53 protein-coding genes, 2 tRNA genes and 1 riboswitch (1 of these 56 running past the window's edge) are annotated in these 57,671 nt (G+C 43.2%); of the genes, 26 read left to right on the top strand and 29 right to left on the bottom strand.

All coding sequences use genetic code 11. The annotated features are described in order from the left end of the window. Window positions 1-116: 116 nt before the first annotated feature. Both BN3769_RS15315 and BN3769_RS12545 read right to left on the bottom strand, forming a co-directional pair. Entirely contained in the window at window positions 117-353 is a 237-nt protein-coding gene (locus BN3769_RS15315) for an IS3 family transposase (protein WP_079989353.1), read from the bottom strand. A gap of 32 nt (window positions 354-385) precedes the next feature. Next, complete coding sequence (locus tag BN3769_RS12545; protein ID WP_068471129.1) at window positions 386-652, bottom strand: transposase; 267 nt, start codon at window positions 650-652, stop codon at window positions 386-388. Window positions 653-754: 102 nt separating this feature from the next. Between BN3769_RS12545 and BN3769_RS12550 the strand changes: the two genes are divergently transcribed. Then, entirely contained in the window at window positions 755-1,087 is a 333-nt protein-coding gene (locus tag BN3769_RS12550; protein ID WP_068471131.1) for an SEL1-like repeat protein, read from the top strand. 182 nt (window positions 1,088-1,269) lie between these two features. Here the strand turns inward: BN3769_RS12550 and BN3769_RS12555 are convergent, their stop codons facing one another. Then, window positions 1,270-2,106 carry a hypothetical protein gene (locus BN3769_RS12555; RefSeq protein ID WP_068471133.1) on the bottom strand — a complete coding sequence of 279 codons (837 nt, stop codon included), beginning with the start codon at window positions 2,104-2,106 and terminating at the stop codon, window positions 1,270-1,272. Between the two features lie 137 nt (window positions 2,107-2,243). Here BN3769_RS12555 and BN3769_RS12560 point away from each other — a divergent pair, with 137 nt between their 5' ends. Further along, window positions 2,244-2,606 carry a hypothetical protein gene (locus BN3769_RS12560; protein ID WP_068471135.1) on the top strand — a complete coding sequence of 121 codons (363 nt, stop codon included), beginning with the start codon at window positions 2,244-2,246 and terminating at the stop codon, window positions 2,604-2,606. 330 nt (window positions 2,607-2,936) lie between these two features. On the opposite strand, the gene BN3769_RS12565 is transcribed toward BN3769_RS12560, so the two are convergent. The 3 genes from BN3769_RS12565 to BN3769_RS12575 all read right to left on the bottom strand — a co-directional run bounded on the left by BN3769_RS12565 (window position 2,937) and on the right by BN3769_RS12575 (window position 6,365). After that, entirely contained in the window at window positions 2,937-4,169 is a 1,233-nt protein-coding gene (locus BN3769_RS12565) for a dicarboxylate/amino acid:cation symporter (RefSeq protein ID WP_068471137.1), read from the bottom strand. A gap of 230 nt (window positions 4,170-4,399) precedes the next feature. After that, window positions 4,400-5,503, bottom strand: a complete 1,104-nt coding sequence (lpxK, locus tag BN3769_RS12570) for a tetraacyldisaccharide 4'-kinase (RefSeq protein ID WP_068471138.1) — start codon at window positions 5,501-5,503, stop codon at window positions 4,400-4,402. A gap of 223 nt (window positions 5,504-5,726) precedes the next feature. Next, window positions 5,727-6,365 carry a D-sedoheptulose-7-phosphate isomerase gene (locus tag BN3769_RS12575; RefSeq protein ID WP_068471141.1) on the bottom strand — a complete coding sequence of 213 codons (639 nt, stop codon included), beginning with the start codon at window positions 6,363-6,365 and terminating at the stop codon, window positions 5,727-5,729. 343 nt (window positions 6,366-6,708) lie between these two features. Here BN3769_RS12575 and BN3769_RS12580 point away from each other — a divergent pair, with 343 nt between their 5' ends. The 3 genes from BN3769_RS12580 (at window position 6,709) to BN3769_RS12590 (ending at window position 9,350) form a co-directional block, all read left to right on the top strand. Beyond that, a complete protein-coding gene (locus BN3769_RS12580) occupies window positions 6,709-7,299 on the top strand; it encodes a thioredoxin family protein (RefSeq protein WP_068471143.1) in 591 nt (196 codons plus the stop codon). Between the two features lie 243 nt (window positions 7,300-7,542). Next, window positions 7,543-7,863 carry a hypothetical protein gene (locus BN3769_RS12585; RefSeq protein ID WP_068471145.1) on the top strand — a complete coding sequence of 107 codons (321 nt, stop codon included), beginning with the start codon at window positions 7,543-7,545 and terminating at the stop codon, window positions 7,861-7,863. A 221-nt stretch (window positions 7,864-8,084) separates the two neighbouring features. Further along, window positions 8,085-9,350 (top strand): hypothetical protein, encoded by a 1,266-nt coding sequence (locus tag BN3769_RS12590; RefSeq protein ID WP_068471147.1) that lies wholly within the window; start codon window positions 8,085-8,087, stop codon window positions 9,348-9,350. Window positions 9,351-9,360: 10 nt separating this feature from the next. On the opposite strand, the gene mgtE is transcribed toward BN3769_RS12590, so the two are convergent. Genes mgtE through BN3769_RS14835 form a run of 7 tightly spaced genes read right to left on the bottom strand, consistent with a single transcriptional unit; the run spans window position 9,361 to window position 19,062 of the window. Continuing rightward, a complete protein-coding gene (mgtE, locus tag BN3769_RS12595) occupies window positions 9,361-10,737 on the bottom strand; it encodes a magnesium transporter (protein WP_068471149.1) in 1,377 nt (458 codons plus the stop codon). Then, the gene (locus tag BN3769_RS12600; RefSeq protein WP_068471151.1) at window positions 10,738-12,006 is read right to left on the bottom strand and encodes a TorF family putative porin; all 1,269 of its coding nucleotides are present in this window, start codon (window positions 12,004-12,006) and stop codon (window positions 10,738-10,740) included. 9 nt (window positions 12,007-12,015) lie between these two features. Beyond that, window positions 12,016-14,649 carry an ATP-binding protein gene (locus BN3769_RS12605; RefSeq protein ID WP_068471153.1) on the bottom strand — a complete coding sequence of 878 codons (2,634 nt, stop codon included), beginning with the start codon at window positions 14,647-14,649 and terminating at the stop codon, window positions 12,016-12,018. Then, window positions 14,636-15,181, bottom strand: coding sequence for a potassium-transporting ATPase subunit KdpC (kdpC, locus tag BN3769_RS12610; RefSeq protein ID WP_068471155.1), 546 nt, complete (start codon window positions 15,179-15,181; stop codon window positions 14,636-14,638). Before kdpC ends, BN3769_RS12605 begins: the two co-directional genes overlap by 14 nt. Next, window positions 15,181-17,256, bottom strand: a complete 2,076-nt coding sequence (gene kdpB, locus BN3769_RS12615; protein WP_068471157.1) for a potassium-transporting ATPase subunit KdpB — start codon at window positions 17,254-17,256, stop codon at window positions 15,181-15,183. The genes kdpC and kdpB overlap by 1 nt, the downstream gene beginning before the upstream one ends. Before the next feature lie 15 nt (window positions 17,257-17,271). Then, window positions 17,272-18,954 carry a potassium-transporting ATPase subunit KdpA gene (kdpA, locus tag BN3769_RS12620; RefSeq protein ID WP_068471159.1) on the bottom strand — a complete coding sequence of 561 codons (1,683 nt, stop codon included), beginning with the start codon at window positions 18,952-18,954 and terminating at the stop codon, window positions 17,272-17,274. Window positions 18,955-18,972: 18 nt separating this feature from the next. Beyond that, entirely contained in the window at window positions 18,973-19,062 is a 90-nt protein-coding gene (locus BN3769_RS14835) for a potassium-transporting ATPase subunit F (RefSeq protein WP_154017916.1), read from the bottom strand. 81 nt (window positions 19,063-19,143) lie between these two features. Between BN3769_RS14835 and BN3769_RS14840 the strand changes: the two genes are divergently transcribed. Then, window positions 19,144-19,308 (top strand): hypothetical protein, encoded by a 165-nt coding sequence (locus BN3769_RS14840; RefSeq protein ID WP_154017917.1) that lies wholly within the window; start codon window positions 19,144-19,146, stop codon window positions 19,306-19,308. Between the two features lie 67 nt (window positions 19,309-19,375). Then, on the top strand, window positions 19,376-19,576 hold the full coding sequence (locus BN3769_RS12625) for a hypothetical protein (protein WP_154017918.1): 201 nt from the start codon (window positions 19,376-19,378) through the stop codon (window positions 19,574-19,576). Here BN3769_RS12625 and BN3769_RS12630 read toward each other — a convergent pair. The 6 genes from BN3769_RS12630 to BN3769_RS12655 form a co-directional block, all read right to left on the bottom strand. Next, window positions 19,573-20,250, bottom strand: a complete 678-nt coding sequence (locus BN3769_RS12630; protein ID WP_068471163.1) for an RluA family pseudouridine synthase — start codon at window positions 20,248-20,250, stop codon at window positions 19,573-19,575. The two genes, BN3769_RS12625 and BN3769_RS12630, sit on opposite strands and share 4 nt — an antisense overlap. Window positions 20,251-20,255: 5 nt before the next feature. Continuing rightward, window positions 20,256-21,074 (bottom strand): TrmH family RNA methyltransferase, encoded by an 819-nt coding sequence (locus BN3769_RS12635; RefSeq protein WP_068471165.1) that lies wholly within the window; start codon window positions 21,072-21,074, stop codon window positions 20,256-20,258. Window positions 21,075-21,076: 2 nt separating this feature from the next. After that, a complete protein-coding gene (locus BN3769_RS12640; RefSeq protein WP_068471167.1) occupies window positions 21,077-21,961 on the bottom strand; it encodes a class I SAM-dependent methyltransferase in 885 nt (294 codons plus the stop codon). A 189-nt stretch (window positions 21,962-22,150) separates the two neighbouring features. Beyond that, window positions 22,151-22,381, bottom strand: a complete 231-nt coding sequence (locus BN3769_RS12645; RefSeq protein ID WP_068471169.1) for a hypothetical protein — start codon at window positions 22,379-22,381, stop codon at window positions 22,151-22,153. A gap of 199 nt (window positions 22,382-22,580) precedes the next feature. Further along, window positions 22,581-23,774: an FIST signal transduction protein gene (locus BN3769_RS12650; RefSeq protein ID WP_068471171.1), complete on the bottom strand. Its 1,194-nt coding sequence runs from the start codon at window positions 23,772-23,774 to the stop codon at window positions 22,581-22,583. A gap of 88 nt (window positions 23,775-23,862) precedes the next feature. After that, complete coding sequence (locus BN3769_RS12655; RefSeq protein ID WP_068471173.1) at window positions 23,863-24,345, bottom strand: CinA family protein; 483 nt, start codon at window positions 24,343-24,345, stop codon at window positions 23,863-23,865. A gap of 107 nt (window positions 24,346-24,452) precedes the next feature. Between BN3769_RS12655 and BN3769_RS12660 the strand changes: the two genes are divergently transcribed. Continuing rightward, window positions 24,453-25,481, top strand: coding sequence for a Ppx/GppA phosphatase family protein (locus tag BN3769_RS12660; protein ID WP_068471176.1), 1,029 nt, complete (start codon window positions 24,453-24,455; stop codon window positions 25,479-25,481). A gap of 87 nt (window positions 25,482-25,568) precedes the next feature. Here BN3769_RS12660 and BN3769_RS12665 read toward each other — a convergent pair whose 3' ends face one another. From BN3769_RS12665 to nrdR, 5 genes are all read right to left on the bottom strand, one after another. Further along, window positions 25,569-26,198 carry a homeobox domain-containing protein gene (locus tag BN3769_RS12665; protein WP_079989563.1) on the bottom strand — a complete coding sequence of 210 codons (630 nt, stop codon included), beginning with the start codon at window positions 26,196-26,198 and terminating at the stop codon, window positions 25,569-25,571. Between the two features lie 293 nt (window positions 26,199-26,491). Then, window positions 26,492-27,193 carry a hypothetical protein gene (locus BN3769_RS12670; protein ID WP_068471179.1) on the bottom strand — a complete coding sequence of 234 codons (702 nt, stop codon included), beginning with the start codon at window positions 27,191-27,193 and terminating at the stop codon, window positions 26,492-26,494. A gap of 4 nt (window positions 27,194-27,197) precedes the next feature. Next, window positions 27,198-27,725: a signal peptidase II gene (gene lspA, locus BN3769_RS12675; protein WP_068471181.1), complete on the bottom strand. Its 528-nt coding sequence runs from the start codon at window positions 27,723-27,725 to the stop codon at window positions 27,198-27,200. A gap of 9 nt (window positions 27,726-27,734) precedes the next feature. Then, window positions 27,735-28,100, bottom strand: a complete 366-nt coding sequence (locus BN3769_RS12680; protein WP_068471183.1) for a TraR/DksA family transcriptional regulator — start codon at window positions 28,098-28,100, stop codon at window positions 27,735-27,737. A gap of 66 nt (window positions 28,101-28,166) precedes the next feature. Beyond that, window positions 28,167-28,637 (bottom strand): transcriptional regulator NrdR, encoded by a 471-nt coding sequence (nrdR, locus tag BN3769_RS12685; RefSeq protein WP_068471185.1) that lies wholly within the window; start codon window positions 28,635-28,637, stop codon window positions 28,167-28,169. A gap of 831 nt (window positions 28,638-29,468) precedes the next feature. On the opposite strand from nrdR, the gene mnmA reads away from it, so the two are divergent. Continuing rightward, entirely contained in the window at window positions 29,469-30,584 is a 1,116-nt protein-coding gene (gene mnmA / locus BN3769_RS12690) for a tRNA 2-thiouridine(34) synthase MnmA (protein WP_068471187.1), read from the top strand. Window positions 30,585-30,660: 76 nt separating this feature from the next. Continuing rightward, window positions 30,661-31,206, top strand: a complete 546-nt coding sequence (locus tag BN3769_RS12695) for a hypothetical protein (RefSeq protein ID WP_068471189.1) — start codon at window positions 30,661-30,663, stop codon at window positions 31,204-31,206. On the opposite strand, the gene BN3769_RS12700 is transcribed toward BN3769_RS12695, so the two are convergent. After that, window positions 31,181-32,230: an LOG family protein gene (locus tag BN3769_RS12700; protein ID WP_068471191.1), complete on the bottom strand. Its 1,050-nt coding sequence runs from the start codon at window positions 32,228-32,230 to the stop codon at window positions 31,181-31,183. The two genes, BN3769_RS12695 and BN3769_RS12700, sit on opposite strands and share 26 nt — an antisense overlap. Window positions 32,231-32,532: 302 nt before the next feature. Here BN3769_RS12700 and BN3769_RS12705 point away from each other — a divergent pair, with 302 nt between their 5' ends. Both BN3769_RS12705 and BN3769_RS12710 read left to right on the top strand, forming a co-directional pair. Then, the gene (locus BN3769_RS12705; protein WP_068471193.1) at window positions 32,533-32,976 is read left to right on the top strand and encodes an Hsp20/alpha crystallin family protein; all 444 of its coding nucleotides are present in this window, start codon (window positions 32,533-32,535) and stop codon (window positions 32,974-32,976) included. A gap of 378 nt (window positions 32,977-33,354) precedes the next feature. Next, entirely contained in the window at window positions 33,355-34,368 is a 1,014-nt protein-coding gene (locus tag BN3769_RS12710; RefSeq protein ID WP_068471195.1) for a hypothetical protein, read from the top strand. A gap of 208 nt (window positions 34,369-34,576) precedes the next feature. Here BN3769_RS12710 and BN3769_RS12715 read toward each other — a convergent pair whose 3' ends face one another. Next, entirely contained in the window at window positions 34,577-35,389 is an 813-nt protein-coding gene (locus tag BN3769_RS12715) for a DUF2608 domain-containing protein (RefSeq protein WP_068471198.1), read from the bottom strand. A gap of 499 nt (window positions 35,390-35,888) precedes the next feature. Here BN3769_RS12715 and BN3769_RS12720 point away from each other — a divergent pair, with 499 nt between their 5' ends. The 5 genes from BN3769_RS12720 (at window position 35,889) to BN3769_RS12740 (ending at window position 43,679) form a co-directional block, all read left to right on the top strand. After that, on the top strand, window positions 35,889-37,628 hold the full coding sequence (locus tag BN3769_RS12720) for a hypothetical protein (RefSeq protein WP_068471200.1): 1,740 nt from the start codon (window positions 35,889-35,891) through the stop codon (window positions 37,626-37,628). Window positions 37,629-37,989: 361 nt separating this feature from the next. Next, window positions 37,990-38,862 carry a metal ABC transporter solute-binding protein, Zn/Mn family gene (locus tag BN3769_RS12725; protein ID WP_228840700.1) on the top strand — a complete coding sequence of 291 codons (873 nt, stop codon included), beginning with the start codon at window positions 37,990-37,992 and terminating at the stop codon, window positions 38,860-38,862. A 10-nt stretch (window positions 38,863-38,872) separates the two neighbouring features. Then, on the top strand, window positions 38,873-39,631 hold the full coding sequence (locus BN3769_RS12730; RefSeq protein ID WP_068471501.1) for a metal ABC transporter ATP-binding protein: 759 nt from the start codon (window positions 38,873-38,875) through the stop codon (window positions 39,629-39,631). Window positions 39,632-39,638: 7 nt separating this feature from the next. Next, window positions 39,639-40,514 (top strand): metal ABC transporter permease, encoded by an 876-nt coding sequence (locus BN3769_RS12735; protein ID WP_068471202.1) that lies wholly within the window; start codon window positions 39,639-39,641, stop codon window positions 40,512-40,514. 144 nt (window positions 40,515-40,658) lie between these two features. Next, window positions 40,659-43,679, top strand: coding sequence for a hypothetical protein (locus BN3769_RS12740; protein WP_068471205.1), 3,021 nt, complete (start codon window positions 40,659-40,661; stop codon window positions 43,677-43,679). Window positions 43,680-43,721: 42 nt separating this feature from the next. Here BN3769_RS12740 and BN3769_RS12745 read toward each other — a convergent pair. Next, window positions 43,722-43,809, bottom strand: a tRNA-Ser gene (locus BN3769_RS12745). 466 nt (window positions 43,810-44,275) lie between these two features. Here BN3769_RS12745 and BN3769_RS12750 point away from each other — a divergent pair. Continuing rightward, on the top strand, window positions 44,276-44,953 hold the full coding sequence (locus BN3769_RS12750) for a TylF/MycF family methyltransferase (RefSeq protein WP_068471502.1): 678 nt from the start codon (window positions 44,276-44,278) through the stop codon (window positions 44,951-44,953). Window positions 44,954-45,031: 78 nt separating this feature from the next. On the opposite strand, the gene BN3769_RS12755 is transcribed toward BN3769_RS12750, so the two are convergent. Together BN3769_RS12755 and BN3769_RS12760 are read right to left on the bottom strand one after the other, a co-directional pair. Then, complete coding sequence (locus BN3769_RS12755; protein WP_068471207.1) at window positions 45,032-45,604, bottom strand: hypothetical protein; 573 nt, start codon at window positions 45,602-45,604, stop codon at window positions 45,032-45,034. A 428-nt stretch (window positions 45,605-46,032) separates the two neighbouring features. Continuing rightward, entirely contained in the window at window positions 46,033-47,304 is a 1,272-nt protein-coding gene (locus tag BN3769_RS12760) for an NAD(P)/FAD-dependent oxidoreductase (RefSeq protein WP_068471208.1), read from the bottom strand. Window positions 47,305-47,486: 182 nt separating this feature from the next. Here BN3769_RS12760 and dnaB point away from each other — a divergent pair, with 182 nt between their 5' ends. From dnaB to BN3769_RS12810, 8 genes are all read left to right on the top strand, one after another. Further along, entirely contained in the window at window positions 47,487-48,935 is a 1,449-nt protein-coding gene (gene dnaB, locus BN3769_RS12765) for a replicative DNA helicase (protein ID WP_068471210.1), read from the top strand. A gap of 76 nt (window positions 48,936-49,011) precedes the next feature. Beyond that, a tRNA-Ser gene (locus tag BN3769_RS12770) sits at window positions 49,012-49,099 on the top strand. Between the two features lie 1,088 nt (window positions 49,100-50,187). Beyond that, complete coding sequence (locus tag BN3769_RS12780) at window positions 50,188-50,589, top strand: hypothetical protein (RefSeq protein ID WP_154017919.1); 402 nt, start codon at window positions 50,188-50,190, stop codon at window positions 50,587-50,589. 357 nt (window positions 50,590-50,946) lie between these two features. Further along, complete coding sequence (locus tag BN3769_RS12785) at window positions 50,947-52,836, top strand: ankyrin repeat domain-containing protein (RefSeq protein WP_068471216.1); 1,890 nt, start codon at window positions 50,947-50,949, stop codon at window positions 52,834-52,836. Window positions 52,837-52,987: 151 nt separating this feature from the next. Beyond that, window positions 52,988-53,671 carry a DsbA family protein gene (locus BN3769_RS12790; protein WP_068471218.1) on the top strand — a complete coding sequence of 228 codons (684 nt, stop codon included), beginning with the start codon at window positions 52,988-52,990 and terminating at the stop codon, window positions 53,669-53,671. 259 nt (window positions 53,672-53,930) lie between these two features. Next, on the top strand, window positions 53,931-54,410 hold the full coding sequence (locus tag BN3769_RS12795; protein WP_068471221.1) for a hypothetical protein: 480 nt from the start codon (window positions 53,931-53,933) through the stop codon (window positions 54,408-54,410). 273 nt (window positions 54,411-54,683) lie between these two features. Then, window positions 54,684-54,882: riboswitch (cobalamin riboswitch) on the top strand. A gap of 242 nt (window positions 54,883-55,124) precedes the next feature. Continuing rightward, window positions 55,125-56,096 (top strand): ribonucleoside-diphosphate reductase small subunit, encoded by a 972-nt coding sequence (locus BN3769_RS12805; protein WP_068471225.1) that lies wholly within the window; start codon window positions 55,125-55,127, stop codon window positions 56,094-56,096. A 36-nt stretch (window positions 56,097-56,132) separates the two neighbouring features. Continuing rightward, window positions 56,133-57,671, top strand: the 5' portion of a protein-coding gene (locus BN3769_RS12810) for a ribonucleoside-diphosphate reductase subunit alpha (RefSeq protein WP_068471226.1). 840 nt of this gene lie beyond the right edge of the window; the window shows 1,539 of its 2,379 coding nt (coding positions 1-1,539); its start codon is at window positions 56,133-56,135; its stop codon lies off the right edge, out of view.

Genomic DNA, 57,671 nt, shown 5'->3' on the forward strand with positions numbered 1-57,671 from the left:
TTCGGCTTCCATCAAATAGCTCATCGGCTACAAAATCCATGCTCCAACACTCATTTTTGCAGCTTGCCAAGTTCGGCAATAGACGAGTCTTAAGACTGACCCTTCTTTTGGGAATCTTATTCCTCATTTTTGTATAATCTATAAACCCGCTTATGATTGATCTTCCATCCCTCTCTTTGCAATAGCGTATGAATACGCCTGTAGCCATATCTCACTCGTATTGAAGCAATTTCTTTAATTTTTAGCGTCAAAACAGCCTGGTCTCGCGCAACTGATTTATAGTAAAAGGAAGACCGATGAATCTTTAAAACCTTGCAAGCCTTCCTTTCGCTTAGTTTATAGTTATAGCAAATTTGCCTGACTAAAACTCGCTGACGAGCAGGCTTTAAAGCTTTTTTGAAAGAACATCCTGTAAAATCTGGCGATCTAAAGTCAGATCCGCCACCAGCCTTTTCAGACGGCTGTTTTCTTCTTCAAGCTGTTTAAGCCGTCTTACTTCTGATGGCATCAATCCACCAAATTTGCTTTTCCATTTATAAAATGTGGCTTCCGCTATTCCCATCTTGCGACAGATCTCAGAAACGGCTGTTCCCATTTCTGCTTGTTTCAAGGCAAATGCAATTTGCTCATCTGTAAACTTACTTTTTTTCATATCAATCTCCCATTTTAAATGTCTTTATTCATAAAATTTTTCTCATTTAAAATGGTCCAGATTTTCGGGAACAGACCAATTTGCAGAATTTTTGATGTAAGCATGCCATGGTTGCTTGAATTTATGCAGCAGACTTTCACGGCACTGCCGGATCATTTGAATGCGAGCGTATTAGCAGAAAATGATGATTTCGAAGTCTTTGTTCTTGAGGCAGATGAAATGGGGAGCACTACAAATAGCGATGAGGCCTTCAAAGAAGCTTATTATTATTTCAAGCGAGCTGCTGATCATGATGTTAGTTTAGGTCATTATGAAATGGCTCTGGCTCTTGAATATGGTTTCGGTACTGAAAGGTCAGTAGAAGATGCCTTGCTCCACTATAAACAATCCGCAGAAACGGGTTTTTGTTTAGATATTATCGAATTAGCCAGCTAATTTTAAATAGGAGCTGATCTAGACTAGATCTGATAAGAGTTCAGCTTGACCAGTTATTGGTTGAATTATTCTATCAAATCAAGTCCCCCTTCTTCTATTAACCCGAGTTTGGAGTTTTTTTGCTCTTTTGACGCGGTCGAAAGAACGAGAACTCCAAACTTAGGTTATTAATTAGTTGCGTACTAAAGATTCGCTGATTGGGATATATGATTGGTTGGATTGTGAGCGCTAAATAAGGCTTTTAACATCCCATACATTTTTTGATTGGTGATCTTTCCCTTTTCAATAAAGGGAGAATGCCAGACTTCATCCGGTACTTGCCCTTCAATAAATTGAGGCGTTTGAATGTCTACATACCAATTTCCCGGCTCTTTGTTCTCGTAAATGGTAATGGCAGAGCAACTATCTGTATTCTGTATGAGTAAACTAAAAAAAGGACGTGCATTGCATTCCCCCTTAATAAAGGGCGGGTTTTTATCAGAATCGCTTTCAGCATTCCTCGTTTTGACAATACTTTCCAATTCATTAAATGGCATAAAGGCGAGTTCGCCATCTTGAGAACGATCATGCTTGGCATAGTCTAATTCATAAATATCTTCTAAGACAGAGCCCTCAAACAATTCTAATGCAAGCCTCTCCCCATTTTGCCTCCATTGCGGGATAAGTTGCTTCTCAAGAAACTCTTGAGTTCTACTAAGCTTTAAAAAACGCTCAATCTCTGCCGGATCCCTTTGTTTGTGAACATCATAGACAAGCACTCGTCTTCCCAATTTCCAGATGCGAGAGTTAACCACTTCTATTTTTTGAGATAAATCAGCAGGATTATAATGCTTAACTCCAATAGTTTGATTAAAAGTTTTACAGCTCTCTTTTAAATTCGCAATATCTGGCAAAGATAAATGCTTAAGAATCTCGCCTTGCCAGATGTTCTGATACCCAGCTAAAGTCATTAAAGGAAAAGGCTGATTAAAAGATGAAGGATCAACAGGATAAGTTGAATTAAGACTAACGTTTGACATATAAAATTCCTTATTATTACAACAATTAAAAAATTTATTGATATTATAAACAACAAATAATTATTTTACAATAAAAATCAACATTGATAATTAAATCAAAAACAAATATGATTTCACAATTTAATCGGTTTATAATAATGAATTCATTACTTGTTTTTTATAATCAAACAAAATCTGTTTTTAGTGAGTATACACAGGATATAATTGGCCTAGTGAGGCCGGTACTTGTCCCCAATAGTACGCGCATTTCGCAATCGGAGCGCAAGTTCTGTTTAATTGCCGGTGCGGGAACTTTAGCTGGCATTATCGCTTTAAAAGCCTTTACGGCCATGTCTTGGCAAACTTTTAAAATTCTGGCTACTGTTTGTGCCGTTCCTTTAATTGGAGGCCTAACTGGCATTCCGCTTTTTGTTTATATCGGCTGTGCCATTACGCCGCCGCTTGTCTTTATTACCACGGCTGTTGCTTTTTCTGTTATTTATCCTCATCGAGGAGTTTAGCCTGATTAGAAGCTGTTGAATTCATAGATTTTATTAAGAATAACGGCAGTTTTTAAAAAAAAGCTAGAATTGACTTTTAGAAGGTTAATAAAGGCTTCCATGGATGGCAGACTATTCCATTCCAAGAGAGGGAATTAAAATCATTATCCCTATATTCGAGGTGATGAGATTTTTAATTTTCCCTAAACTCTCTTGAAATTGCTAAGTAAGCCACGCGAATGGCGCAGGTTATAGACCTTAGCTTTATTTGCTTGTCATAAGAGGGCGTTGGATTTAGCGCCTCCTAGGGGAAAGAATTCGAACCTCGGCCATTAGCGGTTTTCACCTCTCTCAGACGGTTCCGTCTTTGAATTCAACAAGTTCGCTATGATAGTATTGCCTCTCGTCAAGTTCTCCTTCTTGTTTTGCAATACAGACAGTCACAGCTGCGTCGCCCAAAATATTTAAGACAGTCGTTGCCATGTCTCTCAAGCGATCAATGCCGGCTAAAATCGCCAGTCCTTCCAAAGGAAGGCCTAAAGATGTTAAGACAGCCGATAACATGATAAAGCCGCTGCCGGGCACACCAGCTGTTCCAATAGCCGAGAGCGTCGCCGTCATTGTCAAGGTAATATAGCTAGATAAATCAAGGGGAATGCCGTAAGCTCTTGCCACAAAGACGGCGCTCATGGCTTGAAAAATGGCCGTTCCATTCATATTCATTGTAATGCCCAAAGGTAGGACAAAGCTGGAGATATTTTTGGAAACGCCCAGATTTTCTTGCACACAATGCATGGCGACAGGCAGGGTTGCAGCGCTACTACCTGTTGAGAAGGCCATCATAATCGCATCGCCCATTCCTTTTAAAAAGGGCCGCACTTGCAGTTTGGAAACGCTTTTTAGCATGACTAGGCAATAAACCCCCACCATATGGATGAGGCAAGCCAAGTAATAGGCACCTAAGAAAATGAAGAGAGGGACCAACAGAGTCAAGCCGAATGTTCCCGTTACCCAGGCCATGATGCCAAACACTCCAATGGGAGAAAAGCTCATAATCAAAGAAGTCAAACGATACATGACATCCGCCAAAGATTCTAAGACATGCAAAAGAGGCTTTCCCCTCTCACCAGAAAAATTAATGGCAATGCCCAAAAAAACAGCAAAAACGATGACTTGAAGAATATTGCCATTTACCATAGAGGCAATGGGATTGGTAGGAATAATAGAGATGATAATTTCGCTTAATGTAGGCGCTTTTGCCGGTGGAATATTTTCCACGTGTAAATGCAATCCTTGCCCCAAGTCAAAGAGATTGGCCAATAGGATGCCCGTGAAAATGGCAACAAACGTTGTCATTAAATAAATGCCTATTGTTTTTGCTCCCACACGCCCGAGCTTTTTGGGATCATGAATATTGGTAATGCCGACTGCCATAGAAGAAAGAATAAGCAGAACAATAATCATATTAATCAGATTTAAGAAAATTGTTCCCAGGGGTTTTAAATAGATGGCTTTTTCTCCCAGGATCAATCCCGTCAAAGCTCCGAGGAGCAAACCAATAAAAATTTTAGCCCACAATTTCATGCATATTCTCCACTAGCATCCTGGCTGACATTAATAAATTATTTGCAATTTAAAATATTTTATTCAATTTATGTAAAAATTTTATTTAATTCTTTTAAGGATTTCTTAAAAATAGGTTATTAACCTGAGTTGTTAGGGGTTTTAATCCCCTTCGCTCCACACTCATTCAACTGCTCATGCAGCTTTTTCGGAACACATCAGTTATCGGCAAAGAGGGAGTTTAAGAATTTTCAAGAGATCTTGGCTTCGGCTTTACTTAAGAAAGCTTGCCATTCTTCTTGGCCTTCTACGATAGCCAGCTCAATCTGGATCCAAGCAATTGGGAGGACTAAATTCAATTGATCTTTTAACTTAACCCGGTCTTTTTCCGTACAGATTATCCAGGCTGCCCCCTGTTTTTGGCTTTTAAGGGCAAAGTTTTCCAATTCTTTTTCTTTGATCTCATCATGATCGGGCAAGCAATAGTCTGCCACAACCGTCATGCCTTCTCTCTCAAGCGTGCGCTTGAAATATTCCGGATGGGCAATTGCGCAAAACATTCCCACAGGCTGTCCCTTTAGCGATCCGATATCTTGCCCTTTTAAGTCCCTAATGCGCGTGACTCGCCCCTGCGTTCCTACCATTGGTGCAATAGTATAGGATTTTAATTGATTTTTTACAGCTTTAAACTGTTCCGAATCAGTGATGTGATTTAAAATGATGAGATGCGCGCGCGCTAAAGAGCGGATATCTTCGCGCAGAAACCCGCGTGGAAGAAAGTAGCCTAAGCCGAAGGGATCGCCTACATCGACAACGATGATATCCAAGTCCCTGGCTAAACGCCGATGCTGCAAGGCGTCATCTAGCAAGATCACTTGAGCCCCCGCCTTAGCAGCTAAAAAAGCGGCCTTTTTACGATCTCCCCCTACAATGACAAAAGATTTAGGAAAGCGCTGGGCGAAAAGATAAGGTTCGTCGCCGCAATAGGAAGCGGGAAACATAGGCCCTTGGCCTTCAGAGAGCAAAACAGGCATATCGAGCTTTTCCGCTTTGGAGCGGTAGCCTCTAGATAAAATGGCCAAGGTAAAACGCTCATAAAATGCACCTGCTAAGAGTAGAGTCACAGGCGTTTTACCCGTGCCTCCGGCCACGATGTTGCCAATGCTGATTACGAGAGGAACTGGCGGAACATAATGGCGCATCCATCCCTGATCGTATAACCAATTGCGCCCGGCTGCAATTAAGCAATAAATCCAACTTAAGGGAAGCAAAAGCCCCTTAATGAGCGCAGGCACTATGCCTCGTTTTTTTCCGCGAACAATATCTTTAATATAAATTTCCAGCTTTTTAATCATAATTAGCCTTGGCTTATGTCAAGACTTTATAAGCACATGTCTTCACGATAAGCTTCGCCTTTTCGTTCGCGGTCTTATTTTACATTCTTTAATAATTTTTTAATGCACTTGTATACGAAGCGCCTGGCCCGTTCTTTGGCTTCTCAGTTGTGTTGAACCTGTAGAATCAGGCTTGCAGCAAGAACAAATGGCAAGAGCCATTTTACACTTGAGCTTTTATCCTTCAACTCATTTGAGGTTTTAAGATTTTCTCCACGTCCTCTAGCGTTGCTGGATGAGAAGGGAGAGGTTGAGAAAACAAAAATAATTCAACCAGTTCAATAATTAAGTGAATAGCTGCCATATGGGCTTCTTGAATACGATCTGAAGTCGCAAAGCCTTCAATAATCAATTCTAAATCAGCAACGCCTTTTAACCGGCCGCCTCCCTTTCCCAGGAAAGCAATAGTTTTAAGCCCTTGCTGTTGAGCTTGCTCAAAAGCTTTAATAATGTTGGGTGAATTTCCGCTCGTCGTCAATCCAATAAAGACATCTCCGGGTTTTCCATACGCTTCTACTCCGCGAGAAAAGACCCATTCGAATCCCTGATCATTGGCCGTACAAGTCAAATGTCCAGGTTCCGATAAGGCGATTGCAGGCAGCGCCCGGCGGGATTGGCGGAAAAACCCCGTCAATTCTTCAGCAAAATGCGCGGCATCGCAAAGGCTTCCCCCATTTCCCGCTAAAATGACTTTATTTCCTTTTTGAAAGCAATCTGCCAAAACGGCCGCCGCTTGTTGCATAAAAAGAAGAGAAGAAGGCAATTTAAGCTGCTCAACAGCCCGGATGCAATCATCAATTGCCTGTAATAAATTATTTTGCATAAAAATTCTGGCTAAAATTAGAAGGGATGAATAATGAGCTCTTCATTAAGACATTAGAATTACGTGACAAGAAGTAAATATTCTTTTAACCTGAGTTTTAGGTTTTTGCTTTTGGACTGACGGGAAAGCGCTCATAGAGGAAACTGATAAGCATATCCTATTTATATTTAATATAGGCCTGCTGATCCTTCCTATTCGAGGCGTTGGCGGGGTCAAAAAGCAAAAAACGTCAAAACTCGGGTTTTTATCAATCACTTAGCTAATATTTTTAGCCACCTTCTTGTAAAAAGCAAGGAATTTCGAGTTTCTTTTCTTACCGCAGAATCAATCAAGGAGTAAAATCATGGCGAATAAACCCTTTACCCTTCCTCTCGGATCGACACCTCCCAATTTCCGCCTCAAAGCAACGGATGGCAAGTATTACGCCTTAAATAATTTTGCCAATGCCAAGGTATTAGTCATTTTTTTTACTTGCAACCATTGCCCGTATGTCATTGGATCAGATGAAATCACCCAGCAAATAGCCGAGAAATATAAAGACCAAGGCGCCGTTTTTGTTGGAATTAATTCAAATAGCGAAACTAGCTATCCGGAAGATTCCTTTGATAAAATGGTCGAGCGCATGAATAAATACCAGTTTCCCTGGATCTATCTTCGAGATGATAAACAAGAAGTCGCCAAACAATATGGAGCGCTGCGCACTCCGCATTTTTTTGTATTTGATGACAAGCATCATCTCATCTATACCGGACGAGGAATCGACTCTCCTAAGGATCCTTCAAAAATGACCGTTAACGATTTGGAAAATGCTCTGGAAGACTATTTCCAAGGCAAACAAGTGCGGACCCCCCTAACAAATCCCATTGGATGCAACATTAAATGGGAAGGCAAAGATAAGCATTGGATGCCCCCGGAAGCATGCGATTTGGTCTAATAACCTGCATTTGGCGTTTTTTATTCTTTCGGCTACGCCAAAGCCTCGGCGATGAGCACATGGCAAGAGCTCTCACCTCAGTCTAAAGGCCAAAACGCCACTCTCAGGTTGATGGACTATCCATAGATTAAATTTATTTATAAATCTTTGTTTATCAACATTCTATACCTTTTTATAATTGAGGAATATTAGCAGTTAGAATAAAATAGAGGCTTGGTTATTAATTACCGCAATGAGGTGAATATGAGATTATTCAAATTCTCGTCTATTTTATTATTGGCCTTCCTGTTATTGGGAGCGTTTACTCCTGAATTAAGCGCCAAGCATCATAAACGCACCTATAAATCAACGTCCTTTTCTTTAAATTTTGGAGTTTTGCCAGCTCCGCGTGTTTATGAGTATAATTATGTCAGCCGCCCGGCTTACTATGAGCGTGTCACGGTTGTTAAACCTTATACGCCTTACTATGCAGAGCGTATTTATTATCCTTATAGGGAAGAAATTCTCATAGAACGCCCATCCGCTGTCTATGTTCATCCTCAATACTCTTATTGGGGCTATTAATCTTATTCCGAGGGGAAAGAGCGTCTTTCTCCTCTTTTAATGTTCCCTTTCATCTCGGTTCCAAATAAAATCCGGTTTCTGCGTTATCTTGTTATCTATTTTCAATTCCGTTGTGTAGAAAATCGCTGTTCTCTAATGTTCAAGCTATACGGCTTCTAACTGAAAGCCGCTGGGTTTGCAGCCCACTCCTTTTGTTGGTTTAAAATCAAGGAAACGATGCTATGATCATTACGCTACTTGCCGTTCTTTTAGCTGCCTTAACCGCTTTTTATTTTAATCACACTCCTATTACCCTTCCCTTAACTGGAATGGCTGTCTTGGCCGCTGTAGGGGGATCGCTTCAATTTCTTTTAGCAATTCTATTGAATAGCTTGATTCTATTTCCTTTAGAACAGCTGGAGCAAAAGCTTATTCCCAATTTAATGGAACTTTTCCGTCGCGACACCTCTTTGCGTATCGGCCGCGTGCTGCTTTTTCTTTTCCCTTTAATGTCTTATTTCATCGCTTTTCTTTTGCTGATTCCTGAAATGCCTTATAAACCATGGATTTTTCTCTTTTGGATCATCGCTTTCGGAGTGGGATTGGATCTATTGAAAAATAGCTGGCGAAGCATGCTTCACTTTCTTAATCCTTTTTATTTGGTCAATCAATTTACCCATGAAGCGAAAAGGGCCATCCAGAATGAGAAAGATGATGAATTATGGAAATCGATAGACAACGTATCAGAGGTTGCTTTGCGGGCACTGGAAAAGAGCAAGATCGCACTAAGCACACAGACTCTGCAGGCTTTCCCGCCAATTATTCATGCTTTCTTTGCCTCCTCTAAAAGCATTAGCCGCATCAATATTGATAAAAAAGTCGAAAAAGAAACGGGAAGGGATGAAGCCAGCTATACCATTTTTTATTTGCTTCAGCGCCTCGAGCTTATCAATGACCGTGCCCTTCAGTTGCGCATAGAGACCGTCTGCCGGCAAATGGTCATGGTCATGGGGAAAATCATTGTCTATAGCGCCAAATACGACTTGTCCATGGTGAGCTTCCCCACTCACTTCCTAAGCAAGTTCGGCCTTAAAGCCCAGCAGCATCATTTTGGAGAAGTTGCCGATCTAACTACAAGCACGCTCCTGGAGATCGCCCGGACTATTTTAACCGAAATTGATATTACCTACGCCGAATTACAGGAGCCTTTTCAAGCAATCATCAATGGCCTGGATGCGATTGCCAAGGCAACATTCAAAAAAGACAAAAATACCAGCTTCCAAGTTTTAACCCATCCTTTCCACGATCTCAAAGCCTTGTTTCAAACTGAAAAAATGGCCCGCCATCCGGATACCCCCGTCATTTTGCAGGAAATCGACCGCGTCCTATCCGAGTTTGAAGCGCTAGAGCAAGTCGTACGCGCCATCCCCGCCATTCCCGACATAGAAGATGCAGGCTCACTTCCTCCCCTGCCGCCCGATACGTTCAATCCGGGCCCTGTAGGGTAAACTAAGCTCTTTATAGGAGAGTGCCTTTTAAGACCATAAGAGCAATTAAGAAGTAGATGATGATGCCTGTGACATCAACAATGGTTGCTATAAAGGGAGCTGAGGATGTGGCAGGATCTGCTCCTGCCCGCCTTAAAATTAAAGGCAGCATTGAACCTGCTAAGGTTCCCCATAAAACCACGCCAATCAAAGAAAAGCCTATTGTAATTGCGATCAAAGGCCAATGAATTCCATAAGTATTAAACATTAAGCTCCAAATCACCACTCTAATACAACCAATCGCACCTAAAACAGCGCCAAGAAAAAGACCGGACAAGATCTCACGTCTAGCCACTTTCCACCAATCACTTAGAAGAACTTCTCTAAGGGCCATGGCCCGAATCACGAGGGTAGAGGCTTGCGAGCCCGCATTGCCTCCACTTGAAATAATGAGCGGTAAAAAAAGAGCTAAGACAACGGCTTTAGAAAGTTCATCTTCAAAATACCCCATAGCTGTCGCTGTAAACATTTCTCCCAGGAAGAGGATGACAAGCCAGCCGGCCCGTTTCTTCATCAAATCTAAAAAAGGAGCCTGCATATAGGGTTCGTCCAACGCCTCCATTCCTCCGATTTTTTGAATATCTTTTGTGGCTTCTTGATTAGATAGCCTTAAAATATCATCGATAGTGACTATGCCGAGCAAAACGCCCTCTTTATTAATGACGGGAAGTGCATGACGATGATGCCGCCTAAAAACCTGGATCGCCTTCTCTTCACTATCATCAACCAATAAAGCAATAAATTGATTGTTTGCTATTTGTTGAACTTGATAATGCCGAGGAACAAACAAGAAATTTTTCAACTTGATATCGTCTAGCAGTTTTTCCTTTTCATCAACCACATAAATAATATCAATTGTTTCACTGTCATGCCCATACGCCTGAATATAATCAAGCACCCTTTCAATCGTCCAATCCATTCTAACGGAAAGAAAATCAGGAGTCATCAGACGTCCGACGCTTCCTGGCGGATAACCAAGTAGGGTCATCGCAAGGATACGCTCATCATAGGGCAAAAGTTTGATCCATTCATCGGCTGCAAGTTTAGGAAGACTCTGCAAAAAACTGGTGCGATCATCCGGAGAGAGCGATTTTAATAGGGCAATGACTTGCATGGCAGGCAAAACCGACACTAAATGTCTTTGCACATGCAGAGGCAAGAAATCGAATGTCTGTACAGCCAAAGCCGGTGAAAGAAAACTAAATAGAAAGGATTGATCACTTTCGGATTTATTTGAAATAATCTCGGCCAATTCAAAAGGAGAAAGAGAATTAAGCGCTTCCGTTAGTGCTTCGCTATCTCTCTCTTTAATTAAACTATTGATAGAAGGATAAAGAGAGTTTTTCATTTAAAATGTTCGAATCGCTCCCACAATAACCTCTTGTGCTCCTAAATGGCGCTTTTTAGGGTGATAAGAATGGTCGGGAACATCAAAATAAGCATGCCTAGCATTGGTACCGACATAAGAGATAAAGACATTGAGCCAAGCAAATTCTTGGGTCAGAGTGGCTCTCCAATCGGTATAGCTTAACTGTTCATAATTTCTAACTGTTTGATGCCCCACATGAACCAATAAAAAGAGCTTTCCGCCCTCCAGATAGGGGTAGCAGACTTTCTCCAATAAATTAAAAGTTAAGTTAGCTTCAATATAATTGGATCCCCGCGAGCTTCCATTTGGCCGGCTAGCATGATTTTTTTTCCAATTGAAAGGAGGATTATCCGAACAAATGCCAAAATAATTCGTCAATGCCTGCCAATATTTCACACTGATCCACTTATAGGTCAATTCAACATACAGCTCTCCGGTATTATAATGCACGCTATCAGCAGAAAACGTTTTGCCACCAGGATAATAATAGTAGATCAAGCCAACGTTGAAAGCTAAATCGGGAATCCGGCAAGGAAACATTTTGCCTTTGTAACCGCCATAGAAATCCCATTCCATGCTTGTATTATTATAAAAATTGGTTGTGCCATCCACATTTGAAGCCCACGTCCCTAAATAGCCGCCGCCTGCATGAGAATAATCAAAGCCTCCTTGAATGGCAGGCCGGCGCATCGTCTGGGAAATACCGCGAAATCGATAATCTGATACTAAACTGACATTTGCCGTAAAGGTATGAGGAGACTTAGGCTTTTCTTCTTCCTTCTTATCTTCTTTCTTATTGTTTTTGTCCTTCTTGGACTCTGCCTTTTGCTCGTTTTTATCCCCATCCTCTTCCTTGCCTGATTCTTTCTGCTGATTAGTATCTTGCTGATCAGCTTTCTCGCTCTCTTGAGCGGCATCTTGGGAGGGAGTCGACTTCTTTTCTTGATCGGCTAGCTGGCCATTTCCATACCTAACGGCATTCGGCTTGCTGGCCTCTTTAGAAGGAGTCGATTTCTTATCTTGATTGCTGGTATTGCTATTTGCTCGGGCTGCCTCTTCGGCATAGTCGGTATAATACGGATTTCCCCCTTGTTGTTCGGGATAATAGGGATTGCCTTGGCTGCTTGGATCGGAATAATAGGGATTGCTCTGCTCCGGATAGGAATAGAAAGAATAATTATCTTGGCTGGATTGAACCGGTTCCCCTCTGCAGATGCAAAGCAAAGCTAACACCGCATATCTTTTCATTTTTTTCTCCTAGGAAATAGGTAAAATAAGGGAAAACTCGGTTCCTTTAATTTCCCGGTTTTTAACCTCAATTTTCCCCTGATGAATATCCACAACGGCTTTTACAATGGCAAGGCCCAGCCCAAGCCCCTTTGCGCTCTCCGAAGCTTGATAAAATTTATTGAAGATGAGGGGCAAAATAGCTTCTGGAATACCCGGCCCTTCATCGAGAACAGACAGCCGAAAGCTGCTCTCGCTAACCTCAAGGTTAATACAGATGGGAGCAGAAGGCTCTGAATATTCCAAAGCATTTAAAATCAAATTTTTTAAAGCGAGTCTCAGCAAATTAAAGTCAAACGGCAAAAAAAGTGTCTCGGAAGGAATTTGCACTTCGATTGGATGGCCGTTCATGAAGGGCTTGACATCGCCAAGGCTTTTATCTACTAAATCTTTAATCGAATTTGGTTTGCGCTCAAAATGCACAAAGCCTGATTCCAATTCGGAGACGGTAATGACATTATCAAGGGTCAGCTTGAAATTAAAAATAAATTGCTCCATTTGACGAGCCAGCAAGCGAATATGCGGATCAGCGCTGTCCTGCTGGATTTGTTGGTTGATTTTTAAAATCCCTTCTAGCGGGAAATAAAAACTGCGGTTTACCGAGTGGAAAATAGATTGATGCATCCGCTCGATCTGCCTGCTATAGTCTTGCCGCCGCACGCGCTCTTCAAAAATAGAACGCTCTAAATAAATACCTAGCTGCTGAGCCACTGTTTGGAGGAAATTGATCTCGTCGGTTGAAAGGGGGCGCTCTCTGCTTGGAAAGTAGACCAATACCCCAACGGTTGCTTTGAAAAATTTAATAGGGAAATACATTCCAGCCGAAGAAGGAAGCGTATCTGTCGACCATCCTCCGATTTTGCCATTTTGAAAAACCCAAATGGCAGCCACTTTTTCCTTTTCTGTATTTAAAAGAGGCAATTGACTGTCAAAGATTAATTGATTATCCGGACTTTTAATTAAAATATCGAATTTTCCCGGAAAGTGGTGCTCTAAGTGAGAAGCCACATTTAAGCGCAAATACTGAACATTGGTGGCATTGGCAATTTCGCGCTCAATCTCGTAAAGCCGTTCCATGGTTTCTTCGCGCTTGCTCAAAAATTGCTCTTGTTCACGCATGCGACTGGTAATAGTTCCCAAGACGGCCGCTATAAAAAAATAAGAAACCAATAACGCCGCATCTTCCGTATCGAAAATCCATGGAGTGAAAATAGGAGGAATAAAGAGCAAGTCCCAGCAGATCGCGCTTAAAACAGCCGCCAAAAAAATAGGCCCCCTTCCAACAAAGAAGCTCAAGATTAAAAGACTGAATAAGAATATAAATCCCACTAATTTATAACCAATTAGCGGACTCACAAGCAATCCAATCAGAGTGGATACAGCCCCAAATGCCAACACTAATCCATACGCTTTCAAGGAACCCGAGAATTGATAGATTTGGGAAAAGGAGCGTTGGTAAATATGAGTCAGCTTATCCTGCCTCATAATGACAAGATCGATCTGTTTATTTTCATTTTCCAACCGATCAATAAAACTGCCTTGGAAGAGATTGGCAAAGAATCCTTTTTTTGCAGGCGGCCGCCCAATGACAATTCGCGTAATATCTCTTTGGCCCGCAATTCTTTGCAAAGCGGCCGCTACATCTAAATCATGCGTGGTAATGACTTCGGCGCCGAGTTCGCGCGCTAAATTAAGATGCCTGTTCAATCTAATTTGATCTTGATCGCTTAACGTCTGCCCCATATCGACATAAACAGCAATCCAGGGCGCATCCAATTCGAATGCCAGGCGCCTTGCTGCACGGATAAGTCCTTCCGATGAAGGGCTGGAGCTGATTGCCACCATGAGCCGCTCCCGCGTTTTCCATCCCTTCCCTTGAAGAATGCCATGCAAATCGTGATCGACTTTTTCCGCTGTAAAGCGGAGCGCAATTTCGCGAAGAGCCATTAAATTCTCTTCTTTGAAGAAATTTTCTGCCGCTCGCTTCGATTGATCGCCTAAATAGACTTTTCCTTCGTTTAACCGTCTGAGAAGATCTGGAGGAGGAAGATCGATCAATTCAATCGAACTGGCCCTTTCTAAGATAAGATCCGGAACTGTTTCGCGCACTTGAATACCGGTCAAACTTTCTACCAGATCTTTTCGACTCTCTATATGCTGAACATTTAAAGTCGTGTAAACATTGATGCCGGCATCCAAAATTTCAATGACATCTTGCCAGCGCTTGGAGTGCTTGGAACCGGGAACATTGGTATGCGCCAGTTCGTCAACTAAAACCAGATCGGGCCTAGAGCGCAGAATGGTCTCTAAATCCATTTCTTCAAAAACGGTTTCTTTATACTTCACCCATTTCTCGGGAATGAGAGGAAGCCCTTGTAATAAAGCCTCCGTCTCCTTTCTTCCATGCGTATTGATAACGCCAATGACAACTCGATTCCCCTCTTTTAATTTTTGTTGGGCGGCTTCCAACATGGCATAAGTCTTGCCGACTCCGGCTGCCATTCCAAAAAAGATTTTGAGTTGACCTAAGTTCTTTTGCTCCTCCTCTTTTTGAATGGCTTTTAAGAGCTCATCCGGATTGGGTTTGTCCTCATCTTCGTTCATTGTCTAAAGCCTGATTGAGAAGTAAAACGTTGACGTAACGCGGGCCGAATAGACCGAGCTGGCGCCCTTCCGTCAATGAATCGACGAGTTTTTTTAATTCGCTTTCAGAAATTGAACGCGCTTTAGCCACCCTGGGTATTTGATAATAAGCAGTCTGCAAACTAATATGAGGGTCAAGCCCGCTTCCCGAAGCGTACAGAAGTTCGGAGGGCGTATCCTGTCCGAATTTTCTCTTTCTTTCTTCAACCGCTTCTTTGAGTTTTTGGCTAGTTGGCCCCAAATTACTTCCACCCGATGGCTTCATGGCATCATAATCAATTGCGGATGGGCGCGGCCAAAAATAACGGTCTTGTGCCATCTGTTGGGCAATTAAACGAGAGCCTATGATCTGATTGCCTTGCTTGACCAAGCTTCCATTGGCCAGACCTGGCATGATCAGCTGTACGACCAGCGTAACAAAAAGCGGGTAAACAAGGCCCAGTAGCACCGTCATCCAAATGAAGAGTTTAAGAGCTGTTTTAAAGGCATTCATTAGATTAGTCCTATTGAAGTCATCAAAAGATCGATGAGCTTGATTCCAATAAACGGAGCAACTACTCCTCCCACACCATAAATGAGCAAATTGTGCCGTAAAATTTGAGAGGCCGGCTGCGGCCGGTAAGGAATCCCGCGCAAAGCCAGAGGGATGAGCACCACAATGATGAGGGCATTAAAAATGACAGCGCTTAAAATGGCGCTCTCGGGAGAAGCCAATCCCATGATATTCAAATGATTTAACGGCCCCTTTTGCCCCGAAACCGCATAAAGCGTCCCAAAAAGGGCAGGAATGATGGCAAAATATTTGGCCACGTCGTTGGCAATGCTAAACGTCGTCAAGGCACCCCTTGTCATCAAAAGCTGTTTGCCAATTTCAACGATATCCAGCAATTTAGTGGGATTGCTATCTAAATCCACCATATTGCCTGCTTCTCGAGAAGCCTGCGTTCCCGTATTCATCGCCACTCCGACATCTGCTTGGGCAAGAGCGGGGGCATCATTTGTCCCGTCTCCCGTCATGGCAATCAAGTGCCCCTTTCTTTGTTCTTCACGGATGCGGGCAAGCTTCATTTCAGGAGTCGCTTGCGCAACAAAATCGTCCACTCCCGCTTCCGCCGCAATGGCGCCAGCGGTTAAGGGATTGTCCCCTGTAACCATAAGCGTTTTAATTCCCACTTTGCGCATTTCCATAAAGCGTTCTTTGATTCCTCCCTTGATGATATCCTTCAAGTGAATGATGCCCACGACACGGTTGCCATCGGAAACAAGTAGAGGAGTCCCCCCTTTATTGGAAATAGGCTCGATTGCGGTATATAATTGCTGCGGAAATGCGCCGCCTAAACTTTGGACATGTTTTTGAATAGCGTCAGCAGCCCCTTTGCGAATCATGCGAACGGGATTTCCCTGTTCATCCAGAAAATCCATTCCACTCATTCTAGTTTGAGCAGAAAAAGGGACAAAGCGTGTAGAGGCCGGATGCAATGTTTCTGCTCGCAAGTTAAACTTATTTTTGGCCAAAACGACAATCGAGCGTCCTTCCGGCGTTTCATCAGACAAAGAAGCCAACTGAGCAATTTGGGCAAACTCTTTTTCATCCATATTGGGCACCGGCAAAAACTCCGTGGCCATGCGGTTGCCAAGCGTAATTGTGCCGGTTTTATCTAAGATGAGCAAATCGATGTCTCCCGCTGCTTCAACCGATCGACCGCTCTTGGCAATGACATTGCGTTGGATCAAGCGATCCATTCCGGCAATGCCAATGGCACTAAGCAAAGCGCTAATAGTAGTGGGAATCAGGCAAACCAGAAGCGCAATAAGGACCGGAAGCGTGACAAGACCGGATAAGTCTTGATGGGCCGCCTGGCCACTGTAATCGGCAAAAGGCTTGAGAGACATCACAGTGAGCAAGAAAATAAGCGTTAAGGCGGAAAGCACTATATTCAAGGCAATTTCGTTCGGCGTCTTTTGTCTTTTGGCCCCTTCAATCAAGCCGATCATGCGATCCAAGAAGCTATGTCCGCGCTCGGATGTGATTTCGATGACGATGCGGTCGCTGACAATGCGCGTTCCCGCCGTCACAGCACTGCGATCCCCTCCGCTTTCGCGGATGACAGGCGCAGACTCTCCCGTTATAGCCGATTCATCCACTGTAGCAATACCTTCAATGACATCTCCGTCTGCAGGGATGATATCCCCCACTTCGCAAACAATGCGGTCCCCTTTCTTTAAATCCAATGCCGAAATGGAAATTTCTTTTCCATTAACCAATTTTTTGGCATAGGCTTCTTGCTGTGTTTTTCGCAAGCTTGCTGCTTGGGCTTTCCCACGGCTTTCAGCAATGGCGCTTGCAAAATTGGCAAATAAAACCGTAAACCACAGCCAAAGGGAAATCTGAATATTGAAGCTGGAAGGACTGAAAAAAGTTAAAAGAGTTGTGGCAATCGCTCCTAAATAAGTCACAAACATAACGGGATTGTGAAATTGCGTTTGCGGATTCAATTTGATAAAAGAGTCTTTTAAAGCCTCAAGAACTAATTCGGTTCGGAGAATGCCTTTTCTTTTATGTTGCATGGAAGTCCTCTTTCGTTAAAACGCTTGGCCGCGCAGCATGAGAATTTGCTCTACAATTGGTCCTAGGGAAAGGGCCGGAAAGAACGTCAAAGCCGCTACAATGAAAATGACACTAAGCAATAGAATGCCAAATAAAGGCTTATCAGTTGCAAATGTTCCAAGAGAAGGGGCTAAAGGATGTTTTTGTGCCAGACTGCCGGCTATGGCCAAACTAGGCACTAAGATGGCCAAGCGGGCAAGGATCATGATGGCGCCTAAAACAAGGTTATAGAAATAGGTGTTTGCATTTAGCCCTGCAAAAGCACTGCCATTGTTACCCGCCGCCGACGAAAAAGCATAGAGAATTTCAGAGAGTCCATGCGGCCCTGCATTACCTAAGCTTTCCAGTGCAGTCGGCAATACGCTTGCCACTCCAGCTCCTAGAAGAATCAGTGCGCAAGGAGATAAGATGGCGAGCATGACCCATTGCATCTCCGTCTTCTCGATTTTCTTGCCCAAATACTCCGGCGTTCTTCCTACCATGAGGCCGGCTAAGAAAACGGTTAAGAGGACAAACATAAGCATGCCGCATAGTCCAACTCCAATTCCGCCAAAAACGACCTCGCCGATCATGATATTAAACATCGCCACGCCGCCCGCTAAAGGAGACAGGCTGGAATGCATGCTATCGACAGATCCATTTGATGTTCCTGTTGTCGTAATGGCCCATAAAACACTATTAACCGTTCCGAAACGCGTTTCTTTGCCTTCCAAAACGGGATTCGCTCCAAGAACCGGATTAGCCACATGCTCGGAAGCCAAGGCGATGGCAAGTCCGCCAACCCATAGCAGAAACATGACGCTGAAAATCACCCAGCCTTGTCTTTTGGATTGAATAAGAAGGCCATACATGTAGGTTGCCGCTGCTGGAATCAAAATAATGGCAAAGGTTTCCAAGAAGTTGGACAATGGCGTGGGGTTCTCAAATGGATGGGCGCTATTGGCATTGAAAAATCCTCCTCCGTTTGTTCCCAATTGTTTAATGGCAATTTGCGAAGCGGCAGGTCCCATGGGAATCGTTTGAGTTGCTCCCGATAGCGTTTTAGCTTCAACATAAGCCTGTAAGTTTTGGATGACGCCTTGGCCGACTAAAACAAAGGCAAAGATCAAGCAAAAAGGAAGAAGCAAATAAACGACTGTACGGGTCAAGTCGACCCAAAAATTGCCAATCGTGTGTGCCGATTTTCTGTGAATGCCTCTGATCAATGCAAGCAGAACCGCATTGCCCGTCGCTGCACTGACAAAATTTTGCACCGTAAGCCCCATCATTTGCGTTAAATAGCTTAGGGTATTTTCCCCTCCATAGGCTTGCCAGTTGGTATTGGTGACAAAACTAGCGGCAGTATTGAAGGCCAATGCCGGCTCTACGCCCGGAAATCCTTGAGGATTCAAGGGCAGCCACCCCTGCAAAAGCTGGAGTAAAAAAAGACAGGCTAATCCCGCTAAATTAAAATAGAGCAGAGCTATGGCATATTCTTTCCAGGTCATTTCTTGAATAGGATCAATATGACAGATGCGGTATGTCCATTTTTCCAAACCGCTCAATAAAGGGATTGATTTGGGATGGTCTTTAAATACCCCGGCCATATAACGCCCAAGAAAAGGAACTGCCAAAAAAAGCAGCAGGATGAATAGCCCCAACTGAAGTCCATTTTCCATTATTGTCTTCCCATTAAATTAATATTTTTCTGGATGTAGAATCGTATGAATCAAATAAATGAGCAGAAAGATAGAGAGGATTCCTCCCCAGATAAATTCGCTTTGCATGATTTCCCCTAGATGAGAATGGAAAGTCCACCATACATTCAAATATTTTTTATGTAAATAGTTGGGAATAATTGGCTTCAAATGAACAAAAGAAAGACATTTAAATCATCCTTAAATGCCTATGTTGATGTGGATTTGCGAATAACCGAAGAAGAGTTCCGTTTAATTGATCCACTCAAATTTGATCCGTCAGGTTCATCTGAAAAGCGGTATGATTGCTTGGAAGATTTAGCTGTCCGCTCATGATTTTGATATGCCTCACTGGCACATTATGAGAAATCTATTTTGCTCTAAGAGGAAGAATCGCCAATTTTTGAGCGAACTCTTAGAGCTCGGCCAAGCCGAATCATCCCCAAAAGGAGAAGGTGTCTTCTTTGGTGGAGCAAATAAGGATATAAGCGCTGTTCATGCCGAGCCCAAAATGGATGCCCCGCGCCTTTGCTTCTCCATCTTTCCGGGTACGGCATCCGATATTGAAGATCTTTATCGACGCTGGCATCCCAATAAGAATTAAGAAGTAGAATTCATCTTCTTTTGAAAAGAAGCAGGCAAGGGCGCTTCAAACGTGCAAAGCGCTTGAGTAATGGGATGAGGAATCTGCAGACAGCCATGGTGCAAAGCAATGCCGTTTTTCTCAAAAGGAAGGCGGCTGCCATAGCGATCGTCTCCCACAATGGGACAGCCGATTGCAGCTAACTGTGCCCGAATTTGATGATAGCGGCCCGTTTCCAATTCAATCTCGAGCAGGGTCAGTCCTCCTCTTTGCTCTATGACGCGATAAAAGAGGCTCGCCCGCTTAGCCTGAGGATGGGCAGCCGGGACAATTTGCGCAAAAAAATCGTCGTGCAGCAGATGATGCTCAAGCTTTCCCTCCGAAGCGGAAGGTCCCCCCTCCACTAAAGCATAGTAAAGCTTTTTCGTTTGCTTAGCGCGAATGGAAGCATTCAAGCGCGACAGCGCTTTGCTTGTCTTGCCAAAAACAACCACACCGCTAACGGGCTTATCAAGACGATGGACGGCTTCTAAAAAGACTTGCCCGGGTTTATTGCGCACAACCTTTAGCCAGGCTTTAGCTTGCTGCTCGACACTCTCTTGCTCTGTTCCGCTGGGCTGGGTCAAAAGGCCTGCGGGTTTGTTAACCACCAACAAATGATTATCTTCAAAAATAATGGGAAACGGCGCTTGCATGAATCTTAAGGAAAAGAGTGTTGTCGTTGACGCAAAGCCTCATACATTAAAAGCGTAGTAGCCATTGCGACATTTAAAGAATCCGCTACTCCCATCATGGGAATCCGCACTTGCAAATGCGCCTGTTGCATCCAGCGCTCCGATAAGCCTAATTGCTCGGTGCCCACTGCAATGGCAACCGGTCCGGTCAAGTCCACTTGCGTGAACTCTTTTTCCGCTTGGGGCGTGGCGGCCAAAATTTGGATCCCCTGCTGCTTTAACCAATGCAGAGTCTCTTCCCCTTTAGCCTCTACTGTCGGCACAGTAAAAAGCGTGCCGACGCTTGCTCGCACAACATTGGGATTGTAAATATCCGTGCAGCGGTCGCAAACGATAAGCCCATCCACTCCAACGGCGTCCGATGAACGCAAAATAGTTCCCAAATTGCCCGGTTTTTCAATCGCCTCCGCTACGACGAATAAAGGAGCATGAGGTTTTTTGACCTTTTCGAGCAAATCATCCAGCTGAAGATGCCTTTGCGGCGCAATGGCAATTAATCCATCGGGACGGTCGCGATAGGAAATTTTTTGAAAGACCTTTTCCGAACAGGTAAAAAGTTGTGTTCCACGTGAAGCTAAACGCTTAATCAGCGCCGGTTCATTCGTTCCCAAAAAAAGCTCAGGGCAAGTGAATAGCGACTCTATTTTCCAACCTGCATCTGCGGCGCGCAAGACTTCCCGGTAGCCTTCAATTAAAAAAAGTCCGGTTTGATCGCGTTCAGGACGGTCGCGCAAATGTATCACTTGCTTGATTTTTGGATTTTGAAGACTCGTAATCTGAAGCATGCTTACTTTCCTTGGACTTTATTTGAAATCGAGGGAGCGGCCCAGCGCGCATACGTTCCGCTTGGCACATCGAAAGCGCCATTGTGGCCTGTTAAAATCATTTCGCCAACCTCAATATGCCCTTTCATTCCTTCCATTGCTTGATTGAGCAAATGCTGCATGACCAAGGGAGAAAACCCCGGCGTATGGCAAGAAAATAAAACGAATAAAGGCTGATCGCTAAGAAGCTTGCGACAATCGTTGAGAAGAGGAACAATCTCATCTTCTATCTTGAATAATTCTCCCTTAGCTCCCCTGCCGAAGGTCGGGGGATCTAAAATGATTGCGTCATAGCGCGATCCCCTTTTAAGCTCGCGCGCTAAAAATTTCTTCACATCTTCGACAATCCAGCGAATGGGAGCTTGCTCCAACTGATTTAAGGCCGCATTTTCACGCGCCCAAGCCACCATTCCCTTGGAAGCATCGAGATGGCAAACAGCGGCCCCAGCCTTGGCAGCAGCCAAGGTCGATCCTCCGGAATAAGCAAACAAGTTCAATACGCGCGGTTTTTGCTTGCTCGATGCGAAGGGCTTCAGGGTCGTTTGAATCCATTCCCAAAAGTCTCTTTGTTCAGGGAAAATGCCTAAATGGCCAAAATCGGTTGGAGAGATTTTAAAAATAATCTCCGCCACTTCAATTTGCCATTTTTCCGGAAGGCGCTTGAGCCAGGTCCATTTATTTTCCTGTTCACGCGAGAAAAAGGCATCCGCTTTATTCCACTCCTGCATGGAAAGCTGCGGTTTCCAAACAGCTTGGGAACACGGACGGGAAAGCAAATAAGGTCCAAATCGCTCGAGTTTACGGCCTTCTCCGCTATCAATAAGGGCATAAGAGTGCAGCTTTGACATGAAAGTTCATCCTAACATGAGAGAGTTCAATTGAATTTGGGTATAAAAATAACAAAAGTATAAAAGAATGGCTATAGAAGACTTATTTTTAGTGTTCTGTCACGAACGGAAAAGGACTAAAAGAGGCTCAGGATTGCCATTATCTTCTTAGAGGGTGTATTAAAACCGTAATGACCGAGATTCGAGTTTTTAACGAATGAGAATCCGAGAGTTAAGAATTCCACCAATAATGCCAATGAATCCCGTATGCTGTTTTAATTCTCGGCAAATTTTAAGCGCTTCTTCTTTTGTAAATTCATATTTCCTAGGTATGCCGGCCTTAATAAGCGTTTGCTTAAGTAATTGCTCAGCGCCTTCTACTCCCAAGCTTTCTTTAAAAGTATCAATAAATTCTTGAAAATGTATTTTTACATCATTCATGAGAGAGCCTGTTTTAGTCATATCTAAGAGGATACATTAAAGCTGCTAACGGCCTAGATTCGAGTTCTTTTCGCTAGGAGGAGATCCGAGTAAGGAAGCCATATTAACCCAATATGGCTTCCTTACTTGGATCCCCTTTTAGAACGTCCACGATTTCAAATCTAGGCTATTATGCGTTTTAATCCACCCTTTAAGCATTTTACGATGGAAATAACATAATGACTGTGGAAGTGTTATGGAACCCGCTAAATTTTCCCGCTTCCATAGCAATTTCTCCATAGGTCTCGCAGCCTATGAAAGGAATCGATCCCAGGACCTCTTGCATGGCCTCTACCGCTTTGGGAAATTGGTCTTTTAATACCATTGCCCGGCAAGCACAATCAAAAATGATGGCCCCTGCAATTTTTGTCTGCTTGGCCGATTTTAAAGCCAATTGAGCCGTTTGCCTCGCTGATTCAATCAAGTCTTGCTTGCTGCTATCCATCACTTTTAAAACGGCCCCTTCCAGGATAGAGCAAACAAAATTTAAGGATCCGTCGGCATTACAAGAGGAAGGAAATCGGATTTTATATTCATCCTTAGATATCATTAAACCGAATTCATATTCTAATAAATAAGGAGAAAGCTCTTTAAAGCTAATGGCATCGATATCAATCCCTTGATTACGCAAAGGTTCACGCACATAGTCCTTCCAAACTTCTACAGCCGGTCGATTATTTAATTCATAAAGCACGATATCTTTAGCTTTTGTAACGAGCAAAGGGGAGGAAATGGGATGATGCCCATGCTTGGTTGCAATGATAAGAGGATGGCGCGACGCCACTAGACATAAACTCACGGCATCGGAGAGAGCCTGATCATTCCCAAATACCGCCGTTTCGCGAAAACTCAAGTTATCGGCCGCCGCTCCTCCTGCAAATTTAACGTGGGGTCCCAAAATACTGCAAGCAGACAAGACGGCTTCCTCTCCTTTACCGACCAGTCCATCTACCAACAAGATGGCCGCCTGATGAGGATGTCCTTCCACGTCTTTAGGAAAATTGCAAGCGGCATGCTGAATGGTCTCCAAAGGATGGCTCTTAATATTAGAGCCAATACCGGCAAAAAACTGGTGATCGTCCGATGCAATAATGGTACAAGCGATCCCCTCTTTTGTCACTCCTTCACTGGAAAATTGGCCTGCCGAGCTGCAACCGATCAGCGGAACCTGCCCGGTTACGCTCTTAATGCCTCTGATAACAGCATTGTAATCATATTTATCCGCGCAAAAGATGACGATAAGGCCAGGCTTTACAGGCTTTTGCAATTTGTCCATTGCCTGGCGGGCCGCTTCTTTTCCCGCTTCAAAGCTATCTTCTTGCATGACAAGACTCGTGGCAAACTGCGTACCCATCTTTCTCCATTCAATTAAAGTTCACTAATCTTTTGTTTATTAATAAATTATACTCGCCTCGGTATTTCTTAATTCCTTGCATACATTTTTATTGGTTTTTAATCAATATCAACAACTGATTTAATAGGCATTCTGCACTTTTTTGGATAATTTCTTCTCTTTCGCCCAGGACCTGAAAAGTCCATACAAAAGGCTCTTCTTCCTTTTTTGCAATAGCAGCCCAAATGGTACCAATAGGCTTAAGAGTAGATCCTCCCTCCGGGCCTGCTATACCTGACACCGCTAAGCTATAGTCGCTCTGGCTTAAATGCAATACCCCCTTAGCCATCTGCTCAACAACCGGTCCGCTGACTGCCCCCCAGGCTTGCAACAGCATTGGATCAACACCTAACAATTTAATTTTCAAATCATTAGAATAAGCAACAATTGAACCTAAAAAGTAGCCGGATGCGCCGGGTTGACGCACTAAGCGTGCGGCTAGCGCTCCGCCCGTGCAGGATTCTGCGAGGCTTAAGGTCCATCCTTTTTCAAGGAAATACTGCTGGATTTGACCGGCAAGCTGATCTTTCATAAAGCCTTCCTATTCTGAAGCATAGAATAATTTATTTTTCTTCTCTTATTTGGCATCAAATTTGCAATTCTCCCCTTGCTAATTCCCATGAAGGAAGAGGAGGCTTTATGGATCGACGGTTTATATGGATTTCTCTTATTATTTTAGCTGTCATTTTACTTGTCGTCTGGGTTCCACGGTATGAAGCTCAATCTCAAGGAGAAATAAGAGCTGCCCTGGACATTGGTTCGGGTGCGACCAACTTAAAAGTGGCCAAGGTGGATCCGAAAACAAATAAAATTATTTCTAAAATTTTTGAGCAATCAATCCCTGTGGCTTATCAAAAGCATCTGGAACAATCGGGAAACAATACTTTTGATGAAGACATCATGAATCAAGGCATTCGCGCTATTAAAGCCCTTAAGGAAATAGCCGATAGCTATCATGCCAAAAAAGTCGTTGCTGTTGCAACCGCTGCTTTTAGGCAAGCGGCCAATGCCCAGCAATTTGCGCAAGAAGTGGAAAGAAAAACAGGCGTGCAAGTCCGCATTATCAATCAGGATGAAGAGGGAATTCTTGCCTTTAGAGGCGCCCTAGCGGTCACGCCTGCCCAGCCCGAGCATACGGTGGTATGGGATATTGGAGGCGGAAGCATGCAATTGACAGCCCTAACAGAGTCCGGGACCTATTTGGTAGACAAAGGAAAGACCGCGTCTATTCCTTTTAAAAATGCAATCATCCAAAACATTGAACATAAAGACTTAAAAGTCACGCAAACCCCCAACCCCATGAATCAAGAGGAAATAGAGGCCGCCCTGCAATTAGCAGGAGAAGCGGCATCCGAGGCCAACCCATTTATTAAGGATAAACTGCAAGAGCCTAAAACTGAAGTTTTAGCGGTAGGAAGTTTATTCAATTATGGCGTACGCCCACTTGTCAATGAAAACACCATTAAACAGGATCAGCTGCGCACGGCAGTCATGAAGTTAGCCGGCAAATCGGATGCGGAACTGCCTGGCGGTTCGCTAGCGGAAGTGGCGGTTTCCAATCCTTTATTAGTGCTAGGCTATATGCAAGCTCTGCACATTAACCAAGTCGATGTCGTCAGCATTAATAATGCAGATGGAGCGCTGACTTATCCCGCTTACTGGCAGTAAGCTGTCTTACGGAAAAGTCCGCTTCCTTCTAGCAAAAGCTTGCCTGCCATAGCGGCAGGCAAGCTTTCCTTTTTTAGGTTGTCCTTTTTATTCTATTCCAAGTTTTTTTATCCTTGCTCTTCTATTTTGAAACCACTGTTGAAGCTTAATGACAGGAATATTTAACTTCTCAGAGAATCGCTTATAATCTTCTCGGACTGGATAGGGTTGCTCTTTAAATCTCTTAATCAGATAATACGTTTGTTCGTTATTCAGGCGTTTCCGTCTTTTTTTGTGAGAAGCCTCGCTTTGACTCTTCTCCGTTAAAAATTCGGGGGCTGATGTTGAAGAAAAACGGTCCCACTCAATGCGTTTTCTTTTGCGAGAAGTCTCGCTTGAACTATTTTCCGTTAAACGCTCGGAGTCGGAGTCTGATTTGGAAGAAAAATGGTCCCTTTCAATGCATTTTCGCTTGTGAGAAGCCTCGCATGGACTCTTTTCCATCAAATCCTTAAAATCTGTAGAAAAATGGATCCACTCAAAAGGCTCCGGCAAGACGGGAGCTGAAACTCGCTCCATCATTTCTCGCAAGATTTCGCTTATTTTTAAAGCCTGTTCTCTCATTTGCTGATGCTCGATCTCCTCCTCCTCAGAAATAGGCAATCGGCGAAACTCTTCTAACCCCAATTGTTGAAGCGATGGCAAGTAAGGTGTTATACAACTAGTTTGATTCATCATTCATTCTCTCGTTAAATAATTAATTTTTTATTATAAATTGATTTTTATTTTCTCAATCGTGATTCTTATCGTTCTCCATTAAATTAAACAAAAATTAGTTAAAAAAATCACTCTTATAACCTTCAAATTTATATAGTTGTTTTATTAATATAAAGAAATTACATTTCGATATTCAATTATTAAACTCTTTAACAATTAAAGACAGAACGATCAGTAAAGCCCATCGCTGCAGGTAAGCGATTACTATGATTCTAGATAAAATTAAAGAGGCTTAAGAAAGGATTAAGGAATGGCTAAGTCATTACTTGAAGTCCCTTAAGAGCAAGCTGGGGATGATGATTAATCCAGGCGAAGCACGCTTTGCCCAAACGGATAGGAACATTGACGCGCTTGCCTTCCACAAAAAAAGGCGTAGCGACAGTATGCTCGCGCATCCATTTCTGAAGGCGCTTAAACAAGGCTGTATTGGGGAATTCTTCGCTTTCTCTAACGGTTTTTACTTGAAAGGCAGCATCTTGATAGAGTTGAGGATAAGAAAATTGAATTCCCCAATAAATGCTTTCATTCCCAAATACCATCGAGCGAAATTTACCATCCGCTTTGGAATAATCAAAACGATGGGACTGCAATTGAATAACGGGTTTATTGACTTTGATGAGCTGCTGTTCGGAATTAATGTGAACCGCATATAACGCCTCTATTGTCTGAGTAAAAGCGCAAGAAAAATAGGAGCGCAGGCGGCTATCTTGGGGAAGCTGCCCATTTTTAAGCGCTTCAATATAGCAGCGGTAGCAATCCAAAAACTCTTCTTTGGAAATTTCCCCTTCTTGAATGCGGGTCGGCCCGCTAATTAAAAAAAGGCGAAAGTCGCTTAATGCGTTTAGAAGCGCTTCCATTTCATGGCTATCTACCAAAAGCGGACATTTCAGCCATTTCGAAGCTTGCAGCGGCAGCCCGATTTTGGAATGAATGGGTAAAGAAGGATGGAAAGGCATAGGTTTAAGCTTTAATCCAAGAAAGCAGGAATAAAAGGCCGATTCCGATTGAAATCGCACTATCTGCTATATTAAAAACAGGAAAATCATAACCCCATAAAACAAAATGCAGCATATCTACGACATGCCCATAAATAAAAAAGTCCAAAACATTGCCTACCGCGCCTGCAATAATGAGAATTAAGGGGAGCTGCCAGGCACGCGTGGAATTGTAAAAAAATAAATAAATGCTCAAGCCACTGATCAAAATAATGCGCAAAACAATAAGAGGAAGCTGATAATTTCCTAAAAAACCCCAAGCTGCCCCTTTATTTGTCATATGATTGATGGAAAATTCAATTCCCCACAGATTTCGAAAAATACCGATTCCTCCATAGGGATACCAATAAGTCGATGCATCCATCAAAGGGATAAAGCGATAAACGAGAAATTTACTCAGCTGGTCGGCTAATAGGATAAATAAACCAACCGTCAAAATCTGATACAAAAGCTTAAGTTTATTTGTCTCTATTGCAGCATAGGTCTCATTCATGCCATCTTCCTACAGTAAACCCTTCTCAAATTTTTCTTGGGCTTTGACAGTCATAGTCGCATAAGGAACAGCCTCTAAGCGAGCCAGAGGGATCTCTTCCCCTGTAATATCACAGGTTCCATATGTATTTTCCTCGATCTTTTCTAAAGCGCGATCGATTTGTCTTAAAATGGCATATTCTTTACTTGTCACCTCTAAGCTAATGGTGCGATCAAAGTCATCTGTCCCTTGATCAGCCTGGTGCTGGGAATAACCGGTCGCCTCATCGGGAGTCTTTACTTCAGCAGTCGACCCTTTTAAAGAATGAGTTAACTGTCTGCGCATATCTTCTAGGCGCTTCTTAAATTTTGCAATATCTGCTTTTTTTAGTGCCATGTTAAGCCTCCTGTTCATTTGCAGCTAATCTGAAAAAAGGCTAAAGCCTATAACAAACCCTTTAAATTAAGCAAGAACTTGTCTTTCATCTTTACTATGAATGCCTTTAATCGCCTCTTCCAGCTCGCCTAAATCTTTAAATCTTTTATACACACATGCAAAGCGAATATAAGCAATGGGATCCAATGCCTGCAGGTGCTTCATTGCCATTTCTCCCAGTCGAGTCGTGCTAATCTCCTGTACATGGGATTGCATCAATTCATGCGTAATGCGAGAAGCCAATGCAATGACTTGATCATAACTGATCTTTGTATGCCGGCAAGCAGCCGCCAGTCCATTGATTAGTTTTTGCTGATTAAAATCCTCATACGTTCCATCGCGTTTTTTCACTTGCACTGTCAATTCAATCGTCTCAAATGTCGTGAACCGCTTGAAACATTGCAAACATTCCCGCCTTCTTCGAATGGCATTCATTTCCGTTGCATCGCGAGAATCTGTAACTTTTAGCCCTTCATGATGACAAAAGGGACATTTCATATCTCTGCTCTTCCTTTCTTGAGAATATCTTGCCTTACATCCCATTAAGCGGAGAGTTAACCCACCATTAGAGATAATTTTTTGTAGGTAAATTGTTGTATTTCACTACTAAGAAGCAAACAGTTTATACATTTGAATTAATTATAAATCAAAGCTAATTATTTTTCTCATTTTTCAAACAATTTATCATAAAAAAAATTAACCTTTATTTAGAGATTCTCGTTTATTCCTAATAACCGGGATTTTGAGTTTTTTGCGCCCTTTGAACTGACGAGAAAGCACTCGCAGATGAAAATGGCAAGCAAGTCTATATTTTTCATATTGACCTCCTTGTCATTTGTTCATTTCCGAGGCTTTGATGCAATCGAAAGAATGAAAAGCTCAAAACCAGGCTAATAGCCTATTCGGCAACAGTCTCTAACCCATGGCCATAAATAATTTGCTGAAAATATCTAAGGCCTATTTAAGAGTCTAGGAAAATTTAGAAATCATTAAAAACCTAGGATTCCGGTATAAGTTCCCATTAAAATTACCGATTCTTAGACAGGCGGATTAAAAAACGCTAATGACTAGGTTAGCCGTTCTTTCTCGGAAGCAAGAGCCTTTTCTAGAGGAAAAAATGCAAATTAGCCCTTAGCCGTTTTAAGAAATCTTCTTATGAAATCGCCGACAGTTTTTAAACCATTTATATTTGAATAGTATAATCTCATTAAAACAAACAATCTTCAAAACAAAACAATTAAATATTTTCATTCAATTGAATTTAAACTTGATTTTTAACAAATAAAGGTTAAAATTTAAGGTAAAAAAATTTAAATTTAAGCTTTTCTTATGAATCAAAATAAAACGGTTATAGTAGGCATGTCAGGAGGCGTTGATTCGTCTGTTTCGGCTTTATTATTGAAACAGCAAGGCTATCGCGTCATTGGACTGTTTATGAAAAATTGGGAAGAAAAAGATGAAAATGGCGTTTGCCGTTCTGCTTACGACTATGAGGATGTCCGCCGCGTCTGTGAGCAAATTGATATTCCCTATTATGCCGTTAATTTTGTCGAGGACTATTGGAACCAAGTCTTTACCCAATTTCTTGCCGATTTTAAAAAAGGACTGACGCCTAATCCCGATATTCTATGCAACAGAGAAATCAAATTTAAGGTCTTTTTAGATAAGGCCATGGAGTTGGGGGCAGACTATCTGGCAACGGGGCATTACTGCCAGAATGTTTTTCATGACGGTCATCCTTCCCTTGTCAAGGGAATGGATGCCAATAAAGATCAAACGTATTTTCTCTATACGCTTAATCGGCGCATTTTGGACAAAGTTCTTTTTCCTGTTGGCGGATTGGAAAAAAGCGAGGTGCGAAACCTGGCCCGCCAATCTCGGCTTGCAACTTCAGAGAAAAAGGACAGTACGGGAATTTGCTTTATTGGGAAGCGGGACTTCCGCACCTTTCTTAGTCAATATATTGCCATGCAGCCGGGCTGTTTTGAAACGTTGCAAGGCAAAAAAGTCGGACAACATCTGGGAACCGCCTATTATACTCTCGGGCAGCGCAAGGGATTGGGCATTGGTGGACCCGGAGAGGCCTGGTTTGTCGTGGGAAAAGATATTGAACGCGGCATCGTTTTTGTCGAACAAGGGGCTGACCATCCCGCCCTTTACTGCGATGAGCTTTTTGCTACCGATCTGAGCTGGATAGCCGAGCAGCCGCCCGTCCTGCCCTTTTCTTGCCAGGCAAAGGTGCGCTATCGCCAGATCGATCAGCCTTGCACTATCCAAAAAATAGAAGCCGGCAAAGCCTGGGTGACATTTGCGAATCCTCAACGTGCCGTCACTCCAGGCCAGTCGATTGTCTTTTATGAAGGCACTCATTGCTTGGGCGGCGGAGTGATCCAACAGGCAGGGCCCTCTTATTATCAGCAAGGCAAGCCATTGCCAGCGGAATGAACCTGCAAGGAAAAATTGAAGGGAAACCCCTTTTTCTTTATAAGAAGATCTTTCTTAATCGGAATAGGGATGTCTTATGCTCGCCAGTCTTCAACAGGCCAAAGGATGGCTGTTAGCCCTCATTTTCATCAGCCTTTTAGCTGCAGGCTATGCCTATCAATCGACTCCCTTTCACCTATTGGAACAACGGCAAGAAGAGATTGTAGAAGCTGCCAAGCAGCTTCCACAAAGCGGAATATTGAAGCAAAATCCGGATGGTTATGTCTATCTCAAGGTTGATGATCAATACATTCATCGCCTCTTGCCCTTTGTGGATGAACCCGGTTTTCACAAACCCGGCTCGCTTAACCGGCCAAGCAAAGTCGGGGCGCATATTAGCGTCATGTATAAAAAAGAAGGGCAGGAAAGCCGCCCTATTGAAGAGCTTGGCAAGGCTTATTCCTTTCGCATCAAAGATTTTAGATATGTCAAATCAAAAGGCAAAACATTTGCCATCCTTGAATTAGACGCGCCTGAGCTCGAGCAATTAAGAGAGCGATATGGTCTGTCTCCTAAATTGCTCGGTCACGAATTTCACATTACCATAGCGGAAAAATTTAAAAATCATTCACGCGGTCGATAAGCAAGCGCAGTAAGCCAAAATGCTTGTGATTATGCTCGAAAGCCAGCCGAGGCAAGTTCAGATGGTCCGTTTCTTCGGGCAAAGCGCTTGTTGAATAAAACGTTCCCGATTTAAGCAAAGGTGCAAAGTCCGCATGCAAGCTCTCTATCTGCTCTTGGGTAAGCGGAGTTAGCATTCGGATAACCAAGATATCCTTTACATATCGGCTTGAATGGTATCGGTGGTAGAAATGCTGGATATGCTCGGCAGCGGCCTCTACTGTGGGCGCTCGATAAAAAAGATGAAGATCTTCTGAGCTGATCCAGCCATTGTCTAGTAGATTTTTATTTACATATTCCATCCAGGCTTGCCAATAAGACCTGCCTTCGCCTTCCAGCAAGACAACGGGGACTATATTGGCTTTTCCCGTCTGAATCAGTGTCAAGACTTCAAAGAGTTCATCTTGAGTTCCGACTCCTCCTGGAAAAGCAGCGATGGCGTCCGAATGGCTGAGGAACATGAGTTTGCGGGTGAAGAAATAGCGAAAAGTAATGAGCTTGGGATCTCCGGCTAATAAAGAATTGATAGGTGCTTCAAAGGGAAGACGGATAGACAAGCCAAAGCTCGACTCTTTCTGGGCCCCCTCTAAGCCAGCTTTCATAATTCCATCGGCCGCACCCGTAATGCAGACCCATCCATGCCTGGCCATTTCTGCACTAAAGGCCTTCGCTGCCACATAATCGGGATGATCGGGCGGGGTGCGTGCGGATCCGAAAATACTAATGCGTTTTCCTGAAGGATACTGATTAAAAATGCGGTAAGCATAGCGCATTTCCTTAAAAGCACGTGTCATGAGCTTGAGCTGCCCCAAGTCATACCCCTCCTTGGCCATTTTCAAGCTTCCATAAATAATTTGGCCGACAAGATCTGCCTCAAGAGAGTCGGGTTTAGCACCGATAAACGCCAAGAGATCATTAATTTTCTGATTGAGCTCTTCTTTAAAAGGATCGGGCAGCGTTTCTTCTTCTTTTGCAATTTCCGGCATGTGGTAGCTTCCATTAAAGAGGTTCAAAGATATTTTATTTTTTCTGCCTAATTTCAGTTATTTGGAGGATGTCTTAAAACCCATAATAGCCTATATTGAGATTATCCTTTCCTAAGGGGAAAGATCTTGAATCTAAGTCATTAGTAGTTTTAATCCCTCCTCTTATTCCCTTGCATATTCTTAGTAGAATAAAAGGAAAGATAAAGAAAAGGCAATAAGATTATTTTGACTATTTTTTTTGTTCTTTTTATACATCAAGCATACATTCATGAGTTAAATCAATTATTCCAGGGAGGTTAATTATGGACCGCGGTCGTAACCTTGTTCCACGCTCTTTTTTCCGTTTTCCCAGTTCTTTTCCCAGTTTATGGGAAGAGATGGAAGATAAGATGAATCAGTGGATCGGTTGGGGAAACGAAACGGGAGTGAGCGTATCGGAAGATGATCAAAATATCTACGTTGAAGCTCAGCTGCCTGGTTTAAAATCAGAAGACATCGATATTTCTTTCCATCAAAATACCCTCTGGATTAAAGGCGAGAAAAAGGAGGAAGAAGAAGATAAGGACAAAAAATTCTATCGTCGTGCAAGAAACTCCTTCTTTTATCAAGTAGAACTCCCCGCTCAAATTGAAGAGAACACCGAGCAAGCCAATTATCAGGACGGCATTTTAAAAATTACCTTTAAAAAGACTCAACAAAGTCAAATGCGCAAGATCCCCATCAAAAGTGAAGAGTCTTCAAAATAAGACCTAGTTTTCTCACAAGATAGGCGGGTTCTTAACAATCGAAAAGGGCAATTACGACTCACTTGTGTTATCAAAGTGAGTTGTCTCTCAGCAAAGAGTTTAAAGAATGCGGGTGCAAGCCATTGCTCTAGCAGCCTTGATAGATGTTTGATGAAAGGAGCTAGCCCTCTTAGAGGGCGTATTAAAACCACTGATGACCTAGATTCGCATTCTTTTTCCTAGAAAGCGATAGGAGAAAAATAACCTCACATATCGATTATCCTAGATCGTGAACGGTCGCTTACACCTTCTTTCGTCAGTTAATGTCTTAAAAACTCTTTTTATTTCCCAATAACTGAGCCTCTATGCATTTTTAATCTTTTTGAAGGAGAATAACTTATGAATATAACTACTCCCCCTACTCCGATCCATTCCTCCCCTTCTCCCTTGGATATGCTAACCATCAATGATCGTTTGGCCAAATGTATCGAAAAAGAAGAATTGAATCATGATCCTTTATATACAGTCATTATGCTAGGAACGGTCTTCTTGATTGCCCAGACATATAAAGCAGAGGATAAAGCTTATTATCTTGAAAAGGGATGGTGGGTCAAAATTGGGTTTCGTGCAGATGGAACGATTATTGTTAACAAACCGCATATGACGCAATGGGCATGGAGATGGATAGAAGGCCATAGTCAAGAAGACCTTCAAGGACTGCGCAAACACCTGGTATCAGCTCTGCGCTGGTTTCTCCCTCACACCCAAAGCTCTCCTAAATCGGAAGAAGCCTTGCGCACCATCTTTGAATACTGCGTTTTAGGATTAAAAGAATTAAAGCAAACCTATGGCCCTCGAACCTGTGATTGTAAAACGTTAGAATTACCGCCTCTCTCTCAAACTAATAAGTCTGAGAATTTTTTACGTATAGAGGAAGATAACTTCACCAGCCGAGGCATTGAGCAAGACATCCTTTTCATTGAAGAAGTATTAAGAGCCCCTAAAATGGCATCCAGGGAAGAGCCGTCAAAAGAAGAAAAGCAGACAGCCCCACAACTGGTTTTGCAAGAAGAAAGCCGCCTTTTTCAACTGCGCCATTTTCCCATCCCCAATTCCTCAAAGGAAGCCTCAGAAATAGAGACAATAGAAATGGTTTATGCAAAAAAAGTGAGGGCATTATGGTCGGAAGAGACATTAGTCGCCATCGCCAATTTATTTAAGACCCAAGTCACTCTTCCATCCTTAGTAGCAGATAAGCAAATAAAGGCTGTCAATTCTCTTAAAGCCATTGAAGCCGCTGTCGCTGAAAATCCAGTGGCTTTTATGCAAATTAAAGCGAGTATGTATAATCTGACCTTTAATACATTCTCTAAAACGACGCATAAACACGGTTCCATACCGAGAAGGCAATAATCTTCCTAACCCATTTCTACTTATTAACCTGAGTTTGGAGCTTTTTTGTCCTTTGGACTGATGTGAAAGCTCTTTCAGATGAAAAATGGCAAGGAGATCCCTATTTTTTAATATGGACCGCTTTGCCATTTGTTCATTTCCATAGCTTTGTTGCAGTCGAAAGGACAAAAAAGCTCCAAACTCAGGTTAATTATCGTCAGGGACGCCTTTACATTTTCCCTTTAGCTTGGCGATCGCGCAAGATGGCCTCTGCCGCCTCGTCGGTCAAAATTTTCTTGTAAAACTCTTTTTGAATATCGGCAATCTCTTGGCGAAACTGCTGGACTTTAATATCCGTCACACCATAGCGCAAGCCGATGAACGCAATTTTTTTCTGAGCGGCGACTTCTTCTACAGGCAAAAGATGGGAAAACGTATCATTGATAAAGACAATTTTGCGCGGCAAGTTAGGCGTTTTCTCGAGCAAGGCCCATAAAGCTTTGCCCTTATGGGCTCCTCCCTGAGCATTTCCGGTAAATAATACGCCCTCTTGATAATGCGTCGTTTCCCCCTCATGCTCCAATACAGCAGATTCCTTAAGGGGAGCGGTAAGGCGCATATCAATGCCATGCGCATACAAATGGCGCTTGGTCGCCTCAGAGACCAGCTCGTCTCGGCTTGTCAAAGCCATGACTGGATAGCCTGCCCGTTGCAGCGAACGAATGATCTCGACAACTTCTGCTTCGACTAAGCGAAAAGAGGTATGAGGTTGAATATCCGTATAAAGGGGAAGCACCTTTGCCAATGCTTGATGCGAGTCCAGTCCCCGTTCTTTTAAAGCCTGCATTTGATAGCAAAACCATTCATGGCTTCCAAACATTTGATTGCATTCCAAAAGCGTATTATCAATATCAAATACAACAAGTGTCCCCTCTTCCACGTGAGAGACAAGATCCTTAACAGAATTGGTTTCAATAATGTCTGCCTGCAGATTGCATCCAATGAAAATCAAGCTCAATAAATTCCCCATCATTTTTTTCATGATCCCTTCCTTATTAATCGCTTTCGAGGATGTATTAAAACGGTTAATGCCTAGTTCGAATTCTTTTCCCTTATAGAGAAAAGAATTTCAAATATAGGTTATGATGGGTTTTAATACACCTTCTAAGAGGGGTAATTCTCTTTAAACGAAACGTAAATCTTTTTTAATAGAATTTAAAACTTGATTGCTTTTAAAGCCTTTTTAACGACTTGCCAGCCCTTCAAAAGCATTTTCATGACTACTGCCAAAAGCAGCCCGGGTAGGTATTCCATTTCTTTGCTAAATTTCAAAAAACTATTTATAGTTTCCGTTGATCAATGAGCAAAACATTCCATCATTTATCAAGATACTTAAAATTCTTTATCTATTATTTAAATAAACCGCATACTCTTTTTATAAAACAAAAAAATTAAATTTAATCTTAATATAATTATTCACAAAAACTAAAAAATAATATATAATTACCATATATTTTAATAACTTATTTTTGGATTTTAATATGATTTCCTCTTCTCAATTAGAATGGATCAAGACAGGCATGAATGCGCTTCAATCGCCTTCGATGCAAGAGCTAGCCCTCTCTGGAATCAAAACACATCGCGAAAGCGTTGGAAGAGGATTTACCCTTTTAGATACCATGCAGTCTGGAATTGCAGCGGCGGCTTCGGCTCCCATTTGGACGATTAAGCATCTTGCCTCTCTTATTCTGGCCACTCCTTTTGCTTGCTTTCCGGTTATGGATCAAGCAGATAAAGAAAAGCAGTTAGGCTATCAGGCTAGATGTCTCTTGAAGCGCGAAGCGCTCAACCTTGGTCTGGATGTCCTTTCGCCATTGTTGCCATTCGCTAATTTCATTTATTCTCTCTCTCCTTTAAAAGAAGAAGTGAAGGGCAATCTTCCATCTGTTTTATCTTCTTCGCAAGAACTATCCGCTAGCCTGAAGGCCGAATTGGATAAATTGGCAAGCTCAATAGGGGGAAGAGACGTCTTAACCAAGCTCTTGCAATGGATTGAGAGAAATCCTCAATTAGCAATAGAACTGATCGAAGACATTCCCGAGCTCAAGCCTTTTGTCAATCATCTCCCTGCTGCTGCTTCAGCCTTGCAAGACATTCAAAGAGAAGTTTACGGTGAAGAGCAGCTATCTGCTCTAGCTGACAAATTAGAAGAAATGGCCACCCCTCCCGTTATTCAACTGGCAATGGCAGTGGCCAACAGACATTTTGCTGCAAAGGGAAATGGGCTGGCAAAAATTGATCATGCGTTGACATGTACAGCGATTGCTCTAAATACGCCTTTCCATCTGTTAACGCAAGTGTTCTCAATGGCTGCGGCAGCGCCTTTTGCGCTTATTTCCACCTGTTCCGGCGGCTTATTTTTTAAACATTCTGTCCGCTTCCTTGAAACCCAGAGCCTGCAGATGAAGCTCAATGCCCACTGCTTGGCCGCTAGTTTAGCCAGCATTTTATTCCCTTCAGTGGGCAAAAACTGGGTATCGCATCAATTGGCCGCGCGCCTGCCAAAGTCCGTTTTCAACCTCATGCAAGCATTAGCAAGCGATGGACAAGATAAGCTAGAAGATAAAATCCGCGAAGTCGAGGCGCTGGCTCGCTTTCTCGCCGATCCTCAGCTCTCGCTCTCGGCTTTTATTCCCAAAATCACGGCCATTGTCCAGCGATCCCCCGATAATTTCCAAAAACTCGCTGAGTTAATTGACATCATACCCGCCCTCTCTGAAGCAATGCCGGTAAAGATCAATAAAGAGCTCGCCCCCCTTGTTCCGCATCTAGCCAAATTAGCGGAGAAAAACCCAGAAGTGATCGAACAAGCTCTTAAGCTTGTCACAGAAGGGGGAGATCCAATTGAATTTATCCATAAAATTGCAGAGGAAAATCCGCAATTAAAAGATCAGGTCATTGCCACTTTAACGGAATCTCCAGAAACGATTCGCGATATCGCCCTTTTAGCAGCCAACAATTCCCATTTAGTGCAAGACTTGGCCCCTGACCTTCAGTCTTTTGTTCCCCACATTCCAGATGTCGCTGATTTCATCAGCCAGCAGCCGGAAATTGTGCAGCAGGCTCTTCAGCAGCCACAGATTATGATGCAGCATGCCCTTCCGTTCGTCGCAGGTGAAAGCGAAGCGATAGGGAAAGCCGTTGGACAATTTGCAACTCAGCATCCAGGTTTGACAAATCAATTTAGTTCGATTTTACATTCATTCAGACTGAAAGCTTAAAAGCCTCTCCTTGATATACTCCGTTCAGTTCAAAGCTAGACGGAGTCTATATCCAAGTGAATTCAAAAGGGGATTTACTTTGGTCTTAATAAAGACAGGCTTGTCTAGGGCATGCGATCCATATAGCATTCGCATTCTTTTTTCCTTAGAAGACTGGCTGATCGGTTTATTTACTTGCAAAAAAGCTACTTTAAAGGCATATTAGCAAATAACTTAAGCTATCAGCCCTTCAATCCACCTTCACCATTATTTTTTGCTTGTTTTTGCTTTTGGCGCAATGAATTAGTCAGATGAATATTTAATCTTTAGGATTTTAAGGGCAGCTTGTTATTTTTAAGCCTTAAAGGATTTTTAAATTAGCATGAATAGTACCCTTTCTCTGCGCACTTGGTTTTTCGCCTTGGCAAGCTGGCTTATTTTAAGCGCTAGTTTTTTGCAAGCAGACGCTCCAGCTCCAACAATTTTGGTTAGCGTGGCCCCTCATAAATTTTTTGTCGAGAAAATTGCCGGCAATACGGTGAATGTTTACTTGATGGTTCCAGCCGGTGCGAGCGCGCATACATATGAGCCGACTCCCAAGCAAATGGTGGTGGCCAGCCAAGGACAGATCTGGTTCCGGATCGGAGAGGCCTTTGAAACACGCGCTATCCAAGCGCTGAAAAGCCACAATCCAGCTTTAAAGCTCATTGACTTGCGGCAAGGCCTGGATCTGATTTCCACAGATGCACATGGCCATCGCGGATGCTGCCCTGGCTCGCAGGATCTGCATTTTTGGCTCAGCGCACGCCAAGCGCACATTCAGGCCGAGACCATTGCCAACGCTTTGGCAGCCAGTTATCCGAACAATCGAGAGCTATATGAAAAGAACTTGGAAGTGTTCCAGCAAGAACTTAAAGAATTGGACCAAAAAATTCAGGGGATTCTAGCTGGCTTAAAGAACCGCTCGGTTTTGGTCTCTCATCCCGCCTATGCGTATTTTTGCCGCGATTACGATTTAAAGCAATACTCCATTGAAATAGAGGGCAAAGATCCTACTCCTCAGCAAATGACAAAACTGCTAAACTTAGCCCGCCAGAACCGTGTTCAAAGAATTTTCATTCAGCCGCAATATAGCAATAAAGCGGCCCAATTAGTTGCAAACGAACTGGGAGCCACCTTGATTGTTTTAGAGCCTTATTCGGAGCACTATTTTAAAAGCATGCTAGATATCGCCTATGCCTTTGCCGGAGAATAAATCCTATTCCATGCCTCCTATTATTGAATTAGAGAACGTCTTTTTTTCTTATCAGAATACGCCTGTTCTCTCTCAGGTGTCTTTTAAAGTCTATCCAGGTGAATTTATCGGCATTATTGGTCCCAATGGAGGCGGCAAAACAACTTTGCTTAGGCTCTTGATGGGATTTCTTAAACCAAGCCAAGGAAAAATTCGCCTATTTGGAAAGGCACCCGGCACACGGGAGAAGGACACTCCTTGCCTCGCTTACGTTCCCCAGGCGATGCGCTTTGACCGTGAATTCCCCATTTCCGTTCTAGAAGTGGTCTTATCAGGCTTGCTCGACCGCCTGCCCTGGTATGGACGCTTTCACGCCAAGGATAAGCAAGCCGCCCTGGAAGCATTAGACAAGGTTGGTTTGGCCGCCTACAGCCGCTGTTCATTTGGAACATTATCGGGCGGACAGGCCCAGCGCGTTTTGATTGCCCGTGCGCTTGTTTCCGAACCGCAGCTGCTCCTTTTGGACGAACCGACAGCGAGCGTAGACAGCCGGGCGGAAGCCGATATTTACGCTTTGCTTGAAGCTTTAAAAGGCCAATTAACCATTTTAATGGTCACTCATGATTTGCGCGCAGCCATCGAGCATGTTCAGCGCTTATTATGTGTACAAGGACAGGTTTTTTCCCTAAAACCCGAAGAGGTATGCGAACATTTTGTCGTGGGACTTTACCACACTCCCCTTATTCAACCGGGATACGTTCGCCCTCCTTTACCTTCTACTTCTACCTAAGGTGACTATGCCCTCTTTTATTGAAGCCCTACAAACGAATTCTCTGTTGTTTGCCGCTCTTCTTGCCGGTTTTTCAGCTTCGATCGTCAGCGGGATCATAGGCTCTTATGTCGTTGTCAAACGCATTGTCTTTATTGCGGGTAGCATTTCCCACGCTGTGCTCAGCGGCATTGGCTTTTGCATCTGGCTGGAACGGGCCAAAGGGGTAGAATGGGCCTCTCCGCTTTATGGAGCCCTGATCACAGCCATCTTGTCTGCCGTCATCTTAGGCTGGATCCACCTGCATTACCGGCAAAGGGAAGACTCCGTCATCGCCGCCCTTTGGACAATCGGCATGGCGGTCGGCATTCTTTTCATTTCCCAAACGCCGGGCTTCAATGTCGAGCTGACCAACTTCCTGATTGGAAACATTCTATGGGTCTCAAAAACGGACTTATATATTCTATGGGGACTCGATATCTGCACCATCCTCTTGGTGCTGTGCCTGCACAAGCGATTTTTAGCCATTTGCTTCGATGAAGAGCAGGCCCGTCTGCAAGGCCTGCCTGTCAATAGCCTATACATGCTCTTGCTGATCCTCATCGCCGTTTCCATCGTCCTGCTCATTCAAGTCGTCGGGATCGTGCTCGTGTTAACCATGCTGACCATTCCGGCTGCCATCGCCAACTTATTAACCTCGCAGCTCTCCCGCATGATGCTGATCGCCATTGCCCTGAGCAGCTTGTTCTGCCTGGCAGGCAATGCCTTTGCCTATTACTTGGATTGGCCGACAGGCGCCACCATTGCCCTTTTAGCAGGCATGGCCTACATTCTCAGCCTAGCTGTTTTCCGAGACGGCAAGCGCCATTTCCTGCACGAGCAAGAAGAACAAGAAGCAGAATAAAGCATCCCTATTTCCCTTTCTTTTCACTTTCAAAATTAATTAAAACAGTTTCAAACTAATTAATACCAAAACAATATTAATTAAATTATTGATTTTATTAATAAAACAAATTATTATTTTATTAAAAAAATTAAAGAATCAATAATGATTAATTTAGACAGGCTTTCATCGGAATGTAAACAGCTCTGCCTGGCAGAAGATGTTGATGCTCTGGGGAATTATTTACTTGCTCATCCTCAAGATACGTATCAGCTTTTTCAACAGATTCTCACAGAGTCAGGCCGCCAATGGATGGCTTCCCGCCCCCATTTGATGGGATATGTTTTCCGGGGAATTGCCAGGTATTCGCATCCAAACAGAGATTGTTATCTGGCCTTATCAGTAAAAATTTTTAATTTCCCTTCCTTTATTACTGAAGAATTTCTTTTATCGCTTTTTAAATCCCAATACCTTGAATCCATTATGGCAGCTTTTTCCCGGCTGTCCGATGAACAATTGAAACAATTTGTCGATCATCACTTTGACGCAATAAGCGCGCATATGTTATCGGGCACGCCTGCTTCCTTTTCAACCCTGGCGCGTCCTTTATTTATGCAATCCAATCCATTCTTTCAGCTCGTCTTGTCTAAAAGAGAGAATAAGAACTTTTTACAAAAAGTTCTTTTGAGTTCGCTTCCCATTGAGGAGAAAATTCAGCTGTTTGCCTTTATCAAGGAAAAAGCCATAGCCGTTTTTCAGCGTCTGCTGAAGCAGGATGTTCAAGGAGAAAATATTCTTTACACCGCCGTTCATCAATTAAATAAAGATGCGCTCTGGAAATTTTTTATTTTTCTCCAAGAATGCGGTACATCCACCGTAAAGGAACTGCTGGCTCCTCTCCGGGATTGTCATATTCTAAATGCCATTCAAACCCGTCATAAAGATCTCCTTTTCACTCTAACTGTTGCAATTTATGACATAGACGCATCTTTTGTTCATGCATGGCCTGGATTGCTTGATTTGCTCCTTGAAACTTATGAGCAAATAAAAAGAGAGCGAACAGATGAGGAATGCGTATTGGAAACGATAGAAAACATCATCGAGGCCTATCCGGATCCTGCGCACCCAAACGTGCAGCTTATGCGGTTTAATTTCTACTTGGATGAGCTAGCCAATCTATTAAACGGGGAAAAGTTGGATGAAGCGCTCGATAAACTAAAGGCATTACCTTTTCATCCATCAGCCACAAATTTTGATATGATTCCTCCTATCACGGCTTTTTTTGATTCCTTTTGGAGGAAAGAGTCTATCATCAATAATCCCCCGGCTTTTAGTCCTTGGGAAGGCATAGATGCGGAAACGTGCAGTCTTTTCCTTCCGCTTTTCTCCCCTTCCTCCATTGCTTCGCACATGCCCCAAATCATCAAGGCTATTGAATCGCAAGAGGGCGCTCCAGCGATTCCTAAAAATATGGTAGACTTAAAACAATCCAATTATTTTCTCTTAAGTCTAGCGGCAGCTAATCCCGATCTTCATGGCAGCCTACTGGATATTTTGCCAGATTTGTCTCCGGTAAAAATCAAAGTTATTATTCCTCAACTATCTAAAGAATCCCTCTTTCAATTTCTGCAAGCGCGTCCTGCGGCCGATCCCCGTCTGATTTGCTATGTGGCTTTTGCCACTTCGGAGCAATTAGACTACTGTTTTAAACAGCATGACATGCCGCCAGCTATTCTAACAAATCGGCCGGCCTTTTTTTTCTTATTAAAAAACGCCTTGGTCGATCCCTTTCAAACGACTGCGGATGGAAACAGCCTAATTAAAATCTTTATGCGCCATTATCCCTTGCCTGTCCTAAGGGGCACGCCGGAAATTCTCAATCCAAGCGACAAGCTAGGAATTCTTTCTCTAAAAAGTGAGCCGGATAACCGGATAATCTTCGAATTTGAAGGCGAAGAAAAGCTTGAAATGAAAAATTTTACAGATCCTAAAGATTTTTTTGCGGCCACAAATAGAAGACGAGAGCAGAATTGGAGAAAAGGAAGCGAACAAGCCCGCTTTTATTCCCAGTTGGTAAAAGCTCCTCAACAGAATTTTGAAGGGCAATCTTTTTGCCAGTACCTTTATCAACATCAGTATAGCCCCTATCTTGCCAGCAATCTCTTTGATCTAGCCCATAGTTTAGATCTGGTTAGATGGGATTTCAAGATAAAGACGAACATATCTGATCCTCAAACAGCGATTCACATAGACCCGCATAGTTATCCGCTTTTATATCCGAAGATCGCTTGCCTCATCGAAGCCTTCTTATTTGAGAATGACGATTCGCTGCTCAGCGATAGTCAAAAATTCAATATTATCGAGCGGATGTTCAAAACCGCCGGCTATTTTTCACTAAAAAATGAGCAGCATCTCGAGGCCTTTAAACAGCAATCCATCCTGATTATCCCGGCCGGCTTCAGAGGGCATCATTTTAACGTCGCATTTTTCAGGCTTGCCAGCCATGCATTTAGAATTGTTGATAATCATGCAGTGGACACAAGAGGCATTCTCATGCATTGCATTAATCCAAACAAAATTGACCTCCATGCACTAGAAAGCATACAGAGGCTAAAAGAAGAATCCCCCGAGGAAGGTCAAATTTATCTGGAAGAGGATTTTTTAACAGATTGGGAAGCGTCATCCGATCATCCCATTTGTTCGCTCTTCCGGCAGGCATTCAATAAAAAGTCCCAATCAGACGAGAGCCATAACTGTGTGTTTAGAGGCGTGCTGGCCAATTTCAATTTCCAATATGCCTTTGAAGCCCTGCAGGGGAAAGAACTAGACCAATTTCCGCAAATTCTTCAAGAGGTCAAGAAGCAAAGCGAATGGGCGCGCCTATTCATCTCTTTAAGCTTGATCATCGACGCCTATCAAGCGGGATTAAAACAGGACTTCCCTTTTGATCCAGGCTTTGAATGGCAGGCAAGAAAGGAAATCGAGCATCTTTACACAAAATTCCGCATACGCAATGGCCCCCCTTCCTCTTCCCTCGCTTCTACCTTCGCGTTCTTTCAAATGCTGGCTGGCTTATTCAAGGAGAAGTTCAAATTGGAAGATCCGCAGCCAATGGAAGAGAAGGCCAATCAGGCCTATAAAAAGCGAAGCTGGAATAAGCGCGAAAAAGATTGCGTCTTGCAATAACCAAAAAGAAAGGCTTTGGATGAAACACCCAAAGCCTTGATGCGGAAAGAGAGGGATTTGAACCCTCGATACCCTTTAGGGGTATGCGTCCTTAGCAGGGACGTGCTTTCGGCCACTCAGCCATCTTTCCAAGATTCAATTTAAAGCAATGAAAACGACTATCGTAATGACCCTTTAGTTTTTATGCAAGCACTGTTTCAATCAAACAGTAGAAAAATGACATTCTCCTTCTTAGAGGGTGTATTAAAACTCCTAAGATTGCTTCTGGAAAAGAAGAGACTTAACATTATTTGCAACCGCTTTAAGCTGCGCCACGCGCGTGGCTTAATAGGGCCTTTTTCTTCCTCACTCCCTTCAAATTTGAATTTGACTTTCTTATCTTTATAGAAATAAGTAGATTTTCTATATTGACTCAAATAATTTATAACTCTATTTACTCTTCATCTATTGGAGCCAGGCGTATGAAATTGTTTCTTTACTTCACTTTGGTATTCACCTGCTTATTGACCAAAATCCACCTAATCTCAGAACAACTCCCTTCTCCTTCCGAGAAGGAAACCATAAATCTTTATTTAAATTTATTAAAAAAATGCCTCATGAATTCTATTTATGAGGACTCCCCTTTAGGAAAGACCTATGATTCTTCTGAGCGAGAGAATGGAAAAGATTTTCCATCAAGAGCCCATACCATGATTGGCAAAAAGCGCTTAGACAACTTGCAATTCTGCATGGAAGAAATTTTAAAAAACCAAGTTCCTGGAGATTTTATTGAAACAGGAGTCTGGCGCGGAGGCGCTACCATTTTTATGAGGGGATTCTTGAAGGCATATAAAAATAAAACGCGAAAAGTCTGGGTCGCGGATTCCTTTGAAGGCTTGCCCCCTCCCAATGCCAACTATCCAGCCGACTCCATCGACTTTTCCCAAATTGACTTTCTTAAGATCTCCGAACAGGAAGTTCAAAATAATTTTAAAAAATACGAATTATTAGATGAACAAGTGATTTTTCTAAAGGGTTTCTTCGCCGATACCCTTCCTCAAGCGCCTATTGAACAAATTGCCCTTTTGCGCCTAGATGGAGATATGTACCAATCAACAATGGACGCCTTAGTCAACCTCTATCCCAAAGTCTCCATAGGCGGATATATTATCATTGATGATTACGATCTTCCTTTTTGCTCTATGGCCGTAGAAGATTATAGAGCTGAACATCAAATTACCGATCCCCTGCAAGTCATTGATTGGACCGGCGTCTTCTGGCAACGCACAAAATAATACGATGTCCCATAAATTAAAAACCCAAGGCCTTTAAGCCTTGGGCCTTCTCCACGTGTACTTTTGCAAAAGTCTTCCTTATTGATAATAATAGTACGCTCCGCCCCCCGTAGAGTTGTAGTCATAATTGCTGTATGGATAAGAATTGTAATCGCCTGAGTAAGGATAAGAGTAATAAGAACTAGAGGGATAAGTGTAATAGTAATAGTTTGAAGGATAAGAGTAATAAGAGCTGGATGGATAAGAATAAGAATATCCACTATAAGGATAATAGTCGCTATCATAATAAGAATAAAGGGGATAAGAAGCATAATAAGAATCATAGTAAGGATAGGAACCATAATAGCCCCAATAAGGATATCCTCCATCATTCCAGTAATTCCAGCCGTGATGTCCCCAGCCATGGTGTCCCCAACCATGCCCCCAACCGTGGTGCCCCCAGCCGTGACCTCCCCAATGTCCTCCATGATGCCCGCCGAAATGCCCTCCATGCCCGCCAAAATGACCGCCATGCCCACCTCCATGTCCTCCACCATGTCCACCACCGCCATGCCCACCTCCATGAGCATAAGCCATGTTAAAACCGAGGGGAAGAGCGAAAAGAGCCGCGGACGTTAAGCCGACTAAAAAATATTTTAAGGTGCGGTACATACAGACCTCCCTTTGAAAACTAAATAAAATAAAAGAGATGCTTAAACTAATCTCTTCATCGTCCTTTCACTTCTTGCAAAATGAATGCCAATGGCCAAAGACAAGTCCTATTCTCCAATTGAGAAAGCATGTCGTCTTAGAAACTGTCCTGCCCCCAATCGCCTAATTTGAAATGATTTTCTCTAAAGAGAGTTGACTCGAGGTCACTATGGATTCGACAGCAGTTTCTTATTGCCAATATTAAATTAGTTTTTAAAACAATCTTAATATTTATTATAAAAAATAAATAAAGACGTGTCAAATTTATAATTTAATTATAAATTTAATAATAAATATAAATTTACAAAGATAAAATTGAAAGATTCAACAGCATAATGGCTTATTCAGAGAAAACGAAATCGACATCATTAGAATTTGAGTGCAGTCTCTTATTTATCTTTCTCATCGGAAGGCAATTGGTCAACGGGATGGATGATGACGCGCCCTTGGCGTCTTCCCTTTAAATAGAGGAACATCCATTGCGTCATCACCAAAATGCGGCTGCGAAAACTGATCAAATAAAAAATATGGATAAAGCACCAGATAAGCCAAGCGATAAAGCCGGAAAATTTTAGTTTGCGAACCATGGCCACAGCCTTTCCTCTACCAATTGTGGCAATTGTGCCTTTATCAAAGTAAGCAAAGGACTTGCTCTCTTTTTTATTGAGGCGGTCTTTAATCACTTTAGCGACGTAGCGGCCTTGCTGAATGGCAACAGGAGCGATTCCTGGGAGGGGCTGTCCTTTATCATCCAGGACGGAAGCAGCATCTCCGATGACAAAGACATTGGCATGACCGGGAATGGTCAAATCAGGGTTCACTTGGACTCGGCCGTACTTATCCAGAGGAGCGCCCAGGGTTTTGAGCAGCGGAGAGGCCTGATTGCCCGCTGCCCAAATCACGTTAGGAGTGGCCAAGAACTTTTCTCCCATATAGAGGCCCTCTGCGGTGACATTTGTCACGTGAGTATTTAAGAGAATATCCACTCCTAGATCCTTTAAATCCTGATAAGCTTTTTTGGCCAGTTCAGGCGGATAGGAAGGTAAGACTTGACCGGCGCCTTCGATCAAGTAGATTTTAGATTTTGCGGGATTAATATGCCGGAAATTTTCAAATAAGGTGCGATGGGCAAATTCAGCGATGGACCCAGCCATTTCAACGCCTGTCGGTCCAGCCCCTACAATGGCAAAAGAGAGATAGCGATTCACCTGTTCCGGATCTTGATAGTGCTGTTCGGCTTTTTCAAAGGCCAATAAAATCTGTTCGCGAATATGGACGGCATCCATGATTGTCTTTAAACCGGGGGCATAAGTTTCCCACTGATCATGGCCAAAATAAGACTGCTTAGCGCCGGGAGCTACAATCAAATAATCATACGCGTAAGAGCCACCTCCTTGAACGCCTATTTTCTGCTGGATGACATCTATTTTCTCTACCTCTGCCATAATGACTTCAGCGTTGCTTTGGTCACGCAGAATTTCGCGGATGGGAGACGCAATATTATCAATAGACAAAGCGGCGGTCGCCACTTGATAAAGCAGGGGTTGAAAGAGGTGATAGTTCGTGCGGTCGATTAAAAGAATATCGACAGGAGCTTTTTTTAAGGCTTGGGCAGCATTAATTCCCCCAAAACCTGCGCCAATGATGATGACTTTAACCACGCCAAGCCTCTTGAAAAAGGGGTTATTCTACCATAAAAAGTATAGGGGATTTGATGTTATTTTTTTATTAAAAGGAGTGAAATTTAGACATTTTTCTCAATTTAAAAGTCATGATTTGCAATAGACATTTGTTTGTTAATGTTTTATGCTTATCGTGTTTAATCTCTTAAGTGGACTTTTGTATGGCAGAATCAAACAACATCAAAGTTAAAATCGCCCCTCACTCCAAAGAATCCGAGATGATGGTGCTTGGCTGCATGCTAACCAGCATTAATGGCCTCAATATTGCGGCGGACGCTTTAGACGATTCCGATTTTTATTTCACTGAGCACAAAATTATCTTTCAAATCCTCAAAACGGCTTATAAGAAAGATAAGCCCGCCGATATCCACCTTGTCGCTGAAGAGTTAAAACGCCAGGACAAGCTCAGCGCAGTCGGCGGAGTGGCTTATTTGACCACGCTGGCCCAATACGCGGGAACATCGGCCTTTATCGAAGAGTATGTCGAGCTTGTCCACAACAAGTCTTTGCTGCGCAAGATGATCAACGCGGCCCAGCTAGTCGAGAAAGTGGCCTTGGAAGAGCCGCTTGATGTACACACTAGCTTGGACGAGGCCCAGCAGCTTTTCTTCCAGATTAGCCAGTCGGCCAATCCTGCCGCGGGCGTGACGATCCAAGACATTTTCTCCGGGCTGCGTTCCGAATCAGGCATTCCTTATTTAAAGGAACTGCAGGAAAAGCAAGAGCGCTACGCCCAACGTGGACCGGAAGACACGGGAATTAGCGGCACACCTTCTCACTTTGTCGATCTCGACAAGATGATCAATGGATTGAATAATTCCAACCTCATGATTTTGGCAGCCCGCCCTGCCATGGGAAAAACATCTTTTGCTTTGAATATAGCAGAAAATGTCTGCTTTAAAAGCAAGATCCCCGTCGGCATTTTTTCTTTGGAAATGTCGGCCGAACAGCTTGTCCACCGCATTATCTGTTCGCAAGCCGAAGTGGAATCGGACAAGATCAAAACGGGATCTTTAGACGGCATGGAGTATCAGCGCATTGTCAGCTGCGTCAGTGAAATGCAAAAGCATGTCATGATCATCGACGACCAAGCCGGACTTAAAATTACGGATTTGCGCGCACGGGCACGTCGCATGAAGGAAAGCTATGGCATTGGCCTTCTCGTCATCGACTACTTACAGCTTCTCTCCGGTTCAGGCTCTAACCGCACGACGGAAAATCGTCAAAATGAAATCTCGGAAATTTCCCGCATGCTGAAAAACTTAGCCCGCGAATTGAATATTCCCATCATTTGCTTATCTCAATTATCGCGTAAAGTCGAAGACCGGCCTGGGCATCGCCCCATGATGAGCGACTTGCGCGAAAGCGGCAGTATCGAGCAAGACTCCGATATCGTCATGTTTCTACTCCGCCGCGAATATTATGATCCTCTAGATAAGCCGGGAATGGCCGAACTGATCATTGCCAAAAACCGCCACGGCAGCGTCGGAAGCGTGAACTTGACATTCCGCAAAGACTATGCACAATTCGTCAATTATACGCCCGTTAAGTACGAGGGCGAAATGGATCCCGATGCAGAGAGGGAATTTAGCCATTTCTCCCCTCAATAAAGACAAGAAGCTTTCTGAAATGATTAGTTTCGCTTGCAACATAAATCAGCATAATTTAATCTTTTAGCTTCCTTTTGGAGGAGTGTCCGAGTGGCTTAAGGAGCACGCTTGGAAAGCGTGTGTACGCTAAACACGTACCGTGGGTTCGAATCCCACCTCCTCCGTTCTTTTATCCGAGGAGATTTGAAGCGTTCATTAATGCCTTTTTCTTTCTTGGATCATCTTTGATAAATTTGAAGGGGCTATAAAAACAAAAGCTTTTCCCTTTTTGATCATCTCAAACAAACCTTTTTCAGGCAAATCTTGTCAATCATGCCTAGCCGTGTCATAGGCAACTCGATGGCTATTTTTATGTGCTTCAATTGTGTAATGCGCACCAGGATGACGCAAAGCATGAGCAAGTAGGACTTCTTGACGATAATTCAAGCTTTGATCTCTGAGATCGAAATAAATTCAAAAAGCCAGTAGCCATTGCGTAACATTAGCCAGTAAAAATAAGGCGCGCGCCGTTCTTCCCTTCCCATCGACAAAAGGTCAATTACCAATTTGGTAGATAATTGGTAAAAGAAGGGGATTTTTACCCGTCTTAAGCAGCAAAAAGAGGGAGTTCTCTTAGAAACCCACCAAATTTTTGCCAAGAAAAAGTTCGAAGGCTATCCCCTGTCTCCCAATAGTTGAATGGGATCATGATTAAAATTATCGTCATCATAATATCCGCATTCAAATGATCTGGCATGACTGCGAAGGCTTGTTGCTTAAATTCAAGAAACCAGGCCATGCTTGCATCAAAATCTGGCAGGCACCTTCTAATGAAACGTCTCTAGAAAGAATCGGCCTATTCGCTCTTTAGTATTTGCTTGCCTAATCTTACTTTACTGATCTTCCATAAAAGGCTTTAAGCACGAGAGAAAGTGAAATCTTTATTTACCATTATGAAGTAGAGCCGTTTATGCGAGCGATAAGCAGGACAGGCCATGTTCATCATTCTCTCCCCTGTTAGCACAGGTATGCTAGCTAACTGACGGCTTACATCACTACCAATTTATTTCTATAATTTTAATTATTTTTTTGTTAGAATTTTGAAAACAATAATTATTTAAAAATCAACAAAACATAAAAAGGTAACGATAAAAATTTAATAGAAGGATAAACAATGTTCAATACTTATGGAATTCGCTCGGTCAATCAAGAAACCTTCAATACAAGATATCATGATACCCTCACCTTTCCTCGCCCTTCGAGAAATATCATTGTGACAGCATTACGTATAAATAATGCTGTATTGAACGTTTTGGGATATATTCCCGGTGTATCGGTTGTCTCCGGATGTGTGAGAATGGCTATAGGAGCAGGCATTATCGGAGTCACGCTAGCAATTGGTGACCGTAAAGCAAGCTCAGGTGACATTATTGGACGTTGGTACGACGAAGCGATCGGAACAGGAATTGCACAAATTGTTCGCGGGGCATTAGAAGCAATCGTTCCATTTGGGTGGGTTGCAAATGCGACTCTTGACGTCATCGCTACGCCATTTAATCTTTCCAAGGAAATTGAAGGTTCCTCGGTTTGTGCAGGTTGCATGATGGGTTCGCATGTTAGCCCCCATAGCGACGTCGATTATCCCTTCCCTCTTTGGCTCCTACATCTGGTATAATTGAAAATCAAAGAAAGTGATATCGAATAAATGGCTAACTGAAAATAAATTTTCTCTTTCCGACGGCTATCCGCTTTGGTTGCCGTTTGTTTTATTTTTTCACGCTTACATTAAATCTTCTCCAGACAAAACTATTCTCAAAAGCTATTAAAAAACCTAATGATTTGAATTCGAGTTCTTTTTCTCTAAGAAATAAATACTCAACTATCGATTATTAGGGGAGTTAATACGCCTTCAGATAATTATAAGTTTTAAATGAATTAAATTATTTTTATCTATTTAAGCATTGCTTTATTTGCTAGTTTGGAATAAATTAACCCCGCCATTACTAATAAAAATAAAATTATGGAGAAATGAATGAACGTTGGTAATTCCGGCTTAGTGGATAGTCATTACAAATTAAAAGAACTCTATCCTTCCAGCCAATTTGATGATAATAAATCTATCGCCACCCAATTTTATTTAGTTCACAATCAATTTGAAAAAAATCAAACTTTTATTACCACAAAACTCAATAAAAAGGCCTTGGAGCGCAAGGGCCCCTACGACTTAACGGCTTTGCATGTGGCCGCCATTAAAGGCAACGAAAACGCCGTTAAAATCTTGGTTGAAAAAGAGGTGGAAGCCACCCAAGACCGGCATGGTTGGACGGCTTTACATCATGCCGTTGTCGGTGGGCATAAAAAAATTAAAAATTTGCTGCTTAAAGCTTATCCCGAATTAGCAGATGTGAAAGATTCAAATGGACTAACAGCGCAAGACTTGGAAAAGCGGCTAACTCTTCCCTCTCCCTCTTCTCTCTCTTTCAAGTACAAAAAGTCCAAAGAAAGTCCTGTGACAGTTAAAAGCGGAGAATTCTTTCAGCAGCAAACAGGCGCCGCTTTAACCGACCGCCTTGTCTCTTCCCCAGACGTCCTGGTAAAGAAATGGCGTCCCGTTTCCTCTCCCCCCACAGACTCTTCTTTTATCGATCTGCTGCAGAAAGCGCTCTCCTTCTCTTCTCCTTCTTCTTTGCCTTTGCCTTCTTCTCAAACATCTACAGCTCCTTTGGATCCAATCCATCAATACTTTAGCGAATGCTATCCGCTTTTTAAGCAAATGCCTCCTCCCGTGTATATGTCTCCTATTTCAAAAGGCGAGCATGGCCTGTTTGCGGAAGAAGACATTCCTCCTTATGTCATTATTGCCGATTACTTAGGTCAAGAAATTATTCCTTCTATTCATGAAGATGACAGTTATGTTCTCAAAAGTATCAATGCGAAAACAATTAGAAACCTAGGCCCCCTCATCAATGATGGTTTTCCTAACGTGGAAACCTGTTCAATCATTGATCCGAATACGCGTGAAAAAGTCACAATCATTTATACAACGCGCCAGATCGCGGCTGGTGAGCAATTTCTCATGCACTACGGCCCTCAACATTCCATTAAGTTGAAAGCCCATCAGGAGTTTGCATTAGATGAGTTGCGCCAAGCTTTTAGGGAGACTTCCCTTACGGAACGTTATCAACAGCTGGTCAAACTCATCACTGAAATGGATAAAAATCATCTACAGGACAACTTGGAGCTAGAAACAGCCCGTTTAAAGCTGTCTTATCTTTTCCATACTCCGTCGGCTTTCTTAACCCTCATTTATGAGGGAATTATTTCCATTGACAAGGTCGACCAACTGCTGTTAGGAGGATTCGAAGAAACATATCAGCTGGTGTTGTATGAAACCAAACAGTGGGATACTAAGCTGTCCCTTCACAATTTGGTCGGCTATTTTGAGCAATACAAGGCCACGCACAGCATTTATCGCCTGATGGTCCAATCCCTTAAACGCTGTGAAAAAGTCATTCAAGAAAAAGCTGGCAACCATGTGAATGATGGCGGAGAACAGGGGACATTTAAATCCGATTTCTATCAATTTTTAAAAGAGCTCATGCAAGGCAAGCAGGTACGGCCTATTCTGCTCGTCAATAACTGGTTATCCAATAAACCCGAAGAGGTGGCTCAATTAGATAAGCTATCTGTCAAGCAAAAGTGGCTAGAAATTGCAGAGCATACAAACCGCTTGTTCGAGCTCTTAGACGTTAAAGTCACTTCAAATAATCAGAAAAGGTATGATGAAGAAGTCGCCAAACTACTCAAAAAGCTTCCCGAAGAATCTAGAATGGAATGCCTAGAGACTTTAATAGCCGTGGCACAGATCCATGCCCACGATCGAGTTTTGAGATTAGAATTGATAAAAGAACGGTTAATGTAAGCAATCAGCCTTCAGGCCTACTGAGTGTGCATGCATGCTCAGTAGGCGTGAAGCGGACAAGCCGCGCTTTTTATCAAATTTTTATTTACTCGCATTTGACGATTTGCCATAACACTCCTTTAAGTAAACTTGGATTTCCTAAGGAGCCGCTATGAAGTCTATTATCGTCTCGTCCCTTTCCTCACTGCTAGCCATGTTTTTTATGACCAGCTTGGCAGCAGATTCCTCACCTGCTCAAACAAGCATAACTATACAAGGACAGCCCACCATCGGCTACCCCAAAGCACCTGTGCAGGTAGTTGCTCTATTAGAGCCCAAATGCCCCGACAGCAAGCGCTATAACAACGCCTCATTTCCCAAGCTTGAAGAAGAATTCATCAATACCAATAAAATTCGCTATACGGTTATTCCTGTCTCTTTTTTGCCCAATTCCATGCCAGCTGCCATTGCCCTTTGGTGCGTTTACAATCAAGAACCTGAGTATCCGAACGCGGATCTTTTCTTCAAATATTTGAATTACATTTACAAAAACCAGCCACCTGAAAGAGAGAACTGGGCCACAATCGAAAGACTGCAAAAGTTTGCGGCTGCGACAAGTCCGGCCATTCAATTAGACCGCTTGAAAGACTGCATCGAAATGGAAAAATACCGTGTACAGATTGAAAAGAATACGGCTTATGGCAACCGTCTTATGAATGGCCACCTGTCTACCCCCACCATTTTTGTCGAAGGCGTCAAAGTGGAGAATAAAGACGATACAATTGATTATGATAAACTAAAAAAAGCCATTTTGGATGCCTTGGAGCGCAAAAAAACGGAGAAGAGCACACCATAATCGCCCGTCTATCGCTATCCTAAAGGCTATATTCCCGGATATAGCCTTAAATTTTGTCTTACTTATCCAACCTGAGTTTGGGATTTTTTTACCCTTCTCTCATTGTTAGAAAGAATAAAATCCCCTTAAACTATTCTGGTTGTTAGTTTAAAAACCTAAAGAAGACAACCAAAATTCAGTTATAACAAAGAATCATGACGAAAAACTTCCCTTGCGGTAATTTGGAATTAAGGAAAATCAATAAGTCTCGGAGATAGCTATGAAAAAAGCGGGGATCTGCTTAGCGGCTTTTGCAGCCTCTATGCTCTTTTTGTCTGACATGCAAGCAGGGGTCGTGGTCTTCGGACCGCAAGTTACCATTGCTTACCGCCAGCCTGTTCAAGCCATTATTGTCGATGGCAGCGGCAATACATATGAAAAAGTCTTCTATTATGACCCTGCTATAGGCGGGGTGGATCTAGGGCCAAGCTATGCAGCAGCCGATACGAGCATTTATTTCCCCAATTACAATGTCCGCTATATTTGGTACAATGGCTATTGGGTCAATGAAGAGGGCTGTTATTGGGACGGCGGCCGTTGCGTATATATCGATCATCCCCACTGGAGGGTCTATTGGACCGGCTATTGGAACAATCACTGGCATGAAAGCTGGCACCGCCACTGGGTTGTCCATCACGAAGATGTCGCTTGGCAGTATCATGGGCACGAACATTGGCATGAGCACTGGCACCATCATTGATTTAATTCCATTCCCGTCTGTTCGGCTTCATAGCTGAACGGACGGACAATTGATTTAGAATTCTTTCCAAAAAAGCTTTATCCTGCGCTTGCATTCATTGGCTCTCCTACCTTCTTCATTTTTTGAAAAACGCATTCAGCTTTTATAATCGCTTGTACGCCAGTTCGAAACAAACGCAAAGAACTGCCAATCCCAAATCGGGCTTGACAAATTTGCCAGGCAAGGGTTATGAATACCTCCGATTTCATTGGAACTTTTCTAATGAAATAAAAGGCCTTAGGCTCGTGAAAAAGTGCCTCTAGCTACGGCTAGGGGAGAATAGGGAAAGAGGTGCAAATCCTCTGCGGTGACGCCGCTGTAACGAGGGACGAACGCTCATCAAGCCACTGCTTTTAATGTTTAGCAAAGCGGGAAGGTGGAGCGGATAGGATGAACTCGGAGTCAGAAGACCTGCTTTTTCATGCTCATCACATCTCGGCAAGAGATGAACTGTCTCGTTAAAGACAGGATGGGGAGAAACGACACACTTGCTCAAGAATTGCCATTAAGCATTGCGCTTTTATTTTCCTTTCAAGCAAGTCCATTTTTCCCTTTCTGTAAAACTAAATCATTTTGGTTCAAGCGATTTCCATCGCTTGGAAGATACCGTTTGCACGCAAATTTAGGCGCTCAAGACCATATTGCGTCAAATGGCCGTAAAGCAAGGAGTGAAATATGGAGTGCGTAGAGCCTCTCTTACAAGAAAATAAAGACCGCTTTGTTTTATTTCCCATCAAACATCCCGCTATTTGGAGCATGTATAAAAAGGCCGAGGCCAGTTTCTGGACTGCCGAAGAGATCGACCTCTCTGCTGATATCCAAGATTGGGAGCATAAATTGAATGCCGATGAAAAGCATTTTATCAAGCATGTCCTGGCCTTTTTTGCGGCAAGCGATGGAATTGTCAACGAAAATCTAGCCATCAATTTTATGAACGAGGTCCAATATCCCGAAGCCCGCTGCTTTTATGGCTTTCAAATCATGAGCGAGAACATCCACTCCGAGACGTACTCGCTGCTCATCGATACTTACATTAAAGACCAGAAAGAAAAAAAATATCTCTTTCACGCACTAGAGACGGTTCCCTGCGTATCCAAAAAAGGGCATTGGGCCTTGCGTTGGATCAGCCAAGGCGGTTTTGCCGAGCGCTTAGTGGCTTTTGCGGCCGTCGAGGGAATTTTCTTTTCCGGAAGCTTCTGCTCCATTTTTTGGCTCAAAAAAAGAGGGCTGATGCCGGGATTAAGCTTTGCAAATGAACTCATTTCACGCGATGAAGGCCTGCACTGCGACTTTGCCTGCCTGCTCTATTCCCAGCTTGTCCATCCCCTTCCAGAAGAGGTTGTGCAGAACATCATTTCGCATGCAGTAGAGATTGAGAAGGAGTTTGTCGTCGATGCGCTGCCCGTCAAGCTGATCGGCATGAATGCCGATCTGATGTGCCAGTACATTGAGTTTGTCGCTGATCGCTTGCTGGTGGCTCTTGGCTGCTCTAAAATTTACCAGGCTTCCAACCCCTTTGATTTTATGGAATTGATCTCCCTTCAAGGAAAAACCAATTTCTTTGAACGGCGAGTCTCCGAATATCAAAAGTCGGGAGTGCTTGCCCATAAAGATACGCATGTTTTCACTTTGTCTGAAGATTTCTAACTCTTAGAGGATTTCTTAAAACCCCAAGGAAAAACCATGTTTGTCATCAAAAGAGACGGAAGAAAAGAGCCGATCAAGTTCGATAAGATCACTGCAAGAATCCAAAAACTCTGCTATGGACTGGACCCGGCCCATATCAATCCCATTCAGTTGGCCTTGAAAGTCATTGAAGGCATTTATGATGGCGTGACGACAAGCGAGCTGGATAACTTAGCCGCCGAAGTGGCCGCCACTTTGACGGCCACCCATCCCGACTATGCCCTGCTCGCCTCGCGCATTGCCATCTCCAATCTGCAGAAGAACACGCACAAGTCTTTCTCGCGCACGATTTATGATCTTTACCATTATACCGATCCCAAAACGCAAAGGCGCGCGCCTCTCATTGCGCAAGACGTCTATGATATTGTCCAGCAGCATGCAGAGCTATTGGACTCCACGCTCATTTATGACCGCGATTTTGGCTTCGACTATTTTGGATTCAAGACGCTCGAAAAATCTTATCTGCTGAAAATGCATGGCAAGGTCGCCGAGCGGCCGCAGCACATGCTCATGCGCGTGGCCATTGGCATCCATAAAAGCGATATCCACTCGGCCATCGAAACATACCATTTAATGAGCGAGCGCTGGTTTACACATGCCACGCCAACGCTGTTTAATGCAGGAACGCCCCACCCACAGATGTCCTCTTGCTTTCTCCTGCAAATGCAGGATGACAGCATTGAAGGCATCTTTGACACACTCAAGCAATGCGCCAAAATTTCGCAGTCCGCCGGCGGCATTGGCCTGAGCATTCATGGTATCCGCGCAACTGGCTCGTATATTCGCGGAACGGGCGGCGTGTCCAATGGCATCATCCCCATGCTGCGCGTCTTCAATGATACCGCGCGCTATGTCGACCAAGGAGGAGGCAAGCGCAAGGGCTCTTTTGCCATTTACCTGGAGCCCTGGCATGCCGATATTGTAGAATTCTTAGAGTTGAGAAAGAACCATGGCAAAGAAGAAGTGCGGGCCAGAGACCTTTTTACTGCACTATGGATTCCCGACTTATTCATGAAAAGAGTGGAAGCCAATGCCCATTGGTCGCTTTTTTGCCCGAATGAGGCGCCCGGCTTGCATCTATGCTGGGGAGAAGAATTCGAAGCCCTTTATACGCGTTATGAAGAGGAAGGACGGGCGCGCAAAACGCTCAAGGCCCAAGAAGTCTGGTTTAAAATATTGGAATCGCAAATCGAAACGGGAAATCCCTATCTTGTCTATAAGGATGCATGCAACGGCAAGTCCAACCAGCAGAATTTGGGAACGATTCAGTCCAGTAATTTATGCACGGAAATCATCGAATACACAGCGCCCGATGAAATTGCCGTCTGCAATCTCGCCTCGTTGGCCCTTCCCCGCTTTGTCAAAGAAGGGCAATTCGACCACCGGAAGCTTTTTGAAGTCACGCAGGCAGTGACCAAAAACCTCAATCGCATCATCGACCATAATGACTATCCCGTCGAAGAGGCGCGCCGCTCCAATTTACGCCACCGCCCCATCGGCATCGGCGTCCAGGGATTGGCCGATACCTTCATCCTT

This window comes from Candidatus Protochlamydia phocaeensis (assembly GCF_001545115.1).
In the GTDB taxonomy this organism is placed as follows: domain Bacteria; phylum Chlamydiota; class Chlamydiia; order Chlamydiales; family Parachlamydiaceae; genus Protochlamydia_A; species Protochlamydia_A phocaeensis.

Coding starts and splice junctions, on each gene's coding strand:
- kdpB (WP_068471157.1), bottom strand. CDS start 17,256: ATGCAACATAAAAGAAAAGGCATTCTCCGAACCGAATTAGTTCTTGAG.
- mgtE (WP_068471149.1), bottom strand. CDS start 10,737: ATGAAAAACTCTCTTTATCCTTCTATCAATAGTTTAATTAAAGAGAGA.
- BN3769_RS12705 (WP_068471193.1), top strand. CDS start 32,533: ATGGACCGCGGTCGTAACCTTGTTCCACGCTCTTTTTTCCGTTTTCCC.
- BN3769_RS12565 (WP_068471137.1), bottom strand. CDS start 4,169: ATGAAATTGTGGGCTAAAATTTTTATTGGTTTGCTCCTCGGAGCTTTG.
- BN3769_RS14840 (WP_154017917.1), top strand. CDS start 19,144: ATGAACAAAAGAAAGACATTTAAATCATCCTTAAATGCCTATGTTGAT.
- BN3769_RS12550 (WP_068471131.1), top strand. CDS start 755: ATGCCATGGTTGCTTGAATTTATGCAGCAGACTTTCACGGCACTGCCG.
- BN3769_RS12605 (WP_068471153.1), bottom strand. CDS start 14,649: ATGAACGAAGATGAGGACAAACCCAATCCGGATGAGCTCTTAAAAGCC.
- BN3769_RS12725 (WP_228840700.1), top strand. CDS start 37,990: ATGAATAGTACCCTTTCTCTGCGCACTTGGTTTTTCGCCTTGGCAAGC.
- BN3769_RS12645 (WP_068471169.1), bottom strand. CDS start 22,381: ATGAATGATGTAAAAATACATTTTCAAGAATTTATTGATACTTTTAAA.
- mnmA (WP_068471187.1), top strand. CDS start 29,469: ATGAATCAAAATAAAACGGTTATAGTAGGCATGTCAGGAGGCGTTGAT.
- BN3769_RS12590 (WP_068471147.1), top strand. CDS start 8,085: ATGATCATTACGCTACTTGCCGTTCTTTTAGCTGCCTTAACCGCTTTT.
- BN3769_RS12555 (WP_068471133.1), bottom strand. CDS start 2,106: ATGTCAAACGTTAGTCTTAATTCAACTTATCCTGTTGATCCTTCATCT.
- BN3769_RS12670 (WP_068471179.1), bottom strand. CDS start 27,193: ATGCCTTTCCATCCTTCTTTACCCATTCATTCCAAAATCGGGCTGCCG.
- kdpA (WP_068471159.1), bottom strand. CDS start 18,954: ATGGAAAATGGACTTCAGTTGGGGCTATTCATCCTGCTGCTTTTTTTG.
- BN3769_RS12575 (WP_068471141.1), bottom strand. CDS start 6,365: ATGCAAAATAATTTATTACAGGCAATTGATGATTGCATCCGGGCTGTT.
- BN3769_RS12795 (WP_068471221.1), top strand. CDS start 53,931: ATGAAAAAAGCGGGGATCTGCTTAGCGGCTTTTGCAGCCTCTATGCTC.
- nrdR (WP_068471185.1), bottom strand. CDS start 28,637: ATGAAATGTCCCTTTTGTCATCATGAAGGGCTAAAAGTTACAGATTCT.
- BN3769_RS14835 (WP_154017916.1), bottom strand. CDS start 19,062: ATGCAAAGCGAATTTATCTGGGGAGGAATCCTCTCTATCTTTCTGCTC.
- BN3769_RS12735 (WP_068471202.1), top strand. CDS start 39,639: ATGCCCTCTTTTATTGAAGCCCTACAAACGAATTCTCTGTTGTTTGCC.
- BN3769_RS12680 (WP_068471183.1), bottom strand. CDS start 28,100: ATGGCACTAAAAAAAGCAGATATTGCAAAATTTAAGAAGCGCCTAGAA.
- BN3769_RS12805 (WP_068471225.1), top strand. CDS start 55,125: ATGGAGTGCGTAGAGCCTCTCTTACAAGAAAATAAAGACCGCTTTGTT.
- BN3769_RS12785 (WP_068471216.1), top strand. CDS start 50,947: ATGAACGTTGGTAATTCCGGCTTAGTGGATAGTCATTACAAATTAAAA.
- BN3769_RS12640 (WP_068471167.1), bottom strand. CDS start 21,961: ATGTCAAAGCTGCACTCTTATGCCCTTATTGATAGCGGAGAAGGCCGT.
- BN3769_RS12740 (WP_068471205.1), top strand. CDS start 40,659: ATGATTAATTTAGACAGGCTTTCATCGGAATGTAAACAGCTCTGCCTG.
- BN3769_RS12655 (WP_068471173.1), bottom strand. CDS start 24,345: ATGAAAGATCAGCTTGCCGGTCAAATCCAGCAGTATTTCCTTGAAAAA.
- BN3769_RS12665 (WP_079989563.1), bottom strand. CDS start 26,198: ATGATGAATCAAACTAGTTGTATAACACCTTACTTGCCATCGCTTCAA.
- BN3769_RS12545 (WP_068471129.1), bottom strand. CDS start 652: ATGAAAAAAAGTAAGTTTACAGATGAGCAAATTGCATTTGCCTTGAAA.
- BN3769_RS12630 (WP_068471163.1), bottom strand. CDS start 20,250: ATGCAAGCGCCGTTTCCCATTATTTTTGAAGATAATCATTTGTTGGTG.
- lpxK (WP_068471138.1), bottom strand. CDS start 5,503: ATGATTAAAAAGCTGGAAATTTATATTAAAGATATTGTTCGCGGAAAA.
- BN3769_RS12730 (WP_068471501.1), top strand. CDS start 38,873: ATGCCTCCTATTATTGAATTAGAGAACGTCTTTTTTTCTTATCAGAAT.
- BN3769_RS12600 (WP_068471151.1), bottom strand. CDS start 12,006: ATGAAAAGATATGCGGTGTTAGCTTTGCTTTGCATCTGCAGAGGGGAA.
- BN3769_RS12720 (WP_068471200.1), top strand. CDS start 35,889: ATGATTTCCTCTTCTCAATTAGAATGGATCAAGACAGGCATGAATGCG.
- lspA (WP_068471181.1), bottom strand. CDS start 27,725: ATGAATGAGACCTATGCTGCAATAGAGACAAATAAACTTAAGCTTTTG.
- BN3769_RS12585 (WP_068471145.1), top strand. CDS start 7,543: ATGAGATTATTCAAATTCTCGTCTATTTTATTATTGGCCTTCCTGTTA.
- BN3769_RS12650 (WP_068471171.1), bottom strand. CDS start 23,774: ATGGGTACGCAGTTTGCCACGAGTCTTGTCATGCAAGAAGATAGCTTT.
- BN3769_RS12635 (WP_068471165.1), bottom strand. CDS start 21,074: ATGCTTCAGATTACGAGTCTTCAAAATCCAAAAATCAAGCAAGTGATA.
- kdpC (WP_068471155.1), bottom strand. CDS start 15,181: ATGAATGCCTTTAAAACAGCTCTTAAACTCTTCATTTGGATGACGGTG.
- BN3769_RS12560 (WP_068471135.1), top strand. CDS start 2,244: ATGAATTCATTACTTGTTTTTTATAATCAAACAAAATCTGTTTTTAGT.
- BN3769_RS12710 (WP_068471195.1), top strand. CDS start 33,355: ATGAATATAACTACTCCCCCTACTCCGATCCATTCCTCCCCTTCTCCC.
- BN3769_RS12660 (WP_068471176.1), top strand. CDS start 24,453: ATGGATCGACGGTTTATATGGATTTCTCTTATTATTTTAGCTGTCATT.
- dnaB (WP_068471210.1), top strand. CDS start 47,487: ATGGCAGAATCAAACAACATCAAAGTTAAAATCGCCCCTCACTCCAAA.
- BN3769_RS12755 (WP_068471207.1), bottom strand. CDS start 45,604: ATGTACCGCACCTTAAAATATTTTTTAGTCGGCTTAACGTCCGCGGCT.
- BN3769_RS12695 (WP_068471189.1), top strand. CDS start 30,661: ATGCTCGCCAGTCTTCAACAGGCCAAAGGATGGCTGTTAGCCCTCATT.
- BN3769_RS12750 (WP_068471502.1), top strand. CDS start 44,276: ATGAATTCTATTTATGAGGACTCCCCTTTAGGAAAGACCTATGATTCT.
- BN3769_RS12790 (WP_068471218.1), top strand. CDS start 52,988: ATGAAGTCTATTATCGTCTCGTCCCTTTCCTCACTGCTAGCCATGTTT.
- BN3769_RS12715 (WP_068471198.1), bottom strand. CDS start 35,389: ATGAAAAAAATGATGGGGAATTTATTGAGCTTGATTTTCATTGGATGC.
- BN3769_RS12580 (WP_068471143.1), top strand. CDS start 6,709: ATGGCGAATAAACCCTTTACCCTTCCTCTCGGATCGACACCTCCCAAT.
- BN3769_RS12700 (WP_068471191.1), bottom strand. CDS start 32,230: ATGCCGGAAATTGCAAAAGAAGAAGAAACGCTGCCCGATCCTTTTAAA.